Here is a 55,355-nt window from a genome sequence, read left to right as displayed (position 1 = left end):
ACGGATACGCCGTGGATGATCGTGCCGGTGCTGGCGAGGCGGACGGGGGGCTCCATGAGCTGATTGTGACGCGGCGGCCGTCTGTCAGGAAGAGCCAACCTTCCCGCTCACTGTTGGCAAATTTACCCGTACGGAGGGTTCCGGCCGCCGTTCTACGGTCACTTCCAAGGTCGGTTGGGAGGTCAGGTGACCGTCAGTACTCATGCGCGGCGTACCCGCGTGCACGTCACGGGCGCGGCGAGCACGGCGGTGCGCGCGCTGCTGGAGTCCCAGCGGCGCCCCGCGCGGGTGCTCGCGGCCTTTTCCCAGGGCGTCTACCTGGAGGTCAGGACCGAGGCGGAACCGTCGGTGATCGCGGTGATCACGGGTGAGGCCACCCGGCTGCCGAACTCCGTGGTGCTGGCCGGCCCGCTGCCGAACCTCACGATGGGTGACGACGCGGCGGTGGGCGACCGGGCGATCGAGCTGGGCCCGCTGAGCCTGACCGTACGCCGGTGGTGGGATCCGTCGCCGCCCCTGGCCCCGCTGGACCGCGACCTGCTGGCGCGGGCCGCAGACGAGCTGACCGACCCTCCCGGCGCCGGGCTGGCCGGTGACGCCTCCGTTGAGCTGCTGGCCGAGAGCTGCGCGAAGGGGTGGCTGCTCGGCGCGGTGACGGCGGCCGAGCGGCTCGTCGGGCTGGGTCCCGGGCTGACGCCGAGCGGCGACGACGTGCTCGCCGGGCTGCTGGTGGCGCTGCGGCACCTGGGCGGGGCGGCGGGCGCGGGGCGGGCCGTGTGGCTGGCGGACTGGCTGGCGGCGACCGTGACGTACGACGCCCGCACCCGTACGACACCGATCTCCGCCACGCTGCTGCACTGCGCGGCCAGGGGCGAGGCAAGCCCCGAGGTGCTCGCCGTGCTGCGCGGCCTGGCCGGGCGGCAGGCGCTCGCGCCCGCGCTGCGCCGCCTGTACCGGCTCGGCCACACCTCCGGCGCGGACCTCGCGCAGGGCATCGGTATCGGCGCGCGCACCGTGCTGTCGCTCGCGGCCTCCTCGGGAGCGGCGGGATGAGCGAGCCGGTGGTGCTGGTACGGCGGGGCGCCTACCACGACTCGGTGACGCTCATGCGGGTCAGCCGCGCCCTGTCGGAGCTGCCCGGCGTGACGGCCGGCATGGTCGCGATGGCGACGGAGCTCAACGTCTCGATCCTGCGCGACATGGGTTTCCAGGTGCCGGACGCGGGGCCGTCCGACCTGGTGATCGCGGTACGCGCCGACGACGCGGGCCCGGCCGTCGAGGAGGCGGAGCGGCTGCTCACGGCGACGGCGCAGCCGGCCGGGACGGCGGCTTCGGAGCAGCCGCCGCTGACCACCCGTTCGGCCGCCGCCCGCGAACCCGCCGGCCTGGTGCTGGTCTCGACGCCCGGCGAGTACGCCTTCTTCGAGGCGCTGGACGCCGTCGAGGCCGGACTGCCCGTCATGATCTTCAGCGACGGCGTCCCTGTCGAGCAGGAGCGGTGGCTGAAGGAGCTGGCCGAGGCCAAGGACGTGCTGGTCATGGGCCCTGACTGCGGCACCGCCGTGATCGCCGGCGCCGGGCTGGGCTTCGCGAACGTGCTGTCGCCGGGCCCCGTCGGCGTGGTGGCCGCGTCCGGCACGGGGGCGCAGCAGGTGACGTCGCTGCTCGACTGGGCGGGCGTGGGCGTGAGCCACGTGCTCGGCGTGGGCGGCAGGGACCTGTCGGCCGAGGTGGGCGGCCTGTCCACGCGGCGCGCCCTGCGCATGCTCGACGACGACCCGGCCACCGAGCTCATCGTGCTCGTCTCCAAGCCGCCATCGCCCGAGGTGGCGCGCTCGGTGGCGGAACTACCGCTGCGCACGCCGGTCGTACGCGCGCTTCTCGGCGTGAACCGCCCCGATGCGGCGTCGCGCTCCGCAGTGGCGGGCCCCGCGGCGGCGAACCCCGCGGCGGCGGACCCCACAGCGCCGGACCCCACAGCGCCGGACCCCACAGCGCCTGATCTCACAGCGCCTGATCTGACTGGGGCTGCCGAGGAGGTGCTGCGGGCGCTCGGCAGGGCCGTCCCCGAGTGGCCCGCCTGGCTCGCGGAGCCAGGCCCGCGCCCCGCCGCCAAAACGCTCAAGGGCCTGTACGCCGGCGGCACGCTGAGCGCGGAGGCCGCGCTGCTCGCCGGCACCGGCGACTTCGTGGACTTCGGCGACGACGCCTACACCAGGGGCCGCGCCCATCCGATGATCGACCCGACGCTGCGCGTGGAAACCCTGTCCCGGGCTGTGGAGACGGACGTGGTGCTCATGGACGTCGTCCTCGGCCACGGCGCCGACCCTGACCCGGCGGCCTCGCTCGCGCCCGCGATCGCCCGTACGCCGGCCACGGTGGTGATCGCCCTGATCGGCACCCGGGGCGACCCGCAGGATGTGGACCGGCAGGCGCAGGCGTTCCGCGAGGCGGGCGCGTCGGTCTTCGTCTCCAACGCCCAGGCCGCCCGCCACGCCAGGAGCCTGCTGTGAGCCCGCGAACCGCCCGCCGCATCAGGAAGCCCGCCGTGAGCCCGCGAACCGCCCGCCGCAACAGGAAGCCCGCCGTGAGCCCGCGAACCGCCCGCCACGCCGGGAGTGCGCCCGCACGGCGCGGGCGGGCCCGCGCCGTCCTTCTCGCCGGGAGCCTGTCATGACAGCTCAGCCGCGCCTGCTCGACGGGCCGCCCCGCGTCATCACCGTCGGGGCGGGGCTGCTCGACGAGGCGCTGCGCGCACAGGCCGTGCCGACGACACCGGTCGCGTGGCGTCCGCCGCTGCCGGGCACCGCCGAGGCGCTGGCCCGGGTGCTCGCCGATCCGCGCAGGCAGGAGGCCAACGCGGTGGCCGTCGGGCGGCTGACGTCCGCCCGCCCGCACCTGGTGGGCGTGCGGCGGGCGTCGGGGGTCCTCGAACCCGGCGTGTTCCTGCACGCGGGCCCGCCCATCACGTGGGAGCGGGCGTCGGGGCCGATGCGCGGCGCGCTGATCGGTGCGATGCTGCTCGAAGGTCTCGCCGCCGACGAGGAGGACGCGGCGGACCGGCTGGCGGCGGGCGCGGTCGAGCTGCGCCCCTGCCACGAGCACGGCGCGGTCGGCCCGATGGCGGGCGTGGTGAGCCCGTCGATGTGGTTGTTCGAGGTGCGCGACGCCGAGCACGGCGGCACCGCGTACTGCTCGCTCAACGAGGGCCTGGGCAAGGTGCTGCGCTACGGCGCGTACGGACCCGAGGTGCTCGACCGGCTGCGCTGGATGGACCAGGTGCTGGGCCCGGCGCTGGCGGGGGCGCTTGAGCGTACGGGGCCGATCGACCTGCGCGCGCTGATCGCGCAGGCCCTGCAGATGGGCGACGAGCTGCACAACCGCAACCGCGCGGCCACCTCGCTGCTGCTGCGCGAGCTGGCCCCGGCGATCGTGGAGGCGGCGCCCGGCGAGGCTGCCGAAGTGCTGCGCTTCATCAACGGCAACGACCACTTCTTCCTGAACGCGGGCATGGCCGCGGCCAAGGTGAGCACCGACGCCGCCCGCGACGTGCCCGGCTCGTCGCTGGTGGTGGCGATGGCGCGCAACGGCACCGACTTCGGGGTGCAGGTCTCGGGGCTGGGCGGGCGCTGGTTCACCGGGCCCGCGGGGGTGCCGCATGGGCTCTATCTCGGTACGTACGGCCCCGAAGACGCTAATCCGGACATCGGCGACTCGACGATCACGGAGACGTCGGGACTGGGCGGTTTCGCGATGGCGGCGGCGCCGGCGATCGTGCGGTTCGTGGGCGGCGAGGTGGCGGACGCGGTGCGGGCCACGCGCTCGATGTACGAGATCACGCTCGCCGAGCATCCCGCCTACCAGATCCCCGGTCTCGGCTTCCGCGGCACGCCGGTCGGCATCGACGTCGCGCTGGTGGCCCGGACAGGGCTGCTGCCGGTGGTCAACACGGGGATCGCGGGCCGGGTCGCGGGCACGGGGCAGGTCGGCGCGGGCCTGGTCGAGCCGCCCGTCGAGGCCTTTGTGAGAGCGCTCCACGCGCTGTCCGATATGCGTAAGTGATCCATTTTATTACTGATATTTCCGCATGTCAGGAATGGTGTCAGCGCGCCTCGCCTTCCCTTGTTCATTTACCGCCGATATCGTGACGATCCTCCATAATCTGCAAGTAGCGTGAAGAACGCACGTGACGGATGAGGCGAGATGGGGGCGGAAGATGGCAGCCGACCGCTTGCTCAGCGGACCCGGCCCAGACGGGGGCACCACGGGAGGCGGCGCTCCGCAGAGCCAGGGACGCTTGATCGGCAGGCGTTACCGGTTGTTGTCGCCCGTGGGCAGGGGCGGCATGGGCATGGTGTGGCACGCCCATGACGTGCTGCTCGACCGTGACGTCGCGGTCAAAGAGCTGATCCTGCCGTACGGGCTGGACAACGCGGGCAGGCAGATCGCGCACCGGCGCATGCTGCGCGAGGCCAGGTCGGCCGGGCGGCTCACGCATCCCGGCATCGTCACCGTGCACGACGTGGTCGAGGAGGACGGCCGGCCCTGGATCGTGATGGAGCTGGTGCGCGCGTGGTCGCTGGAGCAGGCCGTACGCCAGAGCGGCCCGCTGCCGGTGGTCCAGGCGGCCGAGATCGGCATCCGGGTGCTCGACGCGCTCAGGCACGCGCACGCGGCGGGCATCCTGCACCGCGACATCAAGCCCGGCAACGTGCTGCTGACCTCCGACCGGGTGGTGCTGACCGACTTCGGCATCGCGGCCATCGAGGGCGATGTGACGATCACGCAGACCGGCCTGCTCATGGGCTCGCCCGCGTACATCCCGCCGGAGCGGCTGTCGGGCCAGCCGATCGGTCCCGCCGCCGACCTGTGGTCGTTCGGCGCGACCCTGTACGCCGCGGTCGAGGGGCGGCCGCCGTACGAGGGGCCGGATCCGGTGGCGGTGCTCGGCGCGGTGCTGACCCAGGAGCCGACCAAGCCGCAGCGGGCGGGCGCGCTGCGGCCGGTGATCGAGGGCCTGCTGCGTAAGAACCCGGCCGAGCGGCTGACCATCGACCAGGTCATGGAGATGCTGGAGGCGGTGCTGCGCGCGCACGGCGCGCCGCGGCCGCGTACGCCGGAGACGCTGCCGAGCCCGACCGACTCCACGCCGGCCGGCCTGCTGCCGCCGCTGGAGCCGCCGTCCGGGCCGCTGCCCTCGCGCATCGTGGAGACGCCGTCGGGGCCCGTGCGGGTGCCGTACGACCCTGTGAGCAGCCCGTCGGGCGGGCACTCGATGCCGTACGAGGGGATGACGAGCCCGTCGGGCAGCCACCGTACCGACCGGCTGCCGCAGCCGCCCGCCACCGGCGACGCACCCGGCACCTATGACTCACTGGCCGGCTCGTCGGGGCCGTATCCTTCGAGCGCGTCCGGGCCATACGACTCCCTGGCGAGTTCGTCCGGTCCTTACACCTCGGCCGGGGGCTCGTCCGCGCCGTCGTACGACTCGCTCAGCAGCCCGTCCGCGCCGTCGTACGACTCCCTCGGCGGATCGTCCGCGCCGTCGTACGACTCCCTCGCAAGCTCGTCCGGCCCCTACGACTCCCTGGGCGGCGCGTCGGGACCGCAGCAACCTCCGTTCGGGGCGTCGGGACCGCAGCAGCAGCCGTTCGGCGCGCCGCCGCCCCCGACTCCCCCGGCCCGCGACTTCGACGACGACCTCGACGGCGGCAGCGGCCCGCGCCCGCAGCCGATACTCCCCCTCACCACCGACAGCCGCACCTCGGGCGCCGCTCCGTGGCCGCCGCCCACGCCCGACGACCTGGCCGACTTGTCCAGGAACATCAGCGCCGAGGTCAGCAAGGGCAGCCTGACATCGCTGCCGCCGGTCGAGCCGCGTACCGGCAAGAGCCGGCGCAGGCGAGAGGACGACGAGGGGCTGTGGATGCGCGGCGGCCGCCCGACGCCGCTGGCGATCGGCAGCTCCGTGGCGGCGGTGGCCGTCGTCGCGGGGGCCCTCGCGGTCGTCCTGACCGGCGGCTCCGGCGAGGCCCCGGTGTCCGCCGCGCCGTCGGCCGCGAGCACCGCCGCACAAGCGGGCCGGCCGTCTCCGGTGCCGAACGGCTACAAGGAGCACGCCGGCCCCAGGTTCACCGCCGCCGTGCCGCAGGACTGGAAGCTGTCGGTGGCGGGCGGCGTGGCCACGTTCAGCGGGCCGAAGGACTCGAACATGCGGATCGTGGTCGAGAAGGCCGTCCCGCAGCCCGACGGCGGGGTGGCCGAGCTGGGCAAGCTGGAGGCCGAGGGCGGCAGGGAGAACTACATCCAGGTGCGCCTGCAGGCCGTGAAGTACCGGGGCACTCCGGCCGCCGACTGGGAGTACACCTACACCACGGACCAGGGCGTCCCCATGCACGCCCTGGTCAGGTACGCCGCGCTCGGCACCGAGCTGGCCCACAAGATCACGTTCGACCTGCCCGATCTGCGGTGGGACGAGCAGGCGGCGACGCGGAAGGTGTTCCTGGACACGTTCCAGCCCGTCGCCTGACGTATTGCATCGATCAGTCCAAAACCGGTAGCATGCGGTGCATGGCACGGCCGAGGAAGTTCGAGGAGGACAAGGCGATCGAGGCGGCGATGCGCGCGTTCTGGAACGCGGGCTACGAGGCCACCTCGACGCAGGACCTGTGCGCCGCGACCGGCCTCGGCCGCAGCAGCATCTACAACACGTTCGCCAGCAAGCACGATCTGTTCATGCGCGCGCTGCGCCACTACATGGACGTGCACAACCGATCGCTCGCCGAGCTGATGGACAGCGACCTGCCGATCAAGGAGAAGGTCAAGACCGTGCTCTGGTGGGCGGTCGAGCCCGCCCCCGACGAACCGGCCGGCTGCATGGTGGTCAACGCCAGCATCGAGCTCGGCCCCCGCGACCCCGAGATCGCCGCGTTGCTGCGCCACGACAACGCCAAGCGCATAGAGCTGCTCAGGTCCGGCATCGAGGCCGCGCGCACGCGCGGCGAGGTGGACTCGGGGCATGATCCGCTGGCGCTGGCCCGCTTCGTCGCCGCCACGGTCAACGGCCTGCGGGTGATGGCGCGGGCCGGCGCCGACAAGCAGACGCTCGAATCGACGGCGAACGTCGCGCTGAGCGTCTTCTGATTTTTTCATGCCCGGTTTTTGTACTGATCAATTCAAAATGAAGGAGGTAGCCATGCCATTGGCCATCTATATCCTCGGCCTGTCGATCTTCGCGCAGGGCACGTCCGAGCTGATGCTGGCCGGGCTGCTGCCCGGTATGGCCACCGACCTCGGCGTGTCCATCCCGGAGGCGGGCCTGCTGATCTCGGCGTTCGCCATCGGCATGCTGGTGGGCGCGCCGCTGCTGGCCGTCGCCACGCTCCGGATGCCGCGCCGTACGGTACTGCTCACGTTTCTCGCGATCTTCGCGCTGTCCCACGTGGCGGGCGCGTTGACCGCCGACTACGCCGTGCTGTTCGCCACCCGCGTGATCGGCGCCTTCGTGTACGCGGGCTTCTGGGCCGTGGCCGCCGCCACCGCGATCGGCCTGGTGCCGGCCACCTCCCGCGTCAAGGCGATGAGCGTGCTGGCCGGCGGGCTCACCGTGGCCACCGTCGTCGGCCTGGCCGCGGGCACGCTGATCGGCCAGCACATGGGCTGGCGTGCGGCGTTCTGGGCGGTCGCCGGGCTGACGGTGCTGGCCGCGATCGGCGTGCTCGCCACCATCCCCGGAGGCCGCCCCGACGCGGACGACGCCCCGAGCGCGGCCACCGAGCTGCGCGCGATCGCCAGGCCGCGGGTCCTGCTCGCCTACGGCATCACCGCGCTGAGCACCGGCGCGCTGCTCGCCTGCTTCAGCTACCTGAGCCCGCTGCTCACCGACGTCACCGGCCTGGACGAGGTCTGGGTGCCCGTGGTGCTCGGCCTGTACGGCGTCGGCTCGCTGATCGGCATCACGCTGGGCGGCAGGATCGGCGATGCCCGGCCGTTCCCGCTGCTGTTCGCCGGCATCACCGGTCTCGTGCTCACCTCGGCCGCCCTGTGGCTGTCCGCCGGCGTCGCCGTGCTGGCGATCCCGCTGGTCTTCCTGCTCGGCGCGTTCGGCTTCAGCACCAACCCGGCGCTGAACGCCCGCCCCTTCGCGCTGGCCAAGGGCGCGCCCACGCTGGCCGCCGCCTTCAACGTCTCCGCCTTCAACGTCGGCATCACCGCCGGGCCCTGGGCAGGCGGCCTGGCGATCGACGCCGGGCTCGGGTACGCCTCGGTCGCCTGGATCGGCGCCGCGATCGGCGTCGCCGCCCTCGCCGCGGCCGCGCTGTCGGCGGCCCTGGAGCGCCGCGAAAACCCCCTTCGGCAATCGCCTGAGGTGGAGATACGGTCTGCCGTATGAAGCTGGCGAGCATCTCGTACTATCCCGTCAAATCCACCACGGGTCATGAGGTGAGCGAGGCCGACGTGCTGCCGTGGGGGCTGGCCGGCGACCGCCGCTACCTCATCGCCGACGCCGACGGCCGCACCCTGACCGCCCGCGCCGAGCCGCGGCTGCTGTCCATCGTCCCCCTGCTCGACGGTGACACGCTCACGCTGACGGGGCCGCACGCCGAGCCGCTGACCGTGACCCCATCCCCCGCCGCGCTCTCCCCCGTCACCCTGTGGGGGCGCGAGGTGGAGCTCACCGACTGCGGCGAGGACGCCGCCGCGTGGCTGACGGCTCTGGTCGGACGGCCGGTGCGGCTCAAGTGGCTGGACGACCCCCGTCGTCGTCCCGTCGACCCGGACTACGGGCGGCCGGACGATCGGGTCAGCCTCGCCGACGGCTTCCCGCTGCTGCTCACCTCGGCGGCCTCGCTCGCCAGGCTCAACGACTGGATCACCGAGGACGCGCTCGAACGCGGTGAGGAGCCGCCCGCGCCGCTGACCATGCGCAGGTTCCGGCCGAACGTGGTGGTCGACGGGATGCCGTTAGAGCCGTTCGCCGAGGACGAGTGGAAGCGGCTGCGCATCGGCGAGGTGGAGTTCCGGGCCGTCAAGGGGTGCGCGCGGTGCGTGCTCACCACCATCGACCCCGACACCTGCGACAAGGGCAAGGAGCCGATCAGGACGCTGTCGCGCTACCGCAAGCGGGACGGCAAGGTCTGGTTCGGCGTCAACATCATCCCGGACGGCCCGGGTCACATCGCCGTCGGCGACCCGGTGACGATCCTCTGACACGGTGGCGGATCCGCCCAGCCCCGTCTGCTCGGCGAGCCGGTGGATCCGCCCGGCAAGTGGATCCGCCCGGCAAAAGGCGCAATCGGCGCGGCGGCGCATCCGTCCGGCAGAAGACGCGACCGGCACGGCGGCACACCCGCCCGGCAGAAGACGCGACCGGCACGGCGGCACACCCGCCCGGCAGGAGGCGCGGCCGGCACGGTGGACACCCGCCCCGCAGGAGGCGCGGCCGGCACGGCGGCACACCCGCCCCGCAAGAGGCGCGCTCGGCCTGGGCCGGGCATCCGCCGGAAAGAGGCGCACTGTCCCCTATGGGGTGTTGTTAGGGGTTATGCGAGACTTCACGCGTGACCAGTGCCCCCACACAATCCACCGCACCCCTTCCCGAGCGGATCGTCCGCATCCAGCGCCGCACGCTGGCGGTGCTCTCGGCGTCGCAGATCGTGGGCGGCGTGGGCGTCGCCGTCGGGCTCGCGCTCAGCTCCGTCGTGGTGGACGAGCTGTCGGGCTCGACGGTGATCAGCGGGTTCGCGGGCACGGCCACGGTGCTCGGCGCGGCGCTGCTCGCGCTGCCCACCGCCAGGGCGGCGGGCCGTGGCGGGCGGCGGGCCGGGCTGTCGCTCGCGTACTTCGCCGCGCTGGCCGGCTGCCTGGTCTCGGTGCTGGCGATCAGCCTGCGTACGTGGCCGCTGCTGCTGGCCGGGCTGGTGCTGGTCGGCGGCGGCAGCGCGGCGAACCTGGCGGCCCGCTACTCGGCCACCGACCTGTCGCCGCGCGACCGCTCGGCCCGGCACCTGTCGCTGGTGGTGTGGGCCTCGACCATCGGCTCGGTCGCCGGTCCCAATCTCGCCGAGCCCGCCGACGAGCTCGGCGTGGGGCTCGGGCTGGTGGAGAAGGCGGGGCCGTTCGCGTTCGCGGCGCTGGCCTTCGGGCTGGCGCTGGTCGTCGTACTGGGGATGCTGCGTCCTGACCCGCTCGCGCTGGCCCGCGAGCTGCACGGCACCCGCGAGGAAGGCGGCAAGCGCCGGGGCATGATCCGCACCGGCCTGCAGGCGCTGCGCACCACCCCGATGGCCCGCCACGCCCTCGTCATGATCGCGGTGAGCCACACGGCCATGGTGTCGGTCATGTCGATGACCCCGGTCAAGCTGCACCACGACGGCTCGAACCTCGACGTCATCGGCCTGGTGATCAGCCTGCACATCGCCGGCATGTACGTGCTGTCGCCGGTCGTCGGCTGGCTGGCGGACAAGGCGGGCAAGGTGCCGGTGCTGGTGCTCGGCATGGCCCTGCTGGTGAGCGCCGCCGCGCTGGCGGGCACCGCCGGGCACCGCGTGTGGCAGGTGACGGCGGCGCTGGTGCTGCTCGGACTCGGCTGGTCGTGCGGGCTGGTGGCGGGCTCGGCGCTGGTCAGCGAGTCGGTGCCGCTGGAGCGGCGGACCGCCGTCCAGGGCCTGTCCGACCTGCTGATGAACGTCTGCGGCGCCACCGGCACGATCGTCGCGGGCGCCATCGTGGGCCTGCTCGGCTACGGCGTGCTCGGGCTGGTCGTCGCCGTCATGGCCGGGCTGTCGGGCCTCTGGCTGCTCGCCGTACGTCGCCGCACCGCCCCCTGAGCCCGCACCGCCCCCTGAGCCCGCACCGCACCCTGGGCCCGCACCGCGCACCCTCCGGCTGCGGGCCCAGACGGGCTGAGGCGGGATCCGCGACGATGCGGCCGGGGTGTCACTTGGCGTCGGCGTAGCAGGAGACGGCGACCGTCTCCATCGGGAAGCGCACCGGCGTCCGCCCGAACAGCAGCCTGGTCGCCTCGGCCGCCGCCACCCCGACCGCCGCCGTGACCTCCTCGGCCTGCTCGGCGGGGCAGTGGACCATCACCTCGTCGTGCTGGAAGAACACCAGCCTGGCCGGCTCGGGCAGCCGCCCGCGCAGCACGGCGAGCAGCGCGAGCGCCCACTCGGCTGCCGTGCCCTGCACCACGAAGTTGCGGGTGAAGCGGCCGCGGTCGCGGGCCGCCCGCGCGCCCTCGGGCCCTGCGACCAGCTCCTTCCACCGCGCGGACGGCGGCGGGCAGGTGCGGCCGAGCCAGGAGCGTACGAGCCGGCCCTCCTCCCCCGCCTTGGCCGCGTCCTCCACGAACTGGTACGCCTTGGGGAAGCGCTGCCGCATGACGGCGAGCAGCCGGGAGGCGTCGCCGCTGGTGCCGCCGTACATGGCGGACAGCATCGCGATCTTGGCGTGCGCCCGCTCGCCGCCGAACGACTTCGCCAGCGCGGAGTACAGGTCGATCTCCCCCGCCGCCTCGGCGAGCCGCCCGTCGCCGGCCATCGCGGCGAGCACTCGCGGCTCGAGCTGGGCGGCGTCGGCCACGACCAGCACCCACCCGTCGTCGGCCAGCACCGCCCGCCGCATCGCCTTCGGGATCTGCAGCGCGCCGCCGCCGTTGGTGGCCCACCGGCCCGACACCACGCCGCCGACCACGTATTCGGGCCGGAACCGGCCTTTATGCACCCATTGGTCGGCCCACGCCCAGCCGTGCGCGCTGTGCAGCCGCGCCAGCTCCTTGTACGCCAGCAGCGGCGCGACGGCCGGATGGTCGATCTGCTTCAGCTCCCACGACCTGGTGGTCTTGAGCGAGATGCCCGCGCCCTTGAACGCCTTGATGAGCTGCTGCGCGGAGTCGGGATTGACCGGATGGCCGAACGCCGCCGCCACCTCGTCGGCCAGCGCCTGCAGCTTGGCCGGCCGCATGCCGTGGACGGGACGCGGCCCGAGCAGCTCGGTCAGCAGCGCGTCGTGGACGTCTTTGCGCCACGGCATGCCCTCGTGGGACATCTCGGCCGCCACCAGCGCGCCCGCGGACTCGGCCGCGACCAGCAGCCGGAACCGGCCCGGCTCCGGCAGCGCGGCGATGCGCCTGAGCTGGTCGTCGAGCACCTCGGCGACCAGCTCGGCCGACGGCGGCTCGGGCGCGAACAGCGTGCCGGGCTCGCTCGGCCGCTCGTCGGGCACCGGCAGGCCGTGCAGCCTGGCGTGGGCGGCCCTGGCCGAGCGCGGCTCGTCGTGGCGGCCCTCGTAGGCGAGCAGCAGCCGCTCGGTCAAGGCGATGTCGTGGCAGCGCCCGACGCGCACGCCCCGCTCGATGAGCGGCGGGTACGCCTCGCGCGTGTCGGCCCACACCCACCGGGGGGACTCGGCCGCCTCCAGCTCGCGCACCGCGTCGGCCAGGACGGCGGGACGGCGCGGCGCGCCGCCGACCGGCAGCACCGTGTCCCCCGCGAGCACCACGTACACGCCACCAGGGTGCCAAACGGCTCCGACAATCAGCACGCCAGGCTGATGCGGACCTCGTCCTCCAGCGGCGGGTTCAGCTCCTGCCCCAGGCAGCCGGTCGCGGCGAAGCAGCGCAGGGTCAGCTCCTGCGGCGTCACCGAGACGTGCAGGAACTGCTTGAAGAACGGCGGCGTGTCCCAGTCGGACAGCTCCGACAGGTAGCGGTGGAACATCCGGTCGACCGGCAGCCGCAGCGGCCACGTCCAGGCGCCGAGCAGCCGCGCCGCCCAGCGCATGCGCCGGGTGATGCGCACCGGTCCTGTGGGCGTTCTGACCGGGGCGTTCTTGATGCGCTCGTTCATGATGCACGCCGCCTCGGCGGGCGTCAGGTAGAGCCACGGCATGCGCAGCCTGCGGGCGTAGAGCTGGCTGTAGAACGACAGCGAGTCGCCGCGCAGCGGATAGCACCTGAAGTCGTCTTCGTGCACGCCGTTCACGTCCACCCGCTCGATGGTGTGGGTGGCGTGCATGAACGCGCCGCCGCCGCCCGAGACGACGTACTGGATCACCCGGCCGTCGCCGAGCCTGACCGGGTAGCGCTGGTAGTTGTGCACGTCGCCGCCGATGGCCGCGACGTAGCGGTGCGCGGGGTCGCGGACGATGTCGTCGATGGTCCCGCCGTCCTCCAGCGGTGAGGGCTTGTACTCGTTGCCGGTGTAGATCGGCTTACCGGTGACCAGGATCTTCGGGCGCGGGTCGCGCGAGACCCGGCGCAGCCACTCGGTCTGGTCGCGGTCGATGACGTTGCCGATGCCGGTGTCCACGCCGACGATGAGCAGGCTCTCGCTCTCGATCGCCCAGTACGGGCCCGGCTGCGCGGCCTGGCCCTCGGCCTGCTGCGACGGCCTGCCGCGCAGCTTGCGGGCCTCGGCGAGCCGTTCCTCGTCGATGGGGTCGGGCTTGCGCCACAGCAGCCCGCGCAGCCCCTTGTCCGGCACGGGCTTGAGCGGCGGGGCGTCGCAGAAGACCCGCATGAAGCCGCCGAGCCCGTCGTACCAGTCGTGGTTTCCCGGTATCGCGTAGATCGGCGCGTCGTAATCCTGGTACGGACGGAAGAACTTGTCGCCGTACTCGTTGCCGGATCCGGTCGGATAGATCACGTCACTGGCGATGATGGCGAAGGACGTGCCGGAACCGACTTTCAGCATGCCCGGAACAACGGCGTACTGGGACGCGTCGCCCTCGCCGGTATCGCCCAGTAACAGGAAAGAGAAATTTCCCCCGACAGGCGGCTTGATGCGAAATTCCGGATCAATCCCGCGGGCCTTCTGCGCCTCGATCCACCGCTTGCGCACCTGCCCGGAAGGATCGCCGAACAAGGACGCGAGCACCTCGTTACGCGAGCGCCACAACGTCGCGGGATTCAACCAGCTGAAGCCCTTGCGATCCGGTCTGAGCTGCTGAAACGTCCCAATCTGCGAGCATGCCCAGCCCGCCCCTTCCTCCGACACCCGGGACGAAAGCTGCTTTCCCCGCTCAGCCGCTACTTCCACCATGACCACATCTTTACCGTGATCTACCTTCCATGCGACCTGAACGCTCCGTACCGTACGGAACACAGAAGGTTCGCAATGGTGTAGCCTTCCTCCCCCAAGCAAGCGGTTGGGATCGCCGAGGGGAGGCTCCGATGAGCCGTAAGGGCCCGGATGACGCGACCCGAAAAGGCACTTCCGGCGTAGAGGCCATCGAGGGTTTGCTGGCATTCGCGCAAACCCGACCGCGCTGGAGCAGAAGCACCGCGCTCAACGGTTTCCGCGAGGCGATCGCCCGCGCGCGGATGCTGGCCGACGAGTCGCCTCGCGAGCACACCGAGCTCCTGGTGCGCTGCCTCCGCACGACCGCGCGGCAGCTTCTGTCATGGGGACGTTCCACGGAGGCGCTGCCGATGGCGCAGGAGGCGGTGGCGGCCGCCCGCTCCATCGGCGGCGCGCCGCTCATCGCCTCGTTGCACACGCTGGCCGCGGTGTACGAGGCCGAGCACCACTACAGCGAAGCCGCCGCCGCGCTGGCCGAGGCCGACGCGATACGGCCGGGCGAGGACACCTGACCCGATACGCCGGCCTCGTAGACCCGGCCGGTGCCGCGCCGGAGCCGCCTACGGGATGAGCACGCCGGGGTTGAGCACGCCCTCGGGGTCGAGCGACTCCTTGACCGCGCGCAGGATCCGCACCCCGACGGGGCCGATCTCCCGCCCGTAGGCCTGAAGGTGGTCGCGGCCGACGCCGTGGTGGTGCGTGATCGTGCCGCCTGCCTCGACGACGGCCGCGTTCACCGCCTCCTTGGCCCGCTCCCACTGCGCCACCGGCTCGCCGTCCTGGGCGACGACGACGGTGAAGTAGAGCGAGGCGCCGGTCTCGTACACGTGGGAGATGTGGCAGAGCACCAGCGGCGAGCCGAGCGCGCCGAGCAGGGCGAGCCTGACGGCGTCGTACAGGCGCGGCAGGTTCGACCAGAAGCCGGCCGTCTCCAGCGTCTCGACGGTCGCGCCGGCGGCGAGCAGCGAGTCGCGCAGGTACGGCGCGGAGAAGCGGCCGTGCTCCCACGCCTGGCCCGGCCCCTCGCCCAGCGGCTCGCCGCCGTACCGGGCGAGCACGGCCGACGCCCGGGCCCGGCGCGGCTCCACGTCGGCGCCCTCGTACCCGGTGATCATGAGGCAGCCGCCGGGACCGCCGGAGCCGATGGCCTCGGGATCGGCCAGGCCGACCATCGTCTCGGTCTCGTCCGACAGCCGCAGCACGGCCGGCAGCGGCCCCTCCTGGGCGAGCGCCCGCGCGGCGGCCGACCCGGCGGCGAACGCAGGGAAGCGCCACCCCTCGTAGCGCCGCTCCGCGGGCGCGCGCCGCACCCGCAGCCGCAGCGAGGTGATGACGCCGAACGCGCCCTCGGAGCCGAGCACGAGCTGGCGCAGGTCGGGCCCGGCCGCCGACTTGGGTGCGCGGCCGAGTTCGAGCGTGCCGGTCGGGGTGGCCAGGGTGAGCCCGGCCACCATGTCGTCGAAGCGGCCGTATCCGGCGGACGCCTGGCCGCTCGAGCGGGCCGCGGCGAAGCCGCCGAGCGTGGCGTACTCGAAGGACTGGGGGAAGTGCCCGAGCGTCAGCCCGTGCGCGGCGAGCAGCCGCTCGGCGTCGGGCGCGCGCACGCCCGGCTCGAAGTCGGCGAGCATCGACTCAGTGTCCACCGAGCGCAGCCGGTCGAGCCGCCGCAGGTCGAGCGCGACGACCCCGGCGAAGCGGTCGCGCCCGCTCGGCGCGAGGCCGCCCACGACGGAGGTGCCGCCGCCGAAGGGCACGACCGCGATCCGCTCGCGCGAGCACAGCTCCAGCAGCCCGGCCACCTCGTCGTGCGAGCCGGGCAGCACCACGGCGTCCGGGGCGTCGCCGCCGTCGCCGGCGCGCATGCGCAGCAGGTCGGGGGTGGACTTGCCGCGGGTGTGGCGGACGCGGTCCTCGTGCCCGGTCAGCACGTGCTGCTCGCCGACGACGCCGGCGAGCGCGCCGAGCAGGGCCTCGGTGAGGGCGATCGGGGGCAGCCGCACCTCCTCCAGGGCGGCGGCGGGAGCGACGGGCGCGCGGACGCCGAGCAGGTCGCCCAGCAGCTTCTTGACCTGGTCCGGCAGCTCGCGGGCCTTGGCCGGGTCGCCCCAGCCCGACCACAGCATGGGTTCTCCAGTCACCTTTACACTGTGACACATGACGTCGAATCGTCACAATGACGACGCTGTGCTGGACGCGGCACGTGACTGCGTGCTCGCCTACGGGGTGCGCAGGACGACGCTCACCGACGTGGCCCGCAGGGCGGGCGTCTCGCGGATGACGATCTACCGCCGCTGGCCCGACGTGCGCACGCTGGTCGCCGACCTCATGACCAGGGAGTGGGTACGCGTGGTGTCGGAGCTCGACCTGTCCGACCCGGTACGCGCGGTGGTGGCGGGCGTCAGGGGGCTGCGCGAGCACCCGTTGTGGCGCAAGATCGTGGAAGCGGACCCCGAACTGCTGCTGCCCTATCTGCTCGATCGGCGCGGCGCCAGCCACGAGGCCGTGCTCCAGGTGCTGGAGCCGGTCGCGGGCGGGCCGCGCAAGGCGCGCGCGGTGCTGCTCGTCGCGCAGTCGTTCCTGCTGTCCGCATCGACCATGCTCGACCCCGTGACCATGGACGAGCTCGACGCCGAGCTTGCCGCGCTACTGGAGGCCTACCTTGGATAGCTCGCTGAATGCCGCACGACGATCGCGCGAGCTGCGCGAGGTCGCCGAGCTTTCGGACCGGCGGCTGGACGTGCTGGTCGTCGGGCTCGGCGCGACGGGCGCGGGCGCCGCGCTCGACGCCGCCTCACGGGGGTTGAGCGTAGCGGCGATCGACGCGCACGACCTGGCTTTCGGCACATCCAGATGGAGCTCCAAGATGGTGCACGGCGGCCTGCGCTATCTGGCCAAGGGGCAGGTCGACGTGGCGTACGAGAGCGCGGTCGAGCGCGGCATCCTGCTCCGCAGGACCGCTCCGCACCTGGTCAAGGCCCATCCGTACGTGCTGCCGCTGACCCCTGACGTCTCCCGGAGCCAGGCGGCCATGGTGATGACCGGCTACCGGCTCGGCGACGCGCTGCGCGCCGCCGCCCGTACGCCGCGCCGCCTGCTGCCCGGCCCCAGCCGCCTCAGCCCGGAGCGCACCCGCAGGCTCGCGCCGGTCCTGCGCGCGGACGGCGCGTCCGGGCGCCTGCGCGGCGGCCTGCTGTCGTGGGACGGCCGGCTGCTCGACGACGCCCGCCTGGTCGTGGCGATCGCCAGGACCGCCGCCGCGCATGGGGCGCGGATCCTGACCCGCTGCCGCGCGCTGCGCCTGACCGGCAACGGCGCCGACGTGCGCGACGAGCTGACCGGCGAGGAGTTCACGATCCGCGCCCGGGTGGTGATCAACGCCACCGGCGTGTGGTCGGGCGAGCTGGACCCCCGGGTGCGGCTGCGGCCGTCGCGCGGCACCCACCTCGTGCTCGCGTCCCGCTCGCTGCCCGGCCTCATCGCGGGCCTGCACCTGCCGCTGCCCGGCGAGAGCAACAGGTTCGCGCTGGTGCTCCCGCAGCACGACGGCCGCGTGTACGTCGGGCTCACCGACGAGCCCGTGGACGGCCCGGTGCCGGACGTCCCCGAAGCGCCCGAGGAGGACGTCAGAACGCTGCTGGAGGTGTTGAACGGGGTTGTTGAGACTCCGGTGACCAGAGAGGCCGTCGCGGGCGCGTACGCGGGCCTCAGGCCGCTTCTGGCGGCCGACGGCAGGACGTCCGATCTGTCGCGCAGGCACGCGGTGTTCGCGGGCGACGGCGTGGTGACCGTCGTGGGCGGGAAGCTGACGACATATCGGCGGATGGCCGAGGACGCGGTGGATCGGGCGGTCGCGCACGCGAACCTGCGGGCCGGGCGGTGCCGTACGCGGCGGATCCCGCTCATCGGCGCGGGGCCGCGCCCGTCGAACGTGCCGCCGCGCGTGACCGATCGGTACGGCTCGGAGGCGGATGCCGCGTACGAGCTGGTCAAGGCGCACCCGGAGGAGGTCGGGCTGGGGCTGACGGCGGGCGACCTGCTCTGGTCGGTGCTGCACGAGGGCGCGCTCGACGAGGGCGACCTGCTCGACCGGCGGACGCGGATCGGCCTCGTGGCGCAGGACCGGGAGCGGGCCCTTGCGGCGACACGGGAGGTATTGCACCGAACCTCCCGCCCATGACCTCTCCGAACCGTTAGGTTAGTCTTACCTAAGTCGGTTCGGGGAAGGAGCATGTGCGTTGGCAAGGGGCTGCGAGCATCCGGCCGGGTGCCACACCGGAGCGGTGCCCACTCTGGCGAGCGCCACGGTGGGCGCGAGGCTGTGGCTGCTCGTCGAATACACCGGACCGTGGCCCTCGCACCTGGAAAACTTCGAACTTCCTGAAAAAATCTCGGAACTCGTCCGCAGAGCGCTCGAACGCGGTATCAGGCCCCAGCTGATCCGCCGCCCCGGAAGGCGGACCCGCCAGCAGGAGCAGGGGATCCGTGTGCTAGTGGCCTACGCCGTGGGCGACCGTCCGTGGCTCGCCGGGGGCGTCATCGCAGGTCCTGACGATCTTGACCTGGACGCGCTGGTGGCCGGAGTGGTCCCCGAGTCCTGCATACTTGAAGACGAGCCGGTATTTCTGGTCTGCACGCACGCCAAGCGCAATGCGTGCTGCGCCCGCATTGGACTGCCCCTCGCTCGGTCCCTGGCCGAAAAAATGCCGGACAGAGTGTGGGAAACGTCACACGTTGGCGGCGATCGCTACGCCGCCAACCTCGTGTGCTTGCCACACGGAATTTTCTACGGCAGCATGTCTCAGGCTGCTGCACTGGCAGCGGCTAACGCGTACCGGGCGGGCGAGGTCATCCTCGACCGTTACCGGGGACGCGCAGGCATCCCTGAGCCATTGCAAGCCGTCGAGCACTTTGCCCGAGCCCATACGGGAGAGCGCTCCGTCGGCGCAGTGGCCGTGGAATCCTCCAGGATGGACGGCGACGTCACTCAGGCCATCGTGCGCTGTGGTGACGTCCGGCTCCAGGTTGTGATCGAACCATCGGCGTTCGCTGCGCCGTGTGGTACGGCTTGTGCCGAGACGATCACCACCTACCGGCTGGTTTCGCTGGACAGGCTCACGCCTGTGCGGTACGCCACGCCCGCCCTCACCTGATCTGGGAACATCACGGCCCAGCCTTGCGTTGGAACAGTGATGCCAAAAGCGTCCAATGCGGCTTAAATCCCGAAATACCTCTCACGAAGGTGGTTTTCTCATGTCTCAGGTACGTCGGCAGCTCGCCCGCCCCCGCCCCAGCTGGGGTTGGCAGGATGATGCCGCGTGCCGGGGTGAGGACCTCGTGCTCTTCTTCGGCCCCGATGGGGAGCGGCAGCCCGAGCGTGACGTACGTGAGCGGAAGGCCAAGGCGATCTGCGCCCAGTGTCCTGTCCGCAACGAGTGCCTTGACTACGCGCTGTCCCGGCCCGAGAAGTACGGCACGTGGGGCGGTCTCAACGAGGACGAGCGAGCCAGCGAGCGTCGCCGTCGCATGCGCCGCGCGGCCAGCGCCGGCATCTCCGCCGCCTGACACACACCCGGCACCTTCACCACACATCGCGTGATCACGCAGTTGTCCCGATGAACCGGAGCCTGGCGTTCCATGCCCAGGCTCTGGCGAACCCGGTCGGGACAACTGCCTGATCAGGCCACCGGCATCCCTTCGCGAACGAGCGGGGGGATGTGTTGTTTTCCGCACCGCGCACACCGGCCGCGGTCGCGATCCGCTTCGGCGAGAGGCCACGTCCGCGCCTCGGCACGCATCACCGACGCGGATCACCGCGTACGGGCTGCCTCGGCGCGCATCCCCGACGCGGATCACCACGTACGGGCTTTCCGGCGCATCGCCCGTGCGGCCCCTCATACGCGCCGGCGCCCCTCTCGTGTCTTTGTCCTCACGAAAGGCACGCTAGCCGACGCATCCGACATTTTTCGTCACTGCACCAATTCAGCATCTTCCCCCGCATACCCCTGCCTGCTTCTGGCATCATCCGGGGCTCGCCACGCGCGGGGCGTCGGAGGCGACCGATACCGTCGCGGTCATGCCGACTTCGCATACCGCCTCCGTCCCGGCCGGCGATCTGCAAGAGGTCATCGCGCGGGCCGTCGAGATCCTCGCGCACGCCGACGAGCCCGCCGCCTGGGATTCCAGGGCGGGCTCGCTCGAATGAACGTGCGGGGAGACGGCCGAGCACCTCGCCGACGATCTGTTCGCCTACGCCGTCCAGCTCGGGCTGACAGTGCCGCCGCTCGACGCCTACGTGCCGTTCATGATGGAGAGCAGGAGGCCGGGCGGCCCGCGCAACAGCGTGCACGCCGACCGAGGAGCGGCGTCACCGGGCTGCTTCAGGTGCTGCAGAGCAGCAGCGCACTGCTCATCGCGGTCGTGCGCACGGCGCCGCCGCAGGCGCGCGCCCATCACATGTTCGGCCCCGCCGACACCTCGGCCTCCGCCGCGATGGGCCTGGTCGAAACGCTCATGCACGTGCACGACCTGGCGCAGGGGCTGGGCCTGCCATGGACGCCGCCCGCCGGCGTGTGCGCACGCGCGCTCGGCCGCCTTCTCCCCGACGCCCCGGAGGGCGGCGACCCCTGGGCCGCCCTGCTGTGGGCCACGGGCCGCGGCGACCTGCCGGGACGGCCTCGCCAGACGAACGGGCGCTGGCACAACGCACTCCCGCCCGAAACCGAAACCACCTGACCTGACCGAAAAGGCGGCGCGGCGCGGGAGCGCGGCCAGGAACGCCATCCCGTGTTCCGCCCTCGAGGGCGGAACACGGGATGCGGTCAGACGATCAGGTCGTCGAACTCGCCGTCTTTGGCACCAAGGACGAACGCGGTCATCTCGGCCGGCGTGTAGACAAGCGCGGGACCGTCGGGAAAGCGTGAGTTACGCATGGCGATCTCCCCGTTGGGCAGGCTCGCGACCTCGACGCAGTTGCCGTTGGGGTTGCTCCGCTTGCTCTTGCGCCAGACGACGGGAAGGCGGCCGGCGGGCGTTCCGTTCCGGAACTCTTGCATGGGGGCAGCTCCTCGCGATCTTACGGATGCACGTGCATCCGCGCTTGCGAGGTGACAATACGGCAACACGACGCGCTCCATATACCGGACAGCCAAAATCCCTCTATGGAGTGGATCACACGGATATGTGACTCAGTCGGAGAGCAGGCGTTCCAGGAAGCGCCTGGTCGCCCTCGGCTCCTCCGCCTGGACGCTCAGCCGGTCCATGACCTCCATGTAGTGGTCGGAGTCGGCGGGCTTGTCCAGGTACAGGGCGGTGGTGAGCTGCTCCATGTAGACGACGTCGGGCAGCTCGCGCTCGGGGAAGCGCAGGATGCTGAACGGGCCGCCGGCCGCCGCGTGCCCGCCCCGCTCGAACGGCATGACCTGGACGGTCACGTTGCGCTCCGCGGTGACGTCGAGGAGGTGGGCGATCTGCGCGCGCATGACCTCGCGGCCGCCGAGCATGCGGCGCACGACGGCCTCGTCGATCACCGCCCAGACCGTCAGCCCGGTCTCCAGCCGCTTCTGCCGCGTCATCCGCAGCGCCACCCGGCGGTCCAGCTCGTCCTTCGGCGCCTTCTCGTGGGCCAGCGAGATCACCGCCCTGGCGTACTCGGGCGTCTGCAGCAGGCCGGGGACGAACTGGTTCTCGTACGTGCGGATGCTGGACGCGGCGCCCTCCAGGCCGATGTAGACCTCGAACCAGGAGGGCAGCAGGTCGCTGTACCGGTGCCACCAGCCGGGGGCGTTGGCCTGCTTGGCCAAGGCCAGCAGCGGCTCGCGCTCCTTGGGGTCGGTGACGCCGTACAGGGTGAGCAGGTCGGCCACGTCACGCTGCTTGAAACTGACCTGACCTAGCTCCAATCGGCTGATCTTTGCATGAGATGCGCGAATCGCATACCCGGCGTCCTCCCGGGAGATACCCTTTTCCGTGCGGAGCCTGCGCAGCTGAGTTCCCAGCAGAATCCGCAGCACCGTAGGGCTTCCAGGCGTATGGCTGAGAAGCTTCCCCTCCGTGCTCTCCGCGCTCACTCCACCGCTCCTCGGACTCTTCTGCACGTGCAGATGCGATTCGCATCCGTAAACTACGAAAAGTCTTGCATCGGTAAGCACTGGCCGTAAAGATGGGTATTGGATCACCAGACCGCGCTTCGGGGGCCAGGATGACGACTTTCGACGCACGGCCGCAAGCCGCCATTGGTTCCCGGCCACCGGCATGGCTCTCGTCCATCCTGGTCGACGGGCGGCCCGGCGAGTGCGACGCCGTCTTCCCCTTTCCCCGCAACGCGACAGTCGAGCCCGCGTGCGTGGCCACCGCACGGCGCTTCGTCGATCAGACGCTCGGCACCTGGGGCGTCGTGGAGGCCGCCTTCGACCTGCAACTGGTGGTCTCCGAACTGGTGACCAACGCGATCCGCCACGGCGGCGGCGCCGCACAGCTCAGGATCCTGGCCCACGGAAGCGATCTGGCCTGCGTGGTCACCGACCACAGCCGTACCGTGCCGGTCGCCGCGGCGCCCGACGTCTTCTCCGAGTACGGGCGCGGCCTGCGGCTCGTGGACGCCCTCTGTTCCGCCTGGGGCTGGCTGTCCGCCGGCGGCTCACGCAAACTCGTCTGGGCCGTCATCACCGGCTGACCCCTCCTCCAGCAGGCGCAGCACGTCGTCGTCGGTGAGCTGCTCGAAGTCCTCGTACCACTGCCCGACCGCATGGAAGTCCGCCGGGGTCCGCAGCACCACCACCTCGTCCGCCTCATCCCTTAGCGACGCCACCGTGTCCGGCGACCCGACCGGGACGGCCAGCGTGACCTTCGCGGGCTTGGCCGCGGCCACCGCCCTGAGCGCCGCCCGTGCGGTGCCGCCCGTCGCCAGCCCGTCGTCCACCACGATCACCTCGCGGCCCTCCAGCGACGGCGGCGGGCGGTCGCCGCGGTAGACGCGTACCCGGCGGGCCAGCTCGCGCCGCTCCCGCCGTACCACGTCCGCCACCGACTCCGGCGTCATGCCGAGACGGCGCAGCAGCACGTGGTCGAACACCGGCTCACCGCCCTCGGCCACCGCGCCGACCCCGAGCTCGGGAGCCGGCGGGTAGCCGATCTTCCTGGTCACCAGCACCTCGAGCGGCACGCCGAGACGACGCGCGATCGGCGCCGCCACGGCCACGCCGCCGCGCGGCAGGGCGAGGACCACGGGGTCGCGCGCGCCCCGCAACCGCTCCGCGAGCAGCGCCCCTGCCTGGGCCCGGTCTGCGAAGAGCTCCATGATTGGTGCCCTACCCGCTCCCCGCCGCCCCTTTCGTCCCCTTCCGCCGGAGTCGGCTTCCTCCGGAGTCTGCGGCCGTCCCGCGCCAACCCGTTCGGAAGGGGCACTTCCGCGAGGGTTCCCTCGGCGCACAGCCGAAAGGGTGGGGTCGCCGAAAGGGTGGGGTCGCGCCACCGTTGACAGCGACCGAAACGGGAGGACGCGCGACAGCGCTCCTGCCGCCGGGTGCCCGGCACCTGGGCCGGCACCGACCGGTCAGGCGGGTGCGCCCGCCCCCACTCGGGAGGGCGGCCGGGCACTCGCGCGACCGGCCGCTCGCCGAGCGCTCGCGGGACCGGCCGCTCGGCGAGCACTCGCGTACGCCCGCGCCCACCGCCCCGAGGCCGCAAGCTCGCCAGCCCGCCCACCGCGCCGAGGCCGGGGGATCGGCCACCGCCTGGGCGCGAGGCTCACGGGGTCGCCGGCCGCCCGTGCACCGACGTCAGGGCCGGTTGCGGCCGGAGCGGCGCATCTCCTTGTGGATCACCTTCCACCGGTTCTGCTGCTCCTTGCGCAGCCGCGCGTCCGTCCTGGCCGCCATCCACAACGCCTCGCGCTGCAGTTTGCGCCAGCTGTGCAGGCGGCGCTCCGGCAGGTCGCCGTTCTCGACGGCCGCGAGCACCGCGCAGCCGGGCTCGCTGTCGTGGCCGCAGTCGCCGAAGCGGCAGCCGGCGGCCAGCGCGTCGATGTCGGAGAAGACGCGGTCGACGCCGTCGCCGATGTCGTAGAGGCCGACCCGCCGGATGCCCGGCGTGTCGATGATCAGCCCGCCTCCGGGCAGCGGGATGAGCTCGCGGTGGACGGTGGTGTGGCGGCCGCGGCCGTCGGCGGCGCGTACCTGCTGGGTCTCCATGACGGTCTCCCCGGCGAGCGCGTTGGCCAGGGTGGACTTGCCGGCTCCCGACGGGCCGAGGATGACGGCGGTGCGCGAGCCCTGCAGGTAGCCGGCGACCAGATCGACGCCGTCGCCCTTCAGCGACGATACAGCGTGCACGTCCACGCCGGGCGCGGCCGTGCGGACGTCGGCGAGCAGGTCGTCGAGCCCGTCGTCGAACAGGTCGGATTTGGTGACGAGGACGACGGGCGTGCCGCCGGATTCCCAGGCCAGCGCGACGAGGCGTTCGATGCGGCCGAGGTCGGCGAAGTCGGTGGAGTGCATGGACGGCTCGGCCACGAAGACGATGTCGACGTTGGCGGCGAGCACCTGGCCCTGACCGTCGCCGGACAGCCCGCCGACGGAGTCGCGGCTGACGCCGCCCCGCACGAACGCGGTGGTGCGCGGCAGCACCTGGTCGAGCTCGTAGCGGCCCTCGGGCAGCCAGGTGAGCGCCGCCCAGTCGCCGACGCAGGGCAGTGCGATGGGGTCGGCGGCCGAGGCCCGGCGTACGCGGGCGCCGTATCTGACGTGGTGCCGGCCGTCGGCGGCGATCACCTCGGCGGCGCCGCGGTCGACGCGGGACACCCGGGCCGGGACGGTGCCGTCGGGAAGAGCGGCGGCGCGCAGGTCGGTCCAGCCGAACAGCGAAAGATCGTAAGACAACGCAGTGGAACCTTTGATCAAGAAGGTGAAAGAAGGGAAGGCTCGGGGCCGCTCAGGCGAGCGCCCGGAGGTGGACTGAAGGCACGGCGAAGACGGTGACCCGCATAGTCCTCACCTCCTCGATCGTTTGCCGAGCCGACTCTACGTATCCGGCCACGGCGATGCAATCGCATTATGTTCCGCCGCCTGTTGAACCGCGTCAGGGCGGCCGGCCGTACCACCTGCCGACGGACTGAGAAAGGGGAATGATGCGAACCGGCACGTATCCCCCGTCCTCGGCCGAGGAAGCCGTACCGTCGGGCAAGCCGCGCTTACGCCACTGGATCCGGCGCGTACGCCCGGACGACGAGGTGGTCGTGTCCGCGCTGTACCGGGAGTACCACAGGCCGCTGCTGGCCTTCGTGATCCGGCTGACCGCGGGCGATCGGCAGTGGGCGGAAGACGTGGTGCAAGAGACGATGATCAGGGCGTGGCGGAGTGCGGAGCGGCTCGACCCTGACTCGGTCTCGCTGATGCCCTGGCTCGCCACGGTCGCCAGACGTATCGTGATCGATGATCGGCGGCGGAAGGACGCCCGGCCGCGGGAGTCGGGTGCCGCGCCGCTGGAGAGCCTGCCCGTTCCCGACGAGATGGAGGGACTGCTGCATCAGGTCGTCGTGGCCGAGGCGCTGAAGGCGCTGTCGCCGGCACATCGCGAGATCCTCAACGAGACGATCCTGCGGGACCGGTCGGTCAACGACGCCGCCGCGGCCCTGGGCATCCCCGTGGGCACGGTGAAGTCCCGCGTCTACTACGCCGTCCGCGCGCTCCGCATCGCATTGGAGGAGAGGGGGGTGACGGCGTGACTTCGAGGGTCGAGCACACGGACGTGGGCGCCTACGCGCTCGGGCTGCTGGACGAGGACGACCGGCTGGCGTTCGAGGCACACCTGCTGGGCTGCAGTTCCTGCCGCTACGAGCTGCACGAGCTGTCGGGCGTGGCGAACGTGCTGCACGGCATCGGCCCCGTCGAGGACCTCGGCCCCCCTTCCGATGACCGCCGGTCCGACGTGGTGAGCCTGCTGCGGCGCAAGCGGGCGGCCGACCGGCGGGCGCGCAGGGGGACGTTCGTGATCGGCATCGCGGCGGCGGTCACGCTGGTGGCCGGCGGGCTGGTGGTCGGCACGCAGCTCGACGCGGGCGAGGCCGTGCCGCTCGCGCAGGGCCGAAGCGGTGAGATGAGTACGCACATGGGCACCGCCGAGCAGTTCTACGCCGAGGGCCGCCCGATCCAGGGCAAGGGCGTGGACGGCGTCACCGGGGGGCTGGTGGTCGAGTCGAAGAAGTGGGGCACGCACGTGGCGCTGAAGCTGGCGGGCGTGAAGGGGCCCCTGGAGTGCGAGCTGGTCTCGGTCGCCAAGTCGGGTGAGCGCCGGGTGATGACCGGGTGGTCCGTGCCTCCAGCCGGGTACGGAGTGCCGGGGTCGCCCGACCCGCTCTACATGCATGGGGGCAGCGCGACGCAGCTGAAGGACATCGACCGCTTCGAGGTGGTCACGTCGGACGGCAAACGGCTGCTCACCGTCGAGACCTGACCGCGCGCCGCGTACGCGGCCGCGGTCGGCGAGCGGGGCATTCCGGCCACGCCCCGCCCGCGAACAGCGCCCCGCCGCGCCCGGGAGCCCGTGCGGCGGGGCGCTCGGCCTTCTCCGTGCCCGTGCCCGTGCCGGACGGCTTACAGGCCGGGGGCGGGGAACTGCGAGGTCAGCTCGGTGACCTCGTTGCGCACGCGGGTGATGACGTCTTCCGCGTCGCCCTTGGCCACGGCCGAGACGACCTCGTCGATCCAGGCGCCGATCTGCCGCATCTCGTTCTCGCCCATGCCGCGCGAGGTGACGGACGGGGTGCCGATGCGGATGCCGGAGGGGTCGAACGGCTTGCGCGGGTCGAACGGGACCGTGTTGTAGTTGGTCTCGAGACCGGCACGGTCGAGCGCCTGCGCGGCCGGCTTGCCGCCGATGCCCTTGGGCGTGAGGTCGAGCAGGATGAGGTGGTTGTCGGTGCCGCCGGAGACCAGGTCGAAGCCGCGCGCCGACAGCTCGTCGGCCAGCGCCTTGGCGTTGCGCACGATCTGGTGGGCGTACTCGCGGAACTCCGGCTGGGCGGCCTCGTGGAGCGCGACCGCGATGGCGGCGGTGGTGTGGTTGTGCGGGCCGCCCTGCAGGCCGGGGAAGACGGCCTTGTTGAGCGCGGTGGCGTGCTCGTCGGTCATCGACATGAGCATCGCGCCGCGCGGGCCGCGCAGCGTCTTGTGGGTGGTCGTGGAGATCACGTCGGCGTGGCCGACAGGCGACGGGTGCGCGCCGCCCGCGACCAGGCCCGCGATGTGGGCGATGTCGGCCGCGAGCACGGCGCCGACCTCACGGGCGATCGAGGCGAAGCCCTCGAAGTCGATGGTGCGCGGGATCGCGGTGCCGCCGCAGAAGATGAGCTTCGGCCGGTGCTGCAGGGCGAGCTCGCGGACCTCGTCGAGGTCGATGCGGCCGGTGTCCTTGCGCACGCCGTAGCGGACCGGGTTGAACCACTTGCCGGTGGCCGAGACCGACCAGCCGTGGGTGAGGTGGCCGCCGAACGGCAGGCCCATGCCCATCACGGTGTCGCCGGGCTGCAGGAACGCCATGTAGACGGCGAGGTTGGCGGGCGAGCCGGAGTAGGGCTGGACGTTGGCGTGGTTGACGCCGAACAGCGACTTGGCGCGCTCGATGGCGAGGGTCTCGATCTGGTCGATGACCTGCTGGCCCTCGTAGTAGCGCTTGCCCGCGTAGCCCTCGGAGTATTTGTTGGTCAGCACCGTGCCGGTGGCCTCGAGCACGGCCTTGGACACGTAGTTCTCGGACGCGATCAGCTTGACGGTGTCGGCCTGGCGACGCTCTTCAGCCTGGATGAGCTGGGCGATCTGCGGGTCGACGCTAGCGAGAGAACCCATGACTCTCCTGTCATCGTTGACGATCTGCGAAGACCCAGGCGCACGGCCTCCGCTCCTTTCGCTCCCTGGTGGTCGTTCCCACCTGATGCGCCAGTCGCGTCTCGCCCTAGACGATAGCGGATGTGGCAGGGGCCCATTTCCTGGTGATCAGCAGGCCGGCGCCCGCGGACGGCGAGTCACGCCTCCTCGACCGCCACGTGCTTGAACAGGCCGAAGAGCCTCAGGTTGACGTCCACGTGGTCGGCGTCGTCGGGCAGGCCCTCGAAGACGGCCCAGAGCTGGAGCTGGTCGCCTTGGCCGAACGGCGCGGCCGGGACGCTGGAGCAGCGGCATCTGCCCTCGTCGATCACCGGGAAGAGCGCGTCGCGCACGCCCGGCGGGACGATGCTCACCTGCGAGACCGTCTGGTCGAGGCCGCCTCTGCCGAGCTTGAGCGTGAACGGCGCGTTCTCGGTGCCGACGTTCTTGACCGTCCAGACGAGGCGGGCGGACGCGCCCTGACGTACCAGCGAGTCGATACTGACCTCGAACGTGGTGCCGAGCGCCTCGACCTTGCGGGTCGCCTCCGGCGTGCCGGGCACGGGTCCCTGCCGCTCCCAGGGGCGTACGGCGACGAGCGTGACGGCCGCGCCCATGACGGCGGCGACCACGCCGACGAGGAGCATCGGCCAGATCCGCCGCCGGGGGGCGGCGGAAACCCCGGGCGGCTGGGACGGCTGGGACGGCCCGGCCTGCGGCCGGGTGGCCGGGAGGACGACCGGCGTCCACGTCTCGGAGACGGCCTGGGTGGCGGCGGCCACCGGCACCTGCGCGCGGCCGAGCAGCGCGTCGATGAGCTGCTGGGCGGTCGGCCGGCGGGCCGGGTCCTTGTCCAGCGCCCGCTCGACCAGCGGCCGGACGCGCTCGTCGAGCCCGTCGAGCCGGGGCGCGTGGTTGATCACGCGGTAGATGACCTCGGGCACGCCTCCGGTGCCGAACGGCGGCCTGCCGGTGCCCGCGTACGCCACCAGCGAGCCCCAGGAGAAGATGTCGCTCGCGGGGGTCACGTGCTCGCCCCTGGCCTGCTCCGGCGACATGTACGCGGGCGTCCCCATCGACCTGGCGACGGTCGCCACCGCGCCGGAGGCGTCGGCGAGCTGCGCGATGCCGAAGTCGATGACGCGCGGCCCGAGCGGGCTGAGCAGCACGTTGGACGGCTTGAGGTCGCGGTGGACGACCCCGGCGGCGTGGATGGCGGCCAGGGCGGTGGCCACGCCGACGGCGAGCGCCTCCAGGTTCGCGCCGGTGAGCGGCGCGCGCGAGACCACGGCCGACAGATCAGGGCCTTCCACATATTCAGTGACGATGTAGGCGATGCCATCGTGGAACCCGGCGTCGAGCACGGGCGCGGTGCAGAACCTCGCGACCCGCCGCGCGGCCTCGCTCTCCTTGCCGAACCTGCGCCGGAACTCCTCCTGCCCGGCCAGGTCGGCGCGCATCATCTTGAGCGCGACCTGCCTGCCGGCAGGGTCGCAGGCGAGGTGCACGACGCCCATGCCGCCCTCGCCGAGCTTCTTCACCAAGGTGTAGGGACCGACCCGCTGTGGCGACTCCATCGAGGGGATTATTCCGGACACCCCCCGCGTAAGGAACGCTATTTGGCCCGGCTCATCCCGGGCCAGAGCCGGTCGACCTCGGCGTTGAGTATGGCGCCGATGAGCACGGCGAGCGCGGTGATGTAGAGCCACAGCAGCAGCGCGATGGGCGCGGCCAGGGAGCCGTACACGGAGACGGGCGAGAACCAGGCGGCCAGCACCTCGCGCAGCACGGCCGCGCAGACGATCCACAGGAACAGCGCCAGGATGGCGCCGGGCAGCTCGCGGTACCACTTCGTGCGCACGGGCACGCTGACGTGGTAGAGCACGGTCAGGAAGAGCACGGAGCCGACGATGACGACCGGCCAGTAGGCCACGTCGACCAGGACGCCGTAGTCCGCGGGCAGGGCGTCCTTGATGAGCGTGGGGCCGACGACGAGGATCGGCATGACGATGATGCCGATGATGAGGCCCACGACGTACAGGCCGAACGACATGAGGCGGGTGCGGATGATGCCGCGCTCCTCCCCCAGCCCGTACGCGACGGATATCAGGTCGACGTAGACGTACAGCGCCCGCGAGCCCGACCAGAGCGAGAGCAGGAAGCCCAGCGAGATGATGGACACCTTGCCGGCGTCGTCGCTGAGCACGTCGGTGATGAGCGGGTTGATGACCTTGTCGACGGCGTCGTCGGTGAACAGCAGCGCGGCCTGCTGGATGACCCAGGTCTTCACCTCTCCGACGACGCCGGGGCCGAGCCACGTGCCGAGCTTGCCCAGCACGCCGATCAGCCCCAGCACGAACGGGGGCAGCGACAGCAGCGCGAAGAAGGCCGCTTCACCGGCCAGACCGGTCACGCGGTAGGTGACGCCGGCATTCGTGGCGGCGCGCACGATCGCCCACGACTTGGTGTCGAGTACCCAGCTGAGCCTGGCCCTCGCGTGGGAGACGAGCCCTCGCTTGGGCCGGGGAGGGGCTTCAGTGGACGTCATGGCACCCAACGGTAATCAGCAGTGACTCTTCGCCACAGCTTACGTGCCGCGCCGAGCGCCTCGCCTAGCGGTCGTCGACAATGCGCGCGCCCAGCGGCAGGAGGGAGATGGGGACGAGCTTGAGATTGGCGATGCCCATGGGGATGCCGATGATGGAGATGAACAGCGGGATGGACGTCATCACGTGGCCGATGGCCAGCCAGATGCCCGCGAAGATGAGCCAGATGACGTTGCCGATCGTGGTGAACGCACCGGCATCGGGGTCGCGCACGACGGACCTTCCGAACGGCCACAGGGCGTACGCGGCGATCCGGAACGAGGCGATGCCGAACGGGATCGTGATGATGAGGATGTAGCAGATGATCCCGGCCAGCGCATAGCCCGCGGCCAACCAGATGCCTGCGAAGATGAGCCAGATGACGTTCAGAATTGTGCGCATGTTTACAGGATGTCATCGATCATGCCGTTCGCGTCATCCGGAATGACCCTGAACTCACCCTTGCTTGGGCGCGCGCCCCTTGCCAGGCGGCCCGGCGAACGCCTGGGCGATCTCCATCCAGGCCCTTGCGGGCTCGCCGATCAGCTCGAGGCCGGTGTCGGACAGGTGGGCGCGCTGGGTGACGGCCAGGCAGAAGCCGAGCAGCGTCCCGCGTACGGCGGAGGGCGCGGCATCGGGGCCCGCGGTCCAGGTGCCGCCGCCCGGCATCGTCAGCTCCACGCGTACGGGGTCGTCGGGCACGGGCAGGCCGCGTACGGCGAAGCTGTACGGCCTGGCGCGGTAGCCGAGCATGGCGACGTGCCGCAGCCGGTCGGTCGGCTCCCGTTCGACGCCGAGCGCGTCGGCGACGTCCTGGCCGTGCGCCCACGTCTCCATGAGCCGGGCGGTGACGAACGAGGCGGCCGACATCGGCGGCCCGAACCACGGCACCCGGTCCCGCGCGTCCAGCCCCTCGAACACCTCCAATGCGCGCGTCCGCGCCGTGCCGAACCAGGCGAGCAGTTCGGCGGGCGGGGTGCCGCGCGACTCGGCCACGAGGTCGTCCACCATGTCCGGCCCCGCGCCCGGGCCCGTGCCGGCGGCCAGCGCGGCGAAGGCATCGGGGTCGGTGGCGGCGAGCACGGCCGCGTCGTCGAACCACGCCAGATGGCTCACCTGGTCGCGCACCGCCCACCCCTCGGCGGGGGTCGGCCGCTCCCAGCCGTCGTCGTCCGCTGGCGGCAGCAGCGCGAGCAGCGCGCGGGTCTCGGCGCGCAGGTCACCGACGAGCTCGGCCATGAGGTTCATAATGCAAGCGTGATCTGCCAGAGCTGCAAGGACAAGCGCCACGAGGAATGCCCAGGCGGCTCGTGGTGCGACTGCCAGCACCGCGAGCAGGCGCTGCCGAAGGATTCGAAGCTCGCCTGGCCGCGCCAGGGCTGACGGGACGACAGGACACTATCCCACACTCTGGACCCCGTCTTGGACATCTCGGACAGCCAGAGTACTCTCGAACCATGCCAGCGGACCCCATGCTCGTCGGTCGACGCCACGTCGACCTTCAGCGTGTCCGCAGTGCCATCTGTTGCGACGCCCGTTAACCGACATTCGTTTTCCCGCTGAGCGCGTCGCACTCCTTTCTCACCAGCCCTGGGTCTCGATGACGAGCCCAGGAGGACGTTGCGCGCGCCCATGATCAGAAGGACGCGCAATGAGCACCCCTGCCAGCCGCACTCCTGCCAGCCGGCACCACAGACGCCCGCGCGGCGAAGGCCAGTGGGCTCTCGGTTACCGTGAGCCGCTCAACAAGAACGAAGAGAACAAGAAGAACGACGACGGGCTCAACGTCCGGCAACGGATCATCGACATCTACGCCAAGCGGGGCTTCGACTCGATCGACCCCGCCGACCTGCGCGGCCGCTTCCGCTGGTACGGCCTCTACACCCAGCGCAGGCCCGGCATCGACGGCGGCAAGACCGCCGTACTGGAGCCGGAGGAGCTGGACGACCGCTACTTCATGCTGCGCGTGCGCATCGACGGCGGCCAGCTCAACCTGGCCCAGCTGCGTACGATCGCCGACATCTCCAACGAGTACGCCCGCGGCACCGCCGACCTGACCGACCGCCAGAACATCCAGCTCCACTGGGTGGAGATCGAGTCGGTGCCCGACATCTGGGAGCGGCTGGAGGCCGTCGGGCTGTCCACCACCGAGGCGTGCGGCGACACCCCGCGCGTCATCATGGGCTGCCCGCTGGCCGGCATCGACGCCGACGAGGTCATCGACGCCAGCGACCAGATCAGGGACATCCACGACCGGGTGATCGGCAACCCGGCCTACTCCAACCTGCCGCGCAAGTTCAAGACCGCGCTGAGCGGCTGCCCCGCCCACTGCACGGTGCACGAGATCAACGACGTGGCGTTCGTGGGCGTGGTCAACGAGCGCGGCGAGGCGGGCTTCGACCTGTGGGTCGGCGGCGGGCTGTCCACCAACCCGATGCTGGCCAAGCGGCTCGGCGTGTTCGTCACCCCCGACAAGGTCGCCGACGTGCACGAAGGCGTCGTCGGCATCTTCCGCGACTACGGCTACCGGCGGCTGCGCCACCGCGCCAGGCTCAAGTTCCTGGTCAACGACTGGGGCACGGAGAAGTTCCGCCAGGTCCTGGAGACCGAATACCTCAAGGAGCCGCTGCCCGACGGGCCCGCGCCCGAGCAGCCGCGCGGCAGCCGCCGCGACCACGTCGGCGTCTTCCAGCAGAAGGACGGCAACTACTACGTGGGCTTCGCGCCCAAGGTGGGCCGGGTGGACGGCGACAAGCTGCGCGTCATCGCCGACATCGCCGAGCGGCACGGCTCCGACCGGGTGCGCACCACGGTCGAGCAGAAGATGGTCATCCTCGACATCGCGCCCGACAAGGTCGACTCCGTCGTGGCCGAGCTGGAGGCCAACGACCTGCAGGTCAACCCGTCCACGTTCCGCCGCCAGACGATGGCCTGCACCGGCATCGAGTACTGCAAGCTCGCCATCGTCGAGACCAAGACCACCGCGATGGACCTCATCGACGAGCTGGAGCGGCGGCTGCCCGACTTCGACCAGCCGCTGACCATCAACGTCAACGGCTGCCCCAACTCCTGCGCCCGCATCCAGGTCGCCGACATCGGGCTGAAGGGCCAGCTCGTCGTGGACGAGAACGGCGACCAGGTCGAGGGCTTCCAGATCCACCTGGGCGGCTCTCTCGGCGTGAACTCGGGCTTCGGCAGGAAGGTGCGCGGGCTGAAGACCACCGCCAAGGCGCTGCCCGACTACGTGACGCGCGTCGTGTCCAACTACGACAGCCAGAAGAAGGAAGGCGAGTCGTTCGCCGACTGGGTGCAGCGAGCAGACGAGGCCGACCTGAAATGACCGAACGAGCGGTTCCCTTCCACTGCCCCTACTGCGGTGACGAGGACCTTGAGCCGTACGAGCCCGCCGAGGGCGGTCGCGCCGGGTCCGGGACGGGCGGCGGCTGGTACTGCCGCGCCTGCGCTCGTGCCTTCAAGCTGAGTTTCCTGGGGATCGGAGTGAAGATATGACGCTCGTCGACGTGGAGATCGGGCTGAGAGAGCAGCGCGGCGTGCTCGACCTGCAGGGCATCGTGGAGTCCGCCGCCAAGTTCCTTGAGGACGCCCCCGCCCGCGAGGTCATCCGGTGGGCGGCGGCGACGTTCGGCGACCGGCTGTGCCTGACCTCCTCGATGAGCGACGCACTCCTCATCGACCTGGTGAGCAGGGTCAAGCCCGGCGTGGACGTGTTGTTCATCGACACCGGCTATCACTTCGCCGAGACCATCGGCACCCGTGACGCGGTGCGGCAGGTCTACGACGTCAACGTGATCGACGTCAAGCCGTCGCGCACGGTCGAGGAGCAGGACCGCGACCTCGGGCCGCGGCTGTTCGGGCGCAACCCTGATCTGTGCTGCTACCTGCGCAAGGTCGAGCCGCTGAACCGCGCGCTGGAGCCGTACCTGGCGTGGATCTCCGGCATCCGCCGCGACGAGTCGCCCAGCAGGGCCGGTGTGAAGGTCGTGGAGTGGGACGCCAAGCGGCAGATGGTGAAGGTCAACCCCATCGCCGGCTGGACGCAGGAGGACGTCGACAACTACATCGCCGACAACGGGGTGCTGATCAACCCGTTGCACTACGACAACTACCCCTCGATCGGCTGCGCGCCGTGCACGCGGCAGGTCGCCGAGGGAGAGGATCCGCGCAGCGGACGCTGGGCGGGCCTGGGGAAGGTCGAATGCGGCATTCACCTGTGATCCCCGGCGGGGGACCCGTCCCGTTGGCAGGCGGGACGGCCTCCGGCCGCGTGCCACTGGTGGCGGTGGCCCACGGATCGCGCGATCCGCGTGCCGCCGCCACCGTGGCCGCGTTGCTCGGCCAGGTGCCGCTGGACGTGCGAGTGGCCTACCTCGACCACTGCGCGCCGTCGCTGCAGCAGGCGCTGAGCGGGCTGCGCACGGCGGTGGTGCTGCCGCTGCTGCTCACCGAGGCCTACCACAGCCGGGTGGACCTGCCCGCGGCGCTCGCCGAGGCCCGCGGGCGCGACCCCCTGCTGCGGGTCGGCTACGGGCGCACGCTCGGCCCGCACCCGCTGCTGCTGCCCGCGCTCGAACGGCGGCTCGCCGAGGCGGGCGTGCCCGCGGGCGACCCCGGCACGGCGGTGGTGCTGGTGTCGGCGGGTTCCAGCGACGCCAGGGCCAACGCCGTGGTGGCGGAGACGGCGCGGGTGTGGCGGCGGTCCGGCTGGTGGACCGTGACGCCCGCGTACGCCTCGGCCGCCCGGCCCACCCCCGCGCAGGCGGTGGCCGCGCTCAAGCGGGCGGGGGCGCCGCGCGTGGTCGTGGCCCCGTACCTGCTGGCTCCGGGCTTCTTCGCCGACAAGGTGCGGCGCGAGACGCTGGAGGCGGGCGCGGACGCGGTGGCCGACGTGCTGGGAGCGGCGCCCGAGCTGGCGGAGGTGCTGCTCGAACGGTACGAGGACGCGCTGCGTCAGCCGGTGGCGCTGGCCGGCTGACCCTGCTACGGTGCCCGGCCGCTCACGGCGGCCGGCCGGGCCGGTGGCGCCGCCCCTTGACCGGGGCCTGCCGGGGCCGTCAGTAGCCGTAGTGGCGGCCGTCGCCGTCGCGAAGCTGCCTGCGCAGCTCGCGGGCCTCGGCGCGGACCTGGCGGCTGATCTCGCGCCAGTCCTCACCGTGCAGCTGCCGCCAGTGCTCGCGCCAGGCGGCGAAGCCGCGCTGCAGCGGCTTGACGTGCGAGTCGCCGACCACCTTGACGTCGCCCATCACCGCGTACGCCTGCACGCGCACCACGGGGACGTTCACGCCTGGCGCGGCCTGCGCGACCTTGACCTTCTTGTCGCCCATGACGGCGACGCCGTCGATGTCGACGTTCACGCCGTCGGGGACGATGATCTTCACGTCGCCCATCAGGGCGACGGCCATGATGTCCACCTGGTCGGTGCGGACCTCGGCCTCGCGCAGGTCGAGCACCACGTCGCCCATCACCGCGACGGCGCCGAGCTCCTGGTCGATGCGCCAGGTGCCGCGCCGCTTGGAGTCGCCCATGACGGCGACGAACCAGCGCCGCTTCTTGCCGCCCTGCCCTGCGGGTGCGGGCGGGCGCACGCCGCCTGACGGCAGGTCCTGGGTGAGCATGGCCAGCTCGGCGTGCGTTCGCGCGGTGTAGGCGGCCTCGGTGCGGTCGGTCAGCTCGGCCAGGGTGAGCCTGCCCTCGACCGAGGCGATGCGCAGCTGCTCGACGACGGCTTCGCGCTCGGCGTCCGACGCGCGCAGCTCCCCAGGATCAGTCATGTTCGCAACATATCGCGTTTCCGCCCGGGCGATCCTCCTCCCTGGGGAGGAATAACTTGATACCTCGAAACATGCATATTTCTGGTCAGACGTGAACCAACCGATGGGCGAGGCGCGTACCACGCCATGACACGGGACCCCGGTCTGGTCCGGGGCGCGGCCGGACCAGGCTAGGGTCCCTGTCATGCATGAGGAACAGCTCTACCGCGCGGCGTTGCACGGCGAGACCGAGACCGTCGGCAAGCTGCTCGCCAGCGGCGCCGATCCCAACAGGGCCAGCGAGGGCGAGGAAGGCGGCCTGCCGCTCTGCGCGGCCGCCGCCTGGGACCGCACCGAGGTGGCCACCGCGCTGCTGGAGGCCGGCGCCGAGGTCGACGGCCGCGAGGCGGGCGGCTGGACGGCGCTGCTGTGGGCCGCGGCCAACGGCAACGCCGCCGTCGCCAGGGTGCTGATCGAGGCGGGAGCCGACGTCGACGCCACCAACGGCGACGGCGACACCCCGCTCACCCTGGCCGCCAGGCGCGGCGCGCTGGGCGTCGTGCAGACGCTGCTGGAGGCGGGGGCCGACCACGAGAAGTACGACGGTGACGGCGACACGCCGCTGGAGATCGCCCTCGACTGGGTCGGCGTGCACCTGGAGAGCGCGCTGCTCGACCAGATCGAGCAGGAGGGCTGGGAGTACGTCGTCGCCCGCCAGTACGCCAAGGACGGCACCGAGCTGGTGACCGTGGCGGGGCGCTCGGCCGACGGCTCCGAGAGCGAGCAGGTGCAGGCTCAGCGCGGCCACGCCGCCATCGCGACCCTGCTGGAGGACGCGGCGGGCGTCCACACGCCGGTGGAGCAGCTCGTGGCGCGGGCCCTGGCGCACCGCGACGTGGACGAGGACGCCGAGACCTGGTGGATCGTGGCCGACACGCTGGCCAAGCGGGCCGACGACGAGACCTACGAGGCGCTGGCCAGGCTGTGCGTGAGCGAGGACGCCAGGGAGCGGGAGTTCGGCGTCGACGCCATCGCGCAGTTCGGGTTCTCCGACGGCGAGAAGCCGTACCTGGAAAGGACGCTGCCGCTGCTGCAGAAGATGGTCACGACCGAGAGCAACCCGCAGGTGCTGCGCTCGGTGCTGGCCGCGCTCGGCCACCAGGGCGACCCTCGCGCGCTGCCGTACGTGCTGGACATTATCGGACGCCCCGATCACAAGCGCACGATGACCGACGCCATCGCGCTGGCCGACGTGCTGCCGCCCGATCACGAGGAGGGGCTGGCGCTGCTGATCTCGATGACCGAGGACGACAACGCCGAGATCCGCGACTGGGCCACCGCCGGGCTCGCCGGGCTCGACGCCGACACGCCGCAGATCAGGGAGGCGCTGGCGGCCCGGCTGTCCGACTCCGACCTGCGCACGGTGGCCGAGGCCACCCGCGGGCTGGCCGTGCGCGGCGATGAGCGCGCCGCCCAGGGCGCCGCGCGGGTGCTGGCCGAGAGCGACGACGAGTACGCGAGGGACCTCGTCTCGGAGCAGCCTTCCTGAGCGCCCCTCCCCTGCCGCGCGCCCTGCTGAGGGCCCGCGTGTGCGGTCAGCCGCCGTTGAGCACGCGGGTCACCCAGTCCAGGGTCCCCGTGCTCAGCGCCTCCTCCGCCAGGCGCTTGCCCGTCGTCGTGGTGATCGCCGCGAGCGAGCTGTCGATCCAGCCCTGCACGTTCTGGTGACCCTGCTCGCGGTACTCCACGGCCTGGATGAGGCACTCCAGCTTGTCTGCGTCGCGCGCGCAGACGGCTTCGAGGCTGGCCTTCTCCTCGTATTCGGCCACCGCGTCGCGCAGCATGCCGGCCACCTCGGCGGGCACGCCGCGCACCTGGTCGGCGGTGACCTCCTCGTTGGGCGCCGGCTTGAGGTAGAGCTTGCCGACGTACGGGATGTCGGTGATGCGCGTTTCCTGAGTGTCGTGGAACAGGCTCATGAACGCGGCCCGCTCCGGGTTCGCCCCTTCGAGCCTGGCGATCACGGCGGCTATGACGGCCGCGCGGAACGAGTGCTCGGCGATGCTCTCGGGGTCGCGTACCCCGGCCACCAGCCAGCCCGTCCGCTTATAGCGTTTGAGCAGCCCGAACTCGTACAGCAGGTCGGCCAGACCGGTCGTGTCGTCACCCGCCATGGGGACCCCCTCTCGTCTCGTGCCGCCATCCGGAGGACGCCGCGTCCGGTTGTACGTCCGGTTGTGCGTCCGTTCGCGGCGTCCTCCGGTCAACTGGTCGAGGATTGGCAAGCCTACGTCGCCGCTCCCCGATCGCGGCGTCCGGCCCTGTGTCAGGCGCGCGTCGTCAGTCCCAGTCGCCGTCGCGCCAGTCGTTGCCCCAGTCGCTCCTCAGGCCGTTGCGCCAGCTGTCCCACGGCGCCCAGTCGTCGTAGCGCGGCTTCTCCTTGAAGATCGGCCGTTCCTTGATGGGCTTCACCGGCTTGACGGGCTTATACGGCTTGTACGGATTGTGCGGCTTGTATGGATTGTGCGGCTTGTGCGGTTTGACCGGCTTGAACTTGATCGGCTTGACCGGCTTGTGGGGCCGCTTCGGCGGCACCTGGGGCGGCTGCTCAGGCGGCTCCGGCTCTTCCTGCTCCGGCTCCTCGGGCCTCGGGGCCTCGCGGGCGGGCTCGTGCCGCCGGTCGTCGTGGCGGTGGCCGCGGAAGTGGTGCTCCTCGTGGAACTCGTGGTCGTGGTGGTGATGGTGGTGGTGTCCCCACCAGGGGCGGCCCCACCAGTACGGCCCGCAGCGCTTGCCGCACTTGAGCACCGGCTTCTCGCCGGAGGCGTGACCGGCGGCGACGGGGACGACGGGCGCGCCCGCGCTCGCTCCGGCGATCCCCTGGCCGAAGGGAAGGACCATGACGCCGGCCGCGGTGCCGGCCAGCGCGAGGGTGGCGAGACGCCGGCGCAGCGCTGGGCCATGTGGTTGATGCGATTGAACGTGCATTTCTTACCGCCCTGGGTAGAACGACCCGAAATCCAAGGCTCCGTTTATCGGAGCACTTGGACAGGGGCAGACGTACCCGTGCACAGAATCGCGTTTACCCGTACTGATCCAAACAACCCGTCAAATCCTTAAGGTTCGGCGAAGGGGTCGTTGTACCAGACTTTTGGGGGTTGGTAATCAAGTTTCGGGCGGCGATGCGGTAATAGGCGAACGCCCGCACCTTTTCCATTTACGGATAAGTGCGATGTGTGGAATTAGTCCAATTTCGCGGGCTTAAGGGGCAGAACGGGCGGGCGCGCGGCGCGCCTGGGGTCGCAGGCGCGCGGGCGTTCCCGGACGACGAGGAAGGAGCGGGATGACCCCGCCCCGCGAGATTCTTTCGCGTCGCGATAGTGTCGTCTTGCAGAACGCGACGGAGGGAACACGCATGGCCACCACGCGCACCGCCACAACACAGTGGAAAGGCGCCCTGCTCGACGGTTCGGGCACCGTCTCTCTCGACACGTCGGGCGTCGGCACGTTCGAGGTCTCGTGGCCGTCCAGGGCCGAGGCCGCCAATGGCAAGACCTCCCCCGAGGAGCTCATCGCCGCCGCGCACTCCTCCTGCTTCTCGATGGCGCTCGCGCACGGCCTCGCCGGGGCCGGCACGCCGCCCGAGTCGCTGCGCACCAGCGCCGACGTGACGTTCCAGCCGGGCGAGGGCATCACCGGGATCGTGCTGAACGTCCAGGGCCGGGTGCCCGGCCTCACCGCCGAGCAGTTCCAGCAGGCGGCCGAGAACGCCAAGGCCGGCTGCCCGGTCAGCAAGGCGCTCGCCGGCACCACGATCACGCTCAAGGCCGAGCTGCTCTGACCCCGGCCCGATCTTCTTACTGATTAGCGATCAGACCGTTGCGCGACCAAGAGCGCTCGCGCGTGCGACAATCGGGTCACATGCGTGAGGTCTGGCCGGGCGAGCCCTATCCACTCGGCGCCACCTGGGACGGCGTGGGCACAAGTTTCGCGGTGTTCTCCGAGGTCGCCGAGCGGGTCGAGCTGTGCCTGTTCCATGACGACGGCACCGAGGAGCGGATCGACCTGCCCGAGGTCGACGGTTTCGTCTGGCACGGCTACCTTCCTGGCATCCAGCCGGGGCAGCGCTACGGCTATCGCGTGCACGGCCCGTACGACCCGTCGCAGGGCCACCGGTGCAACCCCGCCAAGCTGCTGCTCGACCCCTACGCCAAGGCCATCGACGGCGAGCTGACCTGGAACCAGGCGCTGTTCCCCTACTACTTCACCGACCCGAGCCGGCGCAACACCGAGGACAGCGCGCCCTACATGCCGAAGAACGTCGTGATCAACCCGTTCTTCGAGTGGGGCAACGACCGGCCGCCGCGCATCCCGTACCACCAGACCGTGATCTACGAGGCCCACGTGCGCGGGCTGACGATGCGACACCCCGACGTGCCGCCCGACCTGCGGGGCACGTACGCGGGGGTCGGGCATCCGGCGATCATCGAGCACCTGCTGTCGCTGGGCGTGACGGCGGTCGAGCTCATGCCGGTGCACCACTACATCCCCGAGCACTTCCTGGTGGCCCGCGGGCTGACCAACTACTGGGGCTACAACACCATGGCCTACCTCGCCCCGCACAGCGGCTACTCCGGCTCCGGCACGCGGGGCGAGCAGGTGCTGGAGTTCAAGGCGATGGTGAAGGCGCTGCACGAGGCCGGCATCGAGGTCATCCTCGACGTGGTCTACAACCACACGGCCGAGGGCGACCACATGGGGCCGACGCTCGGGTTCAGAGGCATCGACAACGCCGCCTACTACCGCCTGCACGACGGCGACCGGCGCTACTACCTCGACTACACCGGGTGCGGAAACTCGCTCAACGTGCGCTCGCCGCACGCGCTGCAGCTCATCATGGACTCGCTGCGCTACTGGGTGCTGGAGATGCACGTCGACGGTTTCCGCTTCGACCTGGCGTCGGCGCTGGCCAGGGAGCTGCACGACGTCGACCGGCTGAGCGCGTTCTTCGACCTCATCCAGCAGGATCCGGTGATCTCGCAGGTCAAGCTCATCGCGGAGCCGTGGGACGTCGGGCCCGGTGGTTATCAGGTCGGAAACTTCCCGCCATTGTGGACGGAGTGGAACGGGAAATACCGCGACATCGTACGAGATTTCTGGCGGGGCACCCATTCCGCGCTGCCGGAGTTCGCCTCCCGCCTGACCGGCTCAGCCGACCTGTACGAGTCCTCCGGCCGCCGACCCGTCGCCTCCATCAACTTCGTCACCTGCCACGACGGCTTCACGCTCACCGACCTCGTCTCCTACGACCACAAGCACAACGAGGCCAACGGCGAGGACAACCGCGACGGCACCAACGACAACCGCTCCTGGAACTGCGGCGCCGAGGGCCCCGTGGAGGACCCCCAGATCGTCACCCTGCGCCGCCGCCAGCGCCGCAACTTCCTGGCCACGCTGTTCCTGTCGCAGGGCGTGCCGATGCTGTCCCACGGCGACGAGATCGGCCGCACCCAGCGGGGCAACAACAACGCCTACTGCCAGGACAACGAGCTCGCCTGGATCGACTGGTCCCACGTGCACACCGAGGCGGAGCTGCTGGAGTTCGTACGCGCGCTGTCGAAGCTGCGCCGCGAGCACCCCGTCTTCCAGCGGCGGCGCTTCTTCCACGGCCGCCATCCCGACGACGGCAGGCGCGACCTGGTGTGGCTGACGCCCGGCGGACGCGAGATGACGGCCGGCGACTGGCACATCAGCTACGCCAAGTCGCTCATGGTCTATCTGAACGGCGACGCCATCACCGAGCCGGGGCCCCGGGGCGAGCGCATCGTGGACGACTCGTTCCTGCTGCTCATCAACGCCCACCACGAGAACCTGTCGTTCACGCTGCCCGGCGAGGAGTTCGGCACCGGGTGGGTGCCGGTGCTCGACACCACCCACGACACGATCCAGGACGTCTACGAGGACGAGCGCTGGTCGGCGGGCGACGTGGTCGCGGTCACGGCGCGTTCGCTGCAGGTGCTGCGCCAGCCCCGCCAGAACGGTAAGCCGCTCTGAGCGGCGGGGCCGCTGTTCGGTCTCGGCGGGGGTGACGGCAGGTCAGGGCGGTGGCGCCGCCGGCGCCCCGGCGAGGTCAGAAGAACCGGGCAGCGCTGTAGGGCCCCGGCGAGGTCAGAAGAGCCGGGCGGCGTTGCCGGGCCCCGGCGAGGTCAGAAGGACCGGGCGGCGCTGGCGCTCAGGAACACGAGTGTGAACGCGGTGACGCCGGCCACGCCGTGCAGGGTCACGGCGAGCGCGGGGAAACCGCGCGCTGCCGTGGTGTGCCGGCCGGCGCCGAGCCAGCGGGTGAACATCACGAACCCCAGCAGCGCGGCGGCCGCCAGGCCGGCGAACGCGGCCCAGACCAGCGCCCGGTTGCCGGTGATCAGCCCGCCGGCCCAGCAGGCCAGCGCGGTCACGGCCAGCGCCGGATGTGAGACGACGAGCGCGGCGGGGAACCTGGTGACCTTCGCGCGCTTCAGCCCGCCGCCGGTGAGCCCGTATGACAGCAGGTAGATTCCGGCGATCGCGGCGATCGTCCACGCGACGGCGGTGGCCAGGCTCACGGCGTCCCCCTCTTCCTGTCAGCCCATCCCCTATGGGCACGTTAAGCAAAGAATTGGTAAGAAGTCCGCCGATTCACGAAAGTACTATCCTGTCCCGAATCCGGGCTCGGAGCCGATTGTCGGTGCGCTGTGCCAAGGTAGAGGGGTGCGGCGCATCTATCCCGACATTCAGGACAACCCAGACATTGCGCAGGCGTACGCGTACCCCGGCGACCGGCCGTGGCTGCGCGTCAACATGGTCGCGAGCGCCGACGGCGCCGCCTGGCTCCAAGGCCGGTCGGGGCCGCTGTCCAGCAAGGGCGACCGGCGCATCTTCCAGACGCTGCGCGGGCTGGCCGACGTGATCCTCGCGGGCGCCGCCACCGTGCGCAAGGAGGGCTACGGCCCGGTCCCGCCGCGCGACTGGTGGGCCGAGCACCGCGAGGGCAGGCCCGAGGTGCCGCCCATCGCCGTGATCAGCCGCGGCCTGGCGCTCGATCTCGACGGTGAGCTGTTCACCGACGCGCCGAGCCGCACCATCGTCATCACCTGCGAGGCCGCGCCGCAGGAGCGGCGCAGGCTGGCGGCCAAGTGCGCCGACCTGGTGGTGGCCGGTGACGCGAGCGTCGACATGCGGCTGGCCGTCACGGCGCTGCACGAGCGGGGTCTGACCCGCGTGCTGTGCGAGGGCGGCCCGCGCATCAACGCCCAGCTCTCCGCGCGCGGCCTGGTCGACGAGCTGTGCCTGACGATCAGCCCGATGCTGGTCGGCGGCGGCGCCGCCCGCATTCTCAACGGCGAGCCCGCGCAGGTCGGCCTCCGGCTCGAGCACGTGCTGGAGGAGGACGGCGTGCTCTTCTGCAGATACACAAGGGAGCGAAGCCATGAGTGACGAGCCGACCGCCGGGCCGGGTGGGGCCGAGGAAGAACCGCCGCCGGTGCCCGGCCTGCCGGTGCGGCCGCCCGTGCCGCCCATGCTGGCCAAGCCGGTCAAGGCCATGCCGGAGCAGGACGGCACGCTGTTCTACGAGCCGAAGTGGGACGGCTTCCGCTGCATCGTCTTCCGCGACGGCGACGAGGTCTATCTCGGCAGCCGCAACGAGCGGCCGTTCACGCGCTACTTCCCCGAGCTGGTCGAGGCGGCGCGGGCCGAGCTGCCCGACAAGGTCGTCATCGACGGCGAGATCGTGCTGCCCATGGGCAGCCAGCTCGACTTCGACGCGCTCCAGCAGCGCATCCACCCCGCCAAGTCGCGGGTGCAGATGCTGTCGGAGCGCACGCCCGCGCAGTTCGTCGCCTTCGACCTGCTGGCGCTGGGCGACGAGTCGCTGATGGAGCTGCCGTTCGCGGAGCGCAGGGCGCGACTCGAAACGCTCTTCCCCCAAAAGGGCGGCTCCATCAGGCTCACCCCGGTCACGAAAGACCAGGGGCAGGCGGGCGAGTGGTTCGAGATGTTCGAGGGCGCCGGGCTCGACGGCATCATCGTCAAGCCGGGCGACCAGCCGTACGTGCCCGACAAGCGCACGATGTTCAAGGTGAAGCACGAGCGCACGGCCGATGTCGTGGTGTGCGGCTACCGCGAGCACAAGTCGGGGCCCATCGTCGGTTCGCTGCTGCTCGGCCTCTACGGCGACGACGGGCGGCTGCACCACGTCGGGGTGGCGGCCTCGTTCCCGATGAAGCGCAGGGCCGAGCTGGTCGAGGAGCTCAAGCCGTACATCGCGGAGCTGAGCGAGCACCCGTGGGGCCACTGGGCCGAACAGGCGGCGGCCAACATCGGCCAGCCGGCGGCCGGGCCGTCCAGGGGCGGGCAGCGGGTGCCCGGCGCGGTGTCGCGGTGGAACGCCAAGAAGGACCTGTCGTTCATCCCGCTGCGGCCCGAGCTGGTGATCGAGGTGGCCTATGACCAGATGGAAGGCGACCGGTTCCGGCACACCGCGCAGTTCCGCCGCTGGCGTCCCGACCGCACCCCTGAGTCGTGCACGTACGAGCAGCTTGAGCGTCCGGTGCATTACAACCTTGAGGACATCCTTGTGCGCTAGCAGATATCTAGATATATCTCGAATATGACGACAGGGGATGAGCTCAAGGCCGCCGTGTCCGCACGCCGCGACCTCGGGCCCGAGTACGAAGACGCCGTCGTGGAGTCGTTCCTCGACAAGATGGGCCAGGAGATCGACCGGCGGGTGGACGAGCGCCTGAACCAGCTCCCACCCAACAGCCGGACTCCGGCCCGCCAGGGTCCGTCCGAAGGGCAGCGGCTCGCGCTCGCCATCGTGTCCGTCTCCCTGGGCACCGTGTCGACCGTCCTGTTCCTGCTGCTCGGGGAGGGCCGGATGACCGGGCTGATCCCGGTGTGGATCGGCATCCTCATCATCAACGCCATCTTCAACAGCCCCAGGAACAGAGGGGCCGGCCCGTCGGCGTGATCGCCCCGGAGGGAGCCGCAGGCGGCGACAAGCCACGAAAGACCGATTCTCTGCGGCAGGCCACCCTGGTGAAGCGATCGTGAACCGGGGCACGGGGCGGACGAACACGTGACCGCTTGCGCAACACCCGCAAGCGGAGAGGGGGCTTGAGGGGACGGACCGCTCGGCGCACATCGCACCACGCCCACATGCCCGAGCTGAAGCGCGGGAGCGGTCAGAAGAACCGAGCGGGCGGCCGGGCAATCGAGCGGGCGGCCGAGGAACGAGCGGGCGGCCCAGGAACCGAGCGGGCGGTCAGGCGAGCCAGATGAGGCCGGCGAAGCGGCCGGTGGGCTGTTCGCGGCGATGCGAGTAAAGCTCCTGAGACTCGATCGTGCAGCGCGCGTCATGGCGTACGTCGCTCACGCCCGCCGCCTTGAGCTGCGCCTCGATGCCGGCCCGCAGGTCGAGGGCGGGGGTGTCCCACGAGGTCGTGGACCAGGTGGCGGGGACCTTCGCGGCGACCTTCTCCCGCATCTCTGCGGGTACCTCGTAGCAGCGCCCGCACGCGCCGGGGCCGATGAATGCGACCATCCTGCCCGGCTCCGCACCCTTGCCCGCCATGGCCGTCACCAGCGCGGTGGCGATGCCCGCCTCGGTGCCGGGACGCCCGGAGTGGGCGGCGCCGACCATGCGGGCCACCGGATCGGCCACCAGCACGGCCGGGCAGTCGGCGCCGAGCGACGCCAGCGCCAGCTTGGGCTCGGTGGTGAACACGCCGTCGAGCGGGGGCGGGTCGTCGCCGAACGGCTCGCTGACGTACGCCACCTCGGCGCTGTGGACCTGGCGCATGAACACCACCGCCCGCACGCCCAGCTCGGCCACCAGGCCCGCCCGGTTGGCACGCACGACCTCCGGGTCGTCGCCGACCATGCCGCCGAGGTTGCGCGAACCGTACGGCGGGGCGCCGACGCCGCCGTTCCGGTCGGTGATGGCCACGTGTACGCCGGGGGCGAGCTCCATGCCCCGATTTTAGGCGACCGCGCCCTCACCCCGACGCCCCGCTTCCTCCGGAGACGCCCGCCGGGCGGCTGACCCCCTTTCCACGAGCGGCCCTCTGGCAAGCGACGGTTCGTCTGATGCGCAGCTTCTGATCAGGCGGACCCCCGGGCGTATCCGGCCAGAACGAACCCCGGTGTTCGATTGACATAGAACACCACGTACAGTTCGTTCTATGGCTATCGAACACCGACGGGTTGTCATCGTACTGGCGTTGATCGCCGCCTTCATGGTCTTCGTTGACGGCACGATCGTGCACCTCACGCTCGCCCAGCTCGCCTCCCACCTCGACGCCTCACGGGCCGAGCTGGAGTGGGCGGTCAACGCCTATACGTTGTCGTTCGCGGCGGTGATGCTGGGTGCGGGCGCGATCACCGACACCCTCGGGGCGAAGCGGGCGTTCGTGGCGGGCCTGCTCGTCTTCACGATCGCCTCGGCGGCCTGCGCGGCGGCGCCCACGATGGGGGTGCTGAACGCGGCCCGGCTGGTGCAGGGCGTGGGGGCGGCGCTGCTGCTGCCCAGCGCGCTCGTCCTGGCGACGGCGGCGGCACCCGACGAGCATGCCAGGAACCGGCTGGTCGGCCGGTGGTCGGCGGCGGGGGGTGTCGGGATGGCGGCGGGTCCGCTGCTGGGCGGCGCGCTCGTGGCGGTCGCGGACTGGCGGACGGTGTTCGGGGTCAACGTGCTCATCGGCGTCTCCGCCGCCATCTGGAGCGTGCGGTCGATGCCGGCCGTGCCGCGTGGCGAGCGCCGCCTGGACGTGGCCGGCATGGCGACCGCGACCCTGCTGATCGGCGGGCTGGTGTTCGCGCTCATCGAGGCGCCCGCCCAGGGGCTGTCGAGCGCGCCGGTCGTCACCGCGGCGGTGCTGGCCGTGGCCGGGCTCGCCGGGTTCATCCTGACCGTACGCGCGAGCCGGGCGCCGCTGCTGCCGCCGGGCCTCTACGCCGACCGGGCGTTCGTCGCGACGGCGGCGCAAGGCGCGCTGTTCAACTTCGCCTTCTACGGGCTGCTGTTCGCGATGAGCCTGATGCTGCAGCAGGGGCGCGGGCTCGGGGCGCTGGCCAGCGGGCTGCTGTTCCTGCCGCTGACCGGGCTCATCGCGGTCGCGAACCTGTGCGCGGCCCGCCTCGCGCGCCGCTTCGGGCGGCCGGCCGTGCTGGGGGCCGCTCAGGCGGTGCTGGTGGTGACGTTCCTGCTGGTGGCGTGGGCGGGCACGGCTCCGGCGCTATGGCCGCTGGCGCTCGCGCTGGTGCCCGCGGGGTTCGCCTCGGGGCTGCTCGTGCCGACGATGACCTCGCAGGCGATCGCCGCCGTCGGGCCCGCCCTGCACGGGGCGGCGTCGGCGGCGTTCAACACCTCGCGGCAGGTCGGCGGGGCGGTCGGCATCGCCGTGTTCGGTCCGCTCCTCGGCACCGTGCAGGGTCGCCTGCAGGACGGCTTCGTAGTGTGCGTGCTCGTCGGCGCCGCCGCCGTCGCGGCGGGCCTGCTGCTCACGCCGCTCACCCGCGAACGGATTCGCACCGCCGCCGCGCTCAAAGAGCCCGCCAGAGCGTGAGCCGATACGCGCCGCCGCCTCAGCGGAACTCCTCACGGTGCGAGGCGGTGGATCGTCAGCGGGCCGCCGCAGTAGCGGCCGATGGCCTCCTCATCGGCGAAGGCGAGCACGCGCAGCATGTTGCCGCCGTCGCTGAGCCGCACGTTCCTGCGCAGCCGCGCCACCAGGCCGGCGGGCAGATTCGTGGTGCCGGCCTCGACCGTGTCGCCGTAGTGGGGGGCGAAGGCCACGCCCGCGAAGCCGGTACGGGCGAGCAGCGTCCGCACGGTATCGGCCGAGTAGAACATCAGGTGGTTCTTGGTGAAGCCGCTCCACTTCGACCCGTACGCCTTGAGCAGCAGCGAGTTGGCGTTCACGGTGAGGATGAGCAGCACGCCGCCCGGCCCGAGCAGGCTCCTGAACAGCCGGAAGTCGTCGAGCGGCCTGGGCAGGTGGGCGAGCACCGACCAGAGCGTGATGACGTCGAAGCCGCCCGCGGCGATCTCGGGCACGTCCTGCGGCGCGCCGAAGTACGTGCGCGCCTTGTGCAGCCGCTTGTTGGCCTGCTCGACCGACTCGGGCGACAGGTCCACGCCGCACGCGTCGAACCCGCGCTCCTCGGCGAGCTCCAGGAAGAGCCCGACGCCGGAGCCGAAGTCGAGCAGCCTGCGCTCTTTGCCCTCGTCGAAGACCGGGGAGAAGGCCCGCATCGTCAGGTCGTAGCGACGCTGCCGGTTGGCGGCGTACTTGCCGGTCAGAAAGGTGCTGTAGCCGCTGGCGTAGAGGTCGCCGAGGCGTTCGGGCCGGACGTTCGGGTTGCGGTAGAGGAAGCCGCAGGAGGGGCAGCGTACGACGTGATAGCGCCAGCCCTTGCCGCCGGTGGGCTCGAACAGCGGCTGCTGCACAGACTCCCCGCACATCATGCAGTCGAGAAACTCCTCGATCGCGCCGAGCGGCCGCATGCGCTCGTACGCGGCCCTGGACATCACCGGCGCCCGCCTGGTCAGCCACAGCCACTGCGCCTCGCGGGCCAGCCGCTCCCCCGGCCGTACGTAGACCCGCTGGCCCCAGGGCACATCGTCATAGCGCGACCCGTACGCCAGCCGCGCGAGCAATCGTTTCGCCATCGCCATCACCCCGCCTCGCGAGCGGTTGTGCCCCGGCCGTACCTTTACCATGCGTCCATATTTGGCCACTTTGCGGGATCAAGTGCTATTCCTGGTCATGCTGCTTGAGCAAGCGTACGCTTGGCCACGTGCCCGACTATCGCAACCTCATCGGCGGCGAGCTGGTCCCCGCCCCGCGCACGATGGAGACGGTCAACCCCGCGACCGGCGAGCCCTGGGCCCGCATCCCCGCGTCGGGCCCCGCCGAGGCAGCCGCGGCCGCCGAGGCCGCGAGCCGCGCCTTCCCCTCCTGGTCGGCGCTGCCCGCCCTGGCGCGGGCGCACTACCTGCGCAAGGTGTCGGAGCTGTTCGGCCGGCACGCCGAGGAGCCGGCCAGGCTGGAGACCCGCGACAACGGCCGCATCCTGCGCGACACGCTCACCAAGGACCTGCCGGGCATGGCGCACCTGTGGCAGATCGCCGCCGGGCAGTGCCTCGACGCGGTCAAGGGCGACACCGTGCAGCTCGGGCCGGACGCGCTCGGGCTGACCCGGTGCGAGCCGTACGGAGTGGCGGTCTGCATCATCCCGTGGAACTCCCCCATCTCGACGTTCTCCGCCAAGGCCGCGTACGCGCTGGCCGCCGGGAACACGGTGGTCGTCAAGCCGGCCGAGCAGGCGAGCGCGTCGGTGCTGCGGCTCGGCGAGCTGCTGGCCGAGGTGCTGCCGCCCGGCGTGCTCAACATCGTCAGCGGCCTCGGCGAGGAGGTCGGCGACCCGCTCGACCTCGCCACGACGATGGGGCCGATCGTCTCGGCGGGCCAGTACGAGCGCGTCACGTCGTACCTGGAGCCGGCCGGGAAGGAGGGCGCCCGGCTGGTCTTCGGCGGCCGGGCCGGGGCCGAGGTGGTGCCTGAGCTGCCCGGCGGCTACTGGGTGGCGCCCACGCTGTATACGACCGAGGACAACGGGCTGCGGGTGTGCCAGGAGGAGATCTTCGGTCCGGTCGCGGTGGCCATCCCGTTCGAGACCGATGACGAGGCCCTGGCCATCGCCAACGACTCCCGCTACGGCCTGGCGGCCGGCGTGTGGACGCGCGACCTGCGGCGGGCGCACCGGTTCGTCCGGGACCTGCGGACCGGCACGGTCTGGGTGAACACGTTCCGCCAGATGCCGCCGGGGCTGCCGTTCGGCGGGGTCGAGGACAGCGGGTACGGCCACGACGCGGTCCTGGAGTACACCCGGGAGAAGGCCCATCATCCGGATCTAGTCGTATCAGTCGGATAAATTTACCCCCCATGGATCAGGGGATCATGGATCATTCGGGGCTGTCCGAAGCGGCCGCACAGTCCCGGGCCTCGGTGCTGCGCAGCCGGGCGGTGTCGTACAACGCCCTTTTACGGCACGACGCCGCGATAGCGGACCTGACCGAGGCGATCGCGCTGGTGCCGGATGACGCCCGCGCCTGGCGGCTGCGCGGCGAGTGCCACCGGTTGATCAAGCGGTACCAGGCCGCGCTCGACGACTTCGAGGAGTCGCTGAAGCTGGAGCCGGACAGCGCGTACGCGCTCGGCTCGCGCGGCCAGACGTACACCGCGATGGAGCGCTACGAGGAGGCGCTGGAGGACTTCGAGCACGCGCTCACCCTCTCCCCCGAGACGTCGTGGATCCTCGAAGGGAAGGCGGAGGCGCTGGTGGGGCTGGACCGGATGGACGAGGCCCTGGCGGTGCACACCAAGATCATCGAACTGAACGAGGACCAGCCGTACTCGTGGTTCGCCCGTGGCGAGCTCTACCAGGACATGAACCTCTACGCCGAGGCCATCGACGACTACACCAAGTCGCTGGAGCTCGACCCCGACTACGTGCGGGCGCTGAGCCGCAGGGGCGAGGCGCTGCGCATGATCGACCGGTACGACGAGGCGCTCGCCGACCTCAACCGGGCGATCGAGCTGAAGCCCACCGCCACCCGCGCGCTCGGCAGCCGGGGCGCGGTGCTGAGCGAGATGGGCGACAACGAGGGCGCGCTGAAGGACCTGAACGCCGCCATCGAGCTGGACCAGGAGTACATCTGGGCGTTCAAGGTGCGCGGCGAGATCCTGCAGGACCTGGACCGGCACGAGGAGGCCATCGCCGACTTCACCCGGGCCCTGCACCTGGAGTTCGGCGACTGAGCTTGACGGGCCACGCCGGGACCGCGCCGCCGCGGGCGCGGTGCGCGGTCCCGGTCTGGCTGAAACGGCCCTGGCCAGAGCAGCCCCGCCAGAGCAGCCCAGCCAGAACAGTCCTGGTCGGAACGGCCCCAGTCAGAGCAGCCCGGCCAGAACAGCCCTGGCCGGAGCAGCCACGGTCAGAGCGCGAGCAGGGCGTTGACCGGCAGGCGGGCGTCCGACAGCGGCCGCATGGCGATGCGCAGCAGCGCCAGCGCGTTGTCGTCGCCCGCGATGCGGTTGGCGCTCAGCTCGCCGCACGACTGGCAACTGTGGATGATCAGCCACTCGCCGTCACCGCGGACGGTGACGCTCAGCGCCGCCATCCGGCCCCGGCAGCCCGCCCGGCGGTCGCCGGGCACGCGGTGATCCACGTGCAGGCTGGTCAGGCAGTTGGGGCAGTGGTTACGGTGCGCCGTGCCGGGCGCGACCATGGGCACGTCGAGCCGGCAGGCGACGCAGCGGAAGGCGTCCGCGGGCTCCGCGTGATGGACCTTCTTGCGCCGCTGCGGCCGGGCGCGGTCGCGTGTGACGTTCCTCCTCGGCATCACAGATCACCGAACGCCTCGAGCGGGAACGGCGGCTGCGCGAGCGGGCGTACCGCCATGCGCATGAGGATGAGCTGGTTGTCGTCCCCGCAGATGGGGTTCGAGGTCAGCTCGCCGCAGCGGGTGCAGCGATGGATGATCATCCACTCCCCGGTGCGCAGCACGGCGATCGAGATCGGGATCATCCGTGAGCTGCACTCGTCCTGCAGGTGCAGCGAGTGCAGGCAGCTCGGGCAGTGGTTGCGCCGGGTGCCGTCGGGGGCGTTCGCGGTGACCGTGAGGCCGCAGCGCACGCACACGAAGGTGTTGAGAAGAGGATTGCCGTTGGTGGACAACCTGGGTACTCCTTGCCGGATTGGTCTTCGATGTCACGCAGCAAGGGAGCGCCGAGCGAGCCTCGCGGGCACGCCGGCCGGTACGGCCTGTCCGGTTGTGGTCGTCGTCTCTCGCTCAGAGGCGGGATCCGCCGGTGGCACGACTGCGAGGCGCGCTAGGCGCGGTGCCAGGCATCAAGTCCCTCCTTCTGGCGCGGTGCGCGACCACGCGATACGGCTGATCCACGGACGGATGCGAGGGTAACGGGGCACGGCTCCGGACCGCCATCGAATTTCCGCGCGGGGCGGCGTACGGGGTGTTTGGCGTCGTACGGCCGTGGCAGTGGACCCCTGAACGAGGGGGACGAATGCCATGAGCAATCCGCAACAGCCAGAGCTTCGCAGGTCAGGCAAGTCCGCCGTCAACACGAACTCGGCCGGCCTCGTACGCGGGGGCAAACAGCGCTCCGGCCACCCGCACGGCACGGACAAGGGCCGCAGGGGCGGAGGCAAGGGCGGCGGCGTGCCTCCGGAGCAGCGGCCGAAGCATCCGGAGTGATCAGCGGTGGCAGGCAGCCTTCAGTTCATCGGGAACGCGACCACGCTCATCCGTTACAACGGCTTCACGCTGCTGACGGACCCGAACTTCCTGCACCGCGGCCAGCTCGCCTACCTCGGGTGGGGCCTGGCCTCGCGGCGGCGTACCGACCCGGCGCTGCGGATCGAGGACCTGCCGCCGCTGGATGCCGTCGTGCTCTCCCACATGCACGGCGACCACTGGGACCGGGTGGCGCGCAAGGGCATCGACAGGGACATGCTCATCGTCACCACCCCCGCCGCCTCCCGCACCCTCCATCGGCAGGGCTTCGGCCAGGCCGTCGGGCTGATGACCTGGGCGGAGTACCGCCTGCACGGCCCAGGCGGCAGCGTACGGATCACCGCGCTGCCCGCCAAGCACGCGCCGGGCTCCGCCGACGCGCTGCTGCCGCCCGTGATGGGCACGATGCTGGAGTTCTGCGGCCCGGACGAGCGGGTCGAGCTGCGCCTGCACATCAGCGGCGACACCGTGCTGGACCGGCGGCTCGACGCGATCCCGCGCCGCTTCCCCGACATCGACGTCGCCCTCGTCCACCTGGGCGGGACCAAGCTGCTCGGCACGCTCATGGTCACCATGGACGGCGAGCAGGGCGCGGCCTGGGCCGACATGATCAATCCGCGCACCGTCGTACCGATCCACTACGACGACTACACGGTCTTCAGTTCCCCGCTGGACGACTTCCTGCGCCACATGGAGCAGGCGGGCCTCGCCGACCGGGTGGTCTGCCTGAGCCGGGGCGAGACGTGCGAGCTGGCCTCGCACCGCCTCGTGCGCCGCTGAAAGCACTGCGCGTCAGCCGCGGAACGGCGCCTCGTGCGCCGCTGAAAGCGCTGCGCGTCAGCCGCGGAACGGCGCCTCGTGCGCCGCTGACCGGCTGGTGGTCAGGTGTCGGAGCGGGCCTTGCTCGGCTGCACCCGCTTGGGCTCGCCCGGCATCTTCGGGTAGTTAGGCGGGTACGGCATGTCGCCGCGCTCGTCCTCGGCGTACATCTCCAGCAGCGGCTCGATCGAGTAGGCCCGGTCGTCGATGGCGGCGTGCACGTCGCCCACCTCGGCGAAGCGGGCGGGCACCGTGCGGATGTCGAAGTCGCGCGGGTCGGCGTCGGCCAGCTCGTCCCAGGTCAGCGGGGTCGAGACGGGCGCGTGCGGCTTCGCCCTGACCGAGTAGGCGCTGGCGATCGTGCGGTCGCGCGCGTTCTGGTTGAAGTCGATGAACACCCGCTCGCCGCGCTCCTCCTTCCACCACGCCGTGGTGACCAGGCTCGGATCGCGCGCCTCGACGGCCCTGGCCAGCGCGATGCCGGCGTGGCGCACCTGGATGAAGTCCCAGCGCGGCTCGATGCGGACGGCGATGTGCACGCCGCGGTTGCCCGAGGTCTTGACGAAGCCGGTCATGCCGAGCTCGTCCAGCACCTCTTTGGTGAGGAACGCCGCCTTGCGCGCCGCGTCGAACTCCAGGCCGGGCTGCGGGTCGAGGTCGACCCGCAGCTCGTCGGGACGCTCGACGTCGGCGGCGCGCACCTGCCACGGGTGGAAATCGATGGTGCCGAGGTTGGCGCAGTAGGCGATGGCGGCCACCTCGGTGACGCGCAGTGACCGCGCCGTGCGGCCGCTGGGGAACGTCACCTCCACCGACTCCAGCCAGTCGGGATGCCGGGGCGGCATGCGCTTTTGATAGATGGCCTCGGTCTGCACGCCGTCGGGATGACGCTTGAGGTTGGTCGGACGGTCCTTCAGCGCCCGCAGGGCGCCCTCGCCGACGCTCACGTAGTATTCGACCAGCTCACGCTTGGTGGCGCCGATCTCCGGGAAGTAGACCTTGTCGGGATTGGTGACCTTGACGGTCCGCTTCCCCACCTCGAGCTCGATGTACGGCGATGCCATGCCCCCGAACCTACCCCGAGGGACCGACAATGACCGGTCATCACGAGCCGTAACAAAATTCCTCCGGCCGCTGGTCGCTGGGCCGGTGCGGCAGCTCGCCAGGAACCCGCACGGCTCCGGCGCTCTCGCCGCGCCGCTTCCGCTCGTCGTCCGGAGAGGCCACCGTCTTCGGAGAACCGGACGGAGTCGGGCCGGAGACGGAGAGAGCCGGACGGGGTGGGCCCGTCCCGGAGCCTCCTCGGTGGCGGGACCGAGGGCTCGACGGGACGGGCCGCCAGATCACCCTTCCGCCGTTCCGGGCGCTGGCGCGCCACCCGGCCGGCCGTTTCGATCCCCAGCGGCGCCAGCACGGGCGTGGGCTGTGCCGCTCGGCGGGATCCGCAGGTGATCTCACCCCTTGGCAGGAGGTGAAGACACCTCCTTGCCGAGAAAGACGCGAATTTCCCCGAGAACGGATGCTTCACCCTGCGGAGATCTCTTTTTGCCGTATCTCGTACTCTGGAGTTATGGACAAGGTGGTCAAGAGCGAGGCGGAATGGCGGGCCCAGCTGACGCCTGAGGAGTTCCACGTCCTCAGGGAGGCCGGGACCGAGCGCCCGTTCACGGGGGAATACGTCGACACCAAGACCGAGGGGGTTTACTCGTGCCGCGCCTGCGGTGCCGAGTTGTTCCGTTCTGACACGAAGTTCGAGTCGCACTGCGGGTGGCCGAGCTTCTACGCGCCGTCCGACAGTGACGCGGTCCGGCTGCTTGAGGACCGCAGCCTCGGCATGGTCCGTACGGAGGTGCGCTGCGCCCGGTGCGACAGCCACCTGGGGCACG

At 71.5% G+C, this 55,355-nt stretch carries 57 protein-coding genes (2 of these 57 cut by a window edge); 35 read left to right on the top strand and 22 right to left on the bottom strand.

The window, feature by feature from the left end; all coding sequences use genetic code 11:
* Positions 1-56: the 5' portion of a PucR family transcriptional regulator ligand-binding domain-containing protein gene (locus tag AB0K67_RS31235; RefSeq protein ID WP_364067446.1), read on the bottom strand. The gene continues 1,546 nt to the left of window position 1, outside the view; 56 of the gene's 1,602 nt are visible here — the first part of the coding sequence; its start codon is at positions 54-56; its stop codon lies beyond the left edge, outside the window.
* Between the two features lie 130 nt (positions 57-186).
* Here AB0K67_RS31235 and AB0K67_RS31230 point away from each other — a divergent pair, with 130 nt between their 5' ends.
* The 8 genes from AB0K67_RS31230 (at position 187) to AB0K67_RS31195 (ending at position 10,829) form a co-directional block, all read left to right on the top strand.
* On the top strand, positions 187-1,053 hold the full coding sequence (locus tag AB0K67_RS31230; RefSeq protein ID WP_364067445.1) for a DUF2877 domain-containing protein: 867 nt from the start codon (positions 187-189) through the stop codon (positions 1,051-1,053).
* Positions 1,050-2,513, top strand: a complete 1,464-nt coding sequence (locus tag AB0K67_RS31225; RefSeq protein ID WP_364067443.1) for an FdrA family protein — start codon at positions 1,050-1,052, stop codon at positions 2,511-2,513. Before AB0K67_RS31230 ends, AB0K67_RS31225 begins: the two co-directional genes overlap by 4 nt.
* A 160-nt stretch (positions 2,514-2,673) precedes the next feature.
* On the top strand, positions 2,674-4,062 hold the full coding sequence (locus AB0K67_RS31220) for a DUF1116 domain-containing protein (protein WP_364067442.1): 1,389 nt from the start codon (positions 2,674-2,676) through the stop codon (positions 4,060-4,062).
* A 235-nt stretch (positions 4,063-4,297) separates the two neighbouring features.
* Positions 4,298-6,529, top strand: coding sequence for a protein kinase (locus AB0K67_RS31215; protein ID WP_364067441.1), 2,232 nt, complete (start codon positions 4,298-4,300; stop codon positions 6,527-6,529).
* Between the two features lie 41 nt (positions 6,530-6,570).
* Positions 6,571-7,143, top strand: coding sequence for a TetR/AcrR family transcriptional regulator (locus AB0K67_RS31210; protein WP_364067440.1), 573 nt, complete (start codon positions 6,571-6,573; stop codon positions 7,141-7,143).
* A gap of 52 nt (positions 7,144-7,195) precedes the next feature.
* Entirely contained in the window at positions 7,196-8,392 is a 1,197-nt protein-coding gene (locus AB0K67_RS31205; protein WP_364067438.1) for a Cmx/CmrA family chloramphenicol efflux MFS transporter, read from the top strand.
* The gene (locus tag AB0K67_RS31200; protein ID WP_364067437.1) at positions 8,389-9,210 is read left to right on the top strand and encodes an MOSC N-terminal beta barrel domain-containing protein; all 822 of its coding nucleotides are present in this window, start codon (positions 8,389-8,391) and stop codon (positions 9,208-9,210) included. Before AB0K67_RS31205 ends, AB0K67_RS31200 begins: the two co-directional genes overlap by 4 nt.
* Before the next feature lie 350 nt (positions 9,211-9,560).
* Complete coding sequence (locus tag AB0K67_RS31195) at positions 9,561-10,829, top strand: MFS transporter (protein WP_364067436.1); 1,269 nt, start codon at positions 9,561-9,563, stop codon at positions 10,827-10,829.
* A 109-nt stretch (positions 10,830-10,938) separates the two neighbouring features.
* Here AB0K67_RS31195 and AB0K67_RS31190 read toward each other — a convergent pair whose 3' ends face one another.
* Together AB0K67_RS31190 and AB0K67_RS31185 are read right to left on the bottom strand one after the other, a co-directional pair.
* The gene (locus AB0K67_RS31190; protein WP_364067702.1) at positions 10,939-12,501 is read right to left on the bottom strand and encodes a bifunctional 3'-5' exonuclease/DNA polymerase; all 1,563 of its coding nucleotides are present in this window, start codon (positions 12,499-12,501) and stop codon (positions 10,939-10,941) included.
* A gap of 35 nt (positions 12,502-12,536) precedes the next feature.
* Entirely contained in the window at positions 12,537-13,694 is a 1,158-nt protein-coding gene (locus AB0K67_RS31185) for a metallophosphoesterase (protein ID WP_364067434.1), read from the bottom strand.
* 545 nt (positions 13,695-14,239) lie between these two features.
* Between AB0K67_RS31185 and AB0K67_RS31180 the strand changes: the two genes are divergently transcribed.
* Positions 14,240-14,593, top strand: coding sequence for a hypothetical protein (locus tag AB0K67_RS31180; protein ID WP_364067433.1), 354 nt, complete (start codon positions 14,240-14,242; stop codon positions 14,591-14,593).
* A gap of 48 nt (positions 14,594-14,641) precedes the next feature.
* Here AB0K67_RS31180 and AB0K67_RS31175 read toward each other — a convergent pair whose 3' ends face one another.
* Positions 14,642-16,204, bottom strand: coding sequence for an FAD-binding oxidoreductase (locus tag AB0K67_RS31175; protein WP_364067700.1), 1,563 nt, complete (start codon positions 16,202-16,204; stop codon positions 14,642-14,644).
* Between the two features lie 31 nt (positions 16,205-16,235).
* Between AB0K67_RS31175 and AB0K67_RS31170 the strand changes: the two genes are divergently transcribed.
* From AB0K67_RS31170 to AB0K67_RS31145, 6 genes are all read left to right on the top strand, one after another.
* Positions 16,236-16,748, top strand: coding sequence for a helix-turn-helix domain-containing protein (locus tag AB0K67_RS31170; protein ID WP_364067432.1), 513 nt, complete (start codon positions 16,236-16,238; stop codon positions 16,746-16,748).
* Positions 16,741-18,258 (top strand): glycerol-3-phosphate dehydrogenase/oxidase, encoded by a 1,518-nt coding sequence (locus tag AB0K67_RS31165; RefSeq protein ID WP_364067430.1) that lies wholly within the window; start codon positions 16,741-16,743, stop codon positions 18,256-18,258. The genes AB0K67_RS31170 and AB0K67_RS31165 overlap by 8 nt, the downstream gene beginning before the upstream one ends.
* Positions 18,259-18,385: 127 nt before the next feature.
* Entirely contained in the window at positions 18,386-19,231 is an 846-nt protein-coding gene (locus AB0K67_RS31160) for a sucrase ferredoxin (RefSeq protein WP_364067429.1), read from the top strand.
* A 100-nt stretch (positions 19,232-19,331) separates the two neighbouring features.
* Positions 19,332-19,643 (top strand): WhiB family transcriptional regulator, encoded by a 312-nt coding sequence (locus AB0K67_RS31155; protein WP_080036407.1) that lies wholly within the window; start codon positions 19,332-19,334, stop codon positions 19,641-19,643.
* A gap of 511 nt (positions 19,644-20,154) precedes the next feature.
* Entirely contained in the window at positions 20,155-20,283 is a 129-nt protein-coding gene (locus AB0K67_RS31150; protein ID WP_364067428.1) for a hypothetical protein, read from the top strand.
* A gap of 179 nt (positions 20,284-20,462) precedes the next feature.
* Positions 20,463-20,813 (top strand): hypothetical protein, encoded by a 351-nt coding sequence (locus AB0K67_RS31145; RefSeq protein WP_364067427.1) that lies wholly within the window; start codon positions 20,463-20,465, stop codon positions 20,811-20,813.
* Positions 20,814-20,899: 86 nt separating this feature from the next.
* Here AB0K67_RS31145 and AB0K67_RS31140 read toward each other — a convergent pair whose 3' ends face one another.
* On the bottom strand, positions 20,900-21,133 hold the full coding sequence (locus AB0K67_RS31140; protein ID WP_364067425.1) for a DUF397 domain-containing protein: 234 nt from the start codon (positions 21,131-21,133) through the stop codon (positions 20,900-20,902).
* A gap of 132 nt (positions 21,134-21,265) precedes the next feature.
* A complete protein-coding gene (locus AB0K67_RS31135) occupies positions 21,266-22,147 on the bottom strand; it encodes a helix-turn-helix transcriptional regulator (RefSeq protein ID WP_364067424.1) in 882 nt (293 codons plus the stop codon).
* A gap of 131 nt (positions 22,148-22,278) precedes the next feature.
* Here AB0K67_RS31135 and AB0K67_RS31130 point away from each other — a divergent pair, with 131 nt between their 5' ends.
* On the top strand, positions 22,279-22,752 hold the full coding sequence (locus tag AB0K67_RS31130) for an ATP-binding protein (RefSeq protein ID WP_364067423.1): 474 nt from the start codon (positions 22,279-22,281) through the stop codon (positions 22,750-22,752).
* Here the strand turns inward: AB0K67_RS31130 and AB0K67_RS31125 are convergent.
* Both AB0K67_RS31125 and rsgA read right to left on the bottom strand, forming a co-directional pair.
* Complete coding sequence (locus tag AB0K67_RS31125) at positions 22,717-23,376, bottom strand: phosphoribosyltransferase family protein (RefSeq protein WP_364067422.1); 660 nt, start codon at positions 23,374-23,376, stop codon at positions 22,717-22,719. The two genes, AB0K67_RS31130 and AB0K67_RS31125, sit on opposite strands and share 36 nt — an antisense overlap.
* Positions 23,377-23,857: 481 nt before the next feature.
* Positions 23,858-24,955, bottom strand: a complete 1,098-nt coding sequence (rsgA, locus tag AB0K67_RS31120) for a ribosome small subunit-dependent GTPase A (RefSeq protein ID WP_364067420.1) — start codon at positions 24,953-24,955, stop codon at positions 23,858-23,860.
* Positions 24,956-25,311: 356 nt separating this feature from the next.
* Between rsgA and AB0K67_RS31115 the strand changes: the two genes are divergently transcribed.
* Positions 25,312-25,800, top strand: coding sequence for a sigma-70 family RNA polymerase sigma factor (locus AB0K67_RS31115; RefSeq protein ID WP_364067698.1), 489 nt, complete (start codon positions 25,312-25,314; stop codon positions 25,798-25,800).
* Positions 25,797-26,528 (top strand): zf-HC2 domain-containing protein, encoded by a 732-nt coding sequence (locus AB0K67_RS31110; protein WP_364067419.1) that lies wholly within the window; start codon positions 25,797-25,799, stop codon positions 26,526-26,528. The genes AB0K67_RS31115 and AB0K67_RS31110 overlap by 4 nt, the downstream gene beginning before the upstream one ends.
* A gap of 140 nt (positions 26,529-26,668) precedes the next feature.
* Here AB0K67_RS31110 and glyA read toward each other — a convergent pair whose 3' ends face one another.
* From glyA to AB0K67_RS31085, 5 genes are all read right to left on the bottom strand, one after another.
* Positions 26,669-27,919, bottom strand: a complete 1,251-nt coding sequence (gene glyA / locus AB0K67_RS31105; protein WP_364067418.1) for a serine hydroxymethyltransferase — start codon at positions 27,917-27,919, stop codon at positions 26,669-26,671.
* Positions 27,920-28,095: 176 nt separating this feature from the next.
* A complete protein-coding gene (locus AB0K67_RS31100) occupies positions 28,096-29,514 on the bottom strand; it encodes a serine/threonine-protein kinase (protein ID WP_364067416.1) in 1,419 nt (472 codons plus the stop codon).
* A gap of 38 nt (positions 29,515-29,552) precedes the next feature.
* On the bottom strand, positions 29,553-30,485 hold the full coding sequence (locus AB0K67_RS31095) for a YihY/virulence factor BrkB family protein (protein WP_364067415.1): 933 nt from the start codon (positions 30,483-30,485) through the stop codon (positions 29,553-29,555).
* Positions 30,486-30,549: 64 nt separating this feature from the next.
* On the bottom strand, positions 30,550-30,924 hold the full coding sequence (locus AB0K67_RS31090) for a YccF domain-containing protein (protein WP_364067414.1): 375 nt from the start codon (positions 30,922-30,924) through the stop codon (positions 30,550-30,552).
* Between the two features lie 54 nt (positions 30,925-30,978).
* Positions 30,979-31,761: a TIGR03084 family metal-binding protein gene (locus tag AB0K67_RS31085; protein WP_364067412.1), complete on the bottom strand. Its 783-nt coding sequence runs from the start codon at positions 31,759-31,761 to the stop codon at positions 30,979-30,981.
* Positions 31,762-31,779: 18 nt separating this feature from the next.
* Between AB0K67_RS31085 and AB0K67_RS31080 the strand changes: the two genes are divergently transcribed.
* The 5 genes from AB0K67_RS31080 (at position 31,780) to AB0K67_RS31060 (ending at position 35,515) form a co-directional block, all read left to right on the top strand.
* Complete coding sequence (locus AB0K67_RS31080; protein ID WP_364067710.1) at positions 31,780-31,905, top strand: hypothetical protein; 126 nt, start codon at positions 31,780-31,782, stop codon at positions 31,903-31,905.
* A gap of 74 nt (positions 31,906-31,979) precedes the next feature.
* Positions 31,980-32,063: a putative leader peptide gene (locus AB0K67_RS31075; protein ID WP_311132608.1), complete on the top strand. Its 84-nt coding sequence runs from the start codon at positions 31,980-31,982 to the stop codon at positions 32,061-32,063.
* A gap of 110 nt (positions 32,064-32,173) precedes the next feature.
* Complete coding sequence (locus AB0K67_RS31070) at positions 32,174-33,862, top strand: nitrite/sulfite reductase (RefSeq protein ID WP_364067411.1); 1,689 nt, start codon at positions 32,174-32,176, stop codon at positions 33,860-33,862.
* A gap of 166 nt (positions 33,863-34,028) precedes the next feature.
* Positions 34,029-34,757 carry a phosphoadenylyl-sulfate reductase gene (locus tag AB0K67_RS31065; protein WP_364067410.1) on the top strand — a complete coding sequence of 243 codons (729 nt, stop codon included), beginning with the start codon at positions 34,029-34,031 and terminating at the stop codon, positions 34,755-34,757.
* Between the two features lie 59 nt (positions 34,758-34,816).
* Complete coding sequence (locus AB0K67_RS31060) at positions 34,817-35,515, top strand: sirohydrochlorin chelatase (protein WP_364067696.1); 699 nt, start codon at positions 34,817-34,819, stop codon at positions 35,513-35,515.
* A gap of 79 nt (positions 35,516-35,594) precedes the next feature.
* Here the strand turns inward: AB0K67_RS31060 and AB0K67_RS31055 are convergent, their stop codons facing one another.
* Entirely contained in the window at positions 35,595-36,311 is a 717-nt protein-coding gene (locus AB0K67_RS31055; RefSeq protein ID WP_364067408.1) for a DUF1707 domain-containing protein, read from the bottom strand.
* A gap of 184 nt (positions 36,312-36,495) precedes the next feature.
* On the opposite strand from AB0K67_RS31055, the gene AB0K67_RS31050 reads away from it, so the two are divergent.
* Complete coding sequence (locus AB0K67_RS31050) at positions 36,496-37,839, top strand: ankyrin repeat domain-containing protein (protein WP_364067407.1); 1,344 nt, start codon at positions 36,496-36,498, stop codon at positions 37,837-37,839.
* Between the two features lie 46 nt (positions 37,840-37,885).
* Here AB0K67_RS31050 and AB0K67_RS31045 read toward each other — a convergent pair whose 3' ends face one another.
* Together AB0K67_RS31045 and AB0K67_RS31040 are read right to left on the bottom strand one after the other, a co-directional pair.
* On the bottom strand, positions 37,886-38,464 hold the full coding sequence (locus tag AB0K67_RS31045; protein ID WP_364067406.1) for an HD domain-containing protein: 579 nt from the start codon (positions 38,462-38,464) through the stop codon (positions 37,886-37,888).
* 166 nt (positions 38,465-38,630) lie between these two features.
* The gene (locus AB0K67_RS31040) at positions 38,631-39,278 is read right to left on the bottom strand and encodes a hypothetical protein (RefSeq protein ID WP_364067404.1); all 648 of its coding nucleotides are present in this window, start codon (positions 39,276-39,278) and stop codon (positions 38,631-38,633) included.
* Between the two features lie 427 nt (positions 39,279-39,705).
* On the opposite strand from AB0K67_RS31040, the gene AB0K67_RS31035 reads away from it, so the two are divergent.
* Positions 39,706-40,131 (top strand): OsmC family peroxiredoxin, encoded by a 426-nt coding sequence (locus AB0K67_RS31035; protein ID WP_364067403.1) that lies wholly within the window; start codon positions 39,706-39,708, stop codon positions 40,129-40,131.
* An 80-nt stretch (positions 40,132-40,211) separates the two neighbouring features.
* A complete protein-coding gene (gene glgX / locus AB0K67_RS31030) occupies positions 40,212-42,344 on the top strand; it encodes a glycogen debranching protein GlgX (protein ID WP_364067402.1) in 2,133 nt (710 codons plus the stop codon).
* Between the two features lie 152 nt (positions 42,345-42,496).
* On the opposite strand, the gene AB0K67_RS31025 is transcribed toward glgX, so the two are convergent.
* Positions 42,497-42,892 carry a hypothetical protein gene (locus AB0K67_RS31025; protein WP_364067401.1) on the bottom strand — a complete coding sequence of 132 codons (396 nt, stop codon included), beginning with the start codon at positions 42,890-42,892 and terminating at the stop codon, positions 42,497-42,499.
* Between the two features lie 145 nt (positions 42,893-43,037).
* Between AB0K67_RS31025 and AB0K67_RS31020 the strand changes: the two genes are divergently transcribed.
* From AB0K67_RS31020 to AB0K67_RS31010, 3 genes are read left to right on the top strand one after another with little or no spacing between them, the layout of a single operon-like run.
* Positions 43,038-43,763 carry a pyrimidine reductase family protein gene (locus tag AB0K67_RS31020; protein WP_364067399.1) on the top strand — a complete coding sequence of 242 codons (726 nt, stop codon included), beginning with the start codon at positions 43,038-43,040 and terminating at the stop codon, positions 43,761-43,763.
* A complete protein-coding gene (locus AB0K67_RS31015) occupies positions 43,756-44,913 on the top strand; it encodes an ATP-dependent DNA ligase (RefSeq protein WP_364067398.1) in 1,158 nt (385 codons plus the stop codon). Before AB0K67_RS31020 ends, AB0K67_RS31015 begins: the two co-directional genes overlap by 8 nt.
* A gap of 24 nt (positions 44,914-44,937) precedes the next feature.
* Positions 44,938-45,300 carry a hypothetical protein gene (locus tag AB0K67_RS31010; RefSeq protein ID WP_364067397.1) on the top strand — a complete coding sequence of 121 codons (363 nt, stop codon included), beginning with the start codon at positions 44,938-44,940 and terminating at the stop codon, positions 45,298-45,300.
* A 294-nt stretch (positions 45,301-45,594) separates the two neighbouring features.
* Here the strand turns inward: AB0K67_RS31010 and pgeF are convergent, their stop codons facing one another.
* Complete coding sequence (pgeF, locus tag AB0K67_RS31005) at positions 45,595-46,302, bottom strand: peptidoglycan editing factor PgeF (protein WP_364067395.1); 708 nt, start codon at positions 46,300-46,302, stop codon at positions 45,595-45,597.
* 211 nt (positions 46,303-46,513) lie between these two features.
* Between pgeF and AB0K67_RS31000 the strand changes: the two genes are divergently transcribed.
* The gene (locus tag AB0K67_RS31000) at positions 46,514-47,896 is read left to right on the top strand and encodes an MFS transporter (protein ID WP_364067394.1); all 1,383 of its coding nucleotides are present in this window, start codon (positions 46,514-46,516) and stop codon (positions 47,894-47,896) included.
* Between the two features lie 32 nt (positions 47,897-47,928).
* Here the strand turns inward: AB0K67_RS31000 and AB0K67_RS30995 are convergent, their stop codons facing one another.
* Complete coding sequence (locus AB0K67_RS30995) at positions 47,929-49,002, bottom strand: class I SAM-dependent methyltransferase (protein WP_364067393.1); 1,074 nt, start codon at positions 49,000-49,002, stop codon at positions 47,929-47,931.
* 128 nt (positions 49,003-49,130) lie between these two features.
* On the opposite strand from AB0K67_RS30995, the gene AB0K67_RS30990 reads away from it, so the two are divergent.
* Together AB0K67_RS30990 and AB0K67_RS30985 are read left to right on the top strand one after the other, a co-directional pair.
* Positions 49,131-50,267, top strand: a complete 1,137-nt coding sequence (locus tag AB0K67_RS30990; protein ID WP_364067392.1) for an aldehyde dehydrogenase family protein — start codon at positions 49,131-49,133, stop codon at positions 50,265-50,267.
* Positions 50,268-50,278: 11 nt separating this feature from the next.
* Positions 50,279-51,154 carry a tetratricopeptide repeat protein gene (locus AB0K67_RS30985; RefSeq protein ID WP_364067390.1) on the top strand — a complete coding sequence of 292 codons (876 nt, stop codon included), beginning with the start codon at positions 50,279-50,281 and terminating at the stop codon, positions 51,152-51,154.
* Positions 51,155-51,330: 176 nt separating this feature from the next.
* On the opposite strand, the gene AB0K67_RS30980 is transcribed toward AB0K67_RS30985, so the two are convergent.
* On the bottom strand, positions 51,331-51,738 hold the full coding sequence (locus tag AB0K67_RS30980) for an RNHCP domain-containing protein (protein WP_364067389.1): 408 nt from the start codon (positions 51,736-51,738) through the stop codon (positions 51,331-51,333).
* Positions 51,738-52,073: an RNHCP domain-containing protein gene (locus AB0K67_RS30975; RefSeq protein WP_364067388.1), complete on the bottom strand. Its 336-nt coding sequence runs from the start codon at positions 52,071-52,073 to the stop codon at positions 51,738-51,740. Before AB0K67_RS30975 ends, AB0K67_RS30980 begins: the two co-directional genes overlap by 1 nt.
* A gap of 352 nt (positions 52,074-52,425) precedes the next feature.
* Here AB0K67_RS30975 and AB0K67_RS30970 point away from each other — a divergent pair, with 352 nt between their 5' ends.
* Entirely contained in the window at positions 52,426-52,611 is a 186-nt protein-coding gene (locus tag AB0K67_RS30970) for a hypothetical protein (protein WP_364067386.1), read from the top strand.
* Between the two features lie 6 nt (positions 52,612-52,617).
* Positions 52,618-53,430 carry an MBL fold metallo-hydrolase gene (locus tag AB0K67_RS30965; RefSeq protein ID WP_364067385.1) on the top strand — a complete coding sequence of 271 codons (813 nt, stop codon included), beginning with the start codon at positions 52,618-52,620 and terminating at the stop codon, positions 53,428-53,430.
* A gap of 101 nt (positions 53,431-53,531) precedes the next feature.
* Here the strand turns inward: AB0K67_RS30965 and ligD are convergent, their stop codons facing one another.
* Complete coding sequence (gene ligD / locus AB0K67_RS30960) at positions 53,532-54,533, bottom strand: non-homologous end-joining DNA ligase (RefSeq protein ID WP_364067384.1); 1,002 nt, start codon at positions 54,531-54,533, stop codon at positions 53,532-53,534.
* A gap of 506 nt (positions 54,534-55,039) precedes the next feature.
* Here ligD and msrB point away from each other — a divergent pair.
* On the top strand, positions 55,040-55,355 hold the 5' portion of the coding sequence (gene msrB, locus AB0K67_RS30955) for a peptide-methionine (R)-S-oxide reductase MsrB (protein ID WP_364067383.1). 86 nt of this gene lie beyond the right edge of the window; the window shows 316 of its 402 coding nt (coding positions 1-316); it begins with the start codon at positions 55,040-55,042; its stop codon lies off the right edge, out of view.

Origin of the sequence: Nonomuraea sp. NPDC052634 (genome assembly GCF_040678535.1) — a bacterium.
GTDB classification, from domain to species: domain Bacteria; phylum Actinomycetota; class Actinomycetes; order Streptosporangiales; family Streptosporangiaceae; genus Nonomuraea; species Nonomuraea fastidiosa.
The sequence above is the reverse complement of the archived record's forward strand: the minus strand, read 5'-3'. Positions and strand labels throughout refer to the sequence as shown.

What these genes read in the sequence shown, in the direction of transcription:
- AB0K67_RS31085 (WP_364067412.1), bottom strand. Translation starts at nt 31,761, where the DNA reads ATGGCCGAGCTCGTCGGTGACCTGCGCGCCGAGACCCGCGCGCTGCTC.
- AB0K67_RS31210 (WP_364067440.1), top strand. Translation starts at nt 6,571, where the DNA reads ATGGCACGGCCGAGGAAGTTCGAGGAGGACAAGGCGATCGAGGCGGCG.
- AB0K67_RS31050 (WP_364067407.1), top strand. Translation starts at nt 36,496, where the DNA reads ATGCATGAGGAACAGCTCTACCGCGCGGCGTTGCACGGCGAGACCGAG.
- AB0K67_RS31225 (WP_364067443.1), top strand. Translation starts at nt 1,050, where the DNA reads ATGAGCGAGCCGGTGGTGCTGGTACGGCGGGGCGCCTACCACGACTCG.
- AB0K67_RS31185 (WP_364067434.1), bottom strand. Translation starts at nt 13,694, where the DNA reads ATGCTGAAAGTCGGTTCCGGCACGTCCTTCGCCATCATCGCCAGTGAC.
- AB0K67_RS30970 (WP_364067386.1), top strand. Translation starts at nt 52,426, where the DNA reads ATGAGCAATCCGCAACAGCCAGAGCTTCGCAGGTCAGGCAAGTCCGCC.
- AB0K67_RS30985 (WP_364067390.1), top strand. Translation starts at nt 50,279, where the DNA reads ATGGATCAGGGGATCATGGATCATTCGGGGCTGTCCGAAGCGGCCGCA.
- ligD (WP_364067384.1), bottom strand. Translation starts at nt 54,533, where the DNA reads ATGGCATCGCCGTACATCGAGCTCGAGGTGGGGAAGCGGACCGTCAAG.
- AB0K67_RS31170 (WP_364067432.1), top strand. Translation starts at nt 16,236, where the DNA reads ATGACGTCGAATCGTCACAATGACGACGCTGTGCTGGACGCGGCACGT.
- AB0K67_RS31035 (WP_364067403.1), top strand. Translation starts at nt 39,706, where the DNA reads ATGGCCACCACGCGCACCGCCACAACACAGTGGAAAGGCGCCCTGCTC.
- AB0K67_RS31140 (WP_364067425.1), bottom strand. Translation starts at nt 21,133, where the DNA reads ATGCAAGAGTTCCGGAACGGAACGCCCGCCGGCCGCCTTCCCGTCGTC.
- AB0K67_RS31130 (WP_364067423.1), top strand. Translation starts at nt 22,279, where the DNA reads ATGACGACTTTCGACGCACGGCCGCAAGCCGCCATTGGTTCCCGGCCA.
- AB0K67_RS31200 (WP_364067437.1), top strand. Translation starts at nt 8,389, where the DNA reads ATGAAGCTGGCGAGCATCTCGTACTATCCCGTCAAATCCACCACGGGT.
- AB0K67_RS31055 (WP_364067408.1), bottom strand. Translation starts at nt 36,311, where the DNA reads ATGACTGATCCTGGGGAGCTGCGCGCGTCGGACGCCGAGCGCGAAGCC.
- AB0K67_RS31070 (WP_364067411.1), top strand. Translation starts at nt 32,174, where the DNA reads ATGAGCACCCCTGCCAGCCGCACTCCTGCCAGCCGGCACCACAGACGC.
- pgeF (WP_364067395.1), bottom strand. Translation starts at nt 46,302, where the DNA reads ATGGAGCTCGCCCCCGGCGTACACGTGGCCATCACCGACCGGAACGGC.
- AB0K67_RS31040 (WP_364067404.1), bottom strand. Translation starts at nt 39,278, where the DNA reads ATGCACGTTCAATCGCATCAACCACATGGCCCAGCGCTGCGCCGGCGT.
- AB0K67_RS31010 (WP_364067397.1), top strand. Translation starts at nt 44,938, where the DNA reads ATGACGACAGGGGATGAGCTCAAGGCCGCCGTGTCCGCACGCCGCGAC.
- AB0K67_RS31045 (WP_364067406.1), bottom strand. Translation starts at nt 38,464, where the DNA reads ATGGCGGGTGACGACACGACCGGTCTGGCCGACCTGCTGTACGAGTTC.
- AB0K67_RS31125 (WP_364067422.1), bottom strand. Translation starts at nt 23,376, where the DNA reads ATGGAGCTCTTCGCAGACCGGGCCCAGGCAGGGGCGCTGCTCGCGGAG.
- AB0K67_RS31220 (WP_364067442.1), top strand. Translation starts at nt 2,674, where the DNA reads ATGACAGCTCAGCCGCGCCTGCTCGACGGGCCGCCCCGCGTCATCACC.
- AB0K67_RS30995 (WP_364067393.1), bottom strand. Translation starts at nt 49,002, where the DNA reads ATGGCGAAACGATTGCTCGCGCGGCTGGCGTACGGGTCGCGCTATGAC.
- AB0K67_RS31205 (WP_364067438.1), top strand. Translation starts at nt 7,196, where the DNA reads ATGCCATTGGCCATCTATATCCTCGGCCTGTCGATCTTCGCGCAGGGC.
- AB0K67_RS31150 (WP_364067428.1), top strand. Translation starts at nt 20,155, where the DNA reads ATGCCGACTTCGCATACCGCCTCCGTCCCGGCCGGCGATCTGCAAGAG.
- glgX (WP_364067402.1), top strand. Translation starts at nt 40,212, where the DNA reads ATGCGTGAGGTCTGGCCGGGCGAGCCCTATCCACTCGGCGCCACCTGG.
- AB0K67_RS31155 (WP_080036407.1), top strand. Translation starts at nt 19,332, where the DNA reads ATGTCTCAGGTACGTCGGCAGCTCGCCCGCCCCCGCCCCAGCTGGGGT.
- AB0K67_RS31175 (WP_364067700.1), bottom strand. Translation starts at nt 16,204, where the DNA reads ATGCTGTGGTCGGGCTGGGGCGACCCGGCCAAGGCCCGCGAGCTGCCG.
- glyA (WP_364067418.1), bottom strand. Translation starts at nt 27,919, where the DNA reads ATGGGTTCTCTCGCTAGCGTCGACCCGCAGATCGCCCAGCTCATCCAG.
- AB0K67_RS31065 (WP_364067410.1), top strand. Translation starts at nt 34,029, where the DNA reads ATGACGCTCGTCGACGTGGAGATCGGGCTGAGAGAGCAGCGCGGCGTG.
- AB0K67_RS31075 (WP_311132608.1), top strand. Translation starts at nt 31,980, where the DNA reads ATGCCAGCGGACCCCATGCTCGTCGGTCGACGCCACGTCGACCTTCAG.
- AB0K67_RS31000 (WP_364067394.1), top strand. Translation starts at nt 46,514, where the DNA reads ATGGCTATCGAACACCGACGGGTTGTCATCGTACTGGCGTTGATCGCC.
- AB0K67_RS31095 (WP_364067415.1), bottom strand. Translation starts at nt 30,485, where the DNA reads ATGACGTCCACTGAAGCCCCTCCCCGGCCCAAGCGAGGGCTCGTCTCC.
- AB0K67_RS30980 (WP_364067389.1), bottom strand. Translation starts at nt 51,738, where the DNA reads ATGCCGAGGAGGAACGTCACACGCGACCGCGCCCGGCCGCAGCGGCGC.
- AB0K67_RS31015 (WP_364067398.1), top strand. Translation starts at nt 43,756, where the DNA reads ATGAGTGACGAGCCGACCGCCGGGCCGGGTGGGGCCGAGGAAGAACCG.
- AB0K67_RS31090 (WP_364067414.1), bottom strand. Translation starts at nt 30,924, where the DNA reads ATGCGCACAATTCTGAACGTCATCTGGCTCATCTTCGCAGGCATCTGG.
- AB0K67_RS31100 (WP_364067416.1), bottom strand. Translation starts at nt 29,514, where the DNA reads ATGGAGTCGCCACAGCGGGTCGGTCCCTACACCTTGGTGAAGAAGCTC.